The following is a 55,106-nucleotide window of genomic DNA, read 5'->3' on the forward strand; positions in this document are numbered from 1 at the left end:
CCCGGCCCCGTACCGACCTCGGCGATCAGGTCCGCCAGGGCGTCGAAGGAGGACGGAAAGGCGGCCCAGTGCTCCAGGTCGGCGGCGCGGCGCACCTTCTCGCCGAGCCGGGCCCAGCGGGGGCCGCGCTCGCCCCGGCACAGGGCGGCGTTCCAGCCCTCCACGTCGTGCACGAGGTGGGGGAGGAGCCAGGGCAGCGAGGAGCCGACGAGGAGGTGGTCGTAGGGAGCGGGCCCGTCGCCGGTGCGGCCGTCGAGCACCTGGTCGCGCAGCCACCGGGCCTCGCCGGGGTCGAGCATCGCGCGGCGGTCCTCGGCCAGGACGCGGGCCGCGCGGGTGTCCACCATCAGCAGCCGGACCCGGCCGAAGTCGCGCCGGTAGCTCCAGCGGACGGCGGATGCGTCGGCGTCGGCCTTCGCCGCGAAGGTGCGCAGCGCGTCGGTGCCGTCGGGGGTGGCCCGGACGGCGGCGTAGAGCGGGTCGGCGGCCAGCTCGGCGGGGGAGAGGTTGCCGAGGTGCTGGTGCACCCAGTACGACATCAGGCCGCTCAGCAGCCGCTCGCGCCACCAGCCCGTGGCCCGCATGTCGGCGAGCCAGGCGGCGGAGGTGTTCCAGTCGTCGACGACGTCGTGGTCGTCGAAGATCATGCAGCTGGGCACGGTGGACAGCAGCCAGCGGACCTCGGGGTCGAGCCAGGACTCGTAGTAGAGCCGGGTGTACTCCTCGTAGTCCGTGACCTCGGCGCCCGGCGGTTCGCTCAGGTCGCGGCGGGCGGCGAGCCAGCGGCGGGTGTCGTCGGAGACCTCGTCGGCGTACACCTGGTCGCCGAGGAGCAGCAGCACGTCGGGCCGCCCGGCCTCCGGGTCGGCCGCCATGCGGGCGGCCAGGGTGTCCAGCGCGTCGGGGCCGACCGGGTCCTCGTCCCCGGCCGCCGGAGCGGCCCAGCGGCAGGAGCCGAAGGCGACCCGCAGCCCGTCCGCGTCACCCGGCGTGCTGATCACGGAGGGCGGGAAGCCGGAGTCGGGCAGCGGCCACACGCGCGTGCCGTCCAGCAGCACCTCGTACGCCGTCGAGGTCCCCGGGGTGAGCCCGCTCACCTCGATCAGGGCGTAGTGGTGGCCGGCGATCTGAAAGGTGCCGGCCGTGCCGCCGCTGCCGTCCGCGCAGCGCACCTCGGCCGTGCACGGACGGCTCGCCTCGACCCAGACGGTCGCGCACGAGCCGTCGGTGTACCTCAGCAGCGGTCCCAGGCGCAGGCTCGCCATGGTCCTCCCCTCCTCCGTCGCCCCGTACCGTACGGAACGACGGAGGCCGGCGGGGAGGTTCCGCGCCGATCGGTGTGCACCGGTTCCGGTCAGCAGCTCGCCAGGTGGTTCTGGAGCGCGGACTTCTCGGCGGAGTCGACCGAGAGGCCGTAGTAGTGCTTCACCTGCACCCAGGCGCGGACGTAGGTGCAGCGGTAGGCGGACCGGGAGGGCATCCAGGTGGCCGGGTCCTGGTCGCCCTTGGCCTGGTTGACGTTGTCGGTGACCGCGATGAGCTGCGGACGGGTCCGGTCGTTGGCGAAGGCCTCGCGCCGGGAGGTGGACCAGCTGCCCGCGCCGGAGTCCCAGGCCTCGGCGAGCGGGACCAGGTGGTCGATGTCGACGTCGGACGCGGCGTACCAGGTGGCCCCGTCGTAGGGGGAGTACCAGCTGCCGCTGGTGGCGGCGCAGGAGGAGTTGGTGACGACGTTGGTGCCGTCGCGCTTGAGGATGGTCTCGCGGGTGTTGCAGGCGCCGCTGACGGTGGACCAGTGGGGGAAGAGGTCGCGGTCGTAGCCGGAACGATTCTCCGACTTCACGGTGAGCGCGGCGAGGTAGCTGCGGGCGGTGGCCGCGCTGACCGGGGTGGGCAGGGCGGCGGAGGCGGACGGGGCGCCCGCGAGCGCCACGGAGGCCAGGGTTCCGGTGAGCGCCGCGAGGATGCCGAGCCGTCGACGCGCGTAGAACTTGGGCATGCGAACTCCCTTGTGGGGGTGGGGCTTTCGGACGCGAGCGAAGGAATGCTCGCGACGCCGCGTTGCGTACAGGTGTGCGGTCGGCAAGAAGCTAGTGACGCGTACATGTCGCGTCTATGGGACGGCCGGAATTCGTCCACGGGGTGGGTGGCCGCGTCCCTGGTCCGGCGGTGGCGTATGCGGCACGGCGGGACTTTCGGCCCGTGACGGGCCGGTGGGGGGCTCGCGTACGATGGGTGGCGCAGAAGGGGAGTAGCTCTTCGCCGGACCGTCGACATACTGCTCAGCTCGCTGAGCCGGCGCCCGGAGGCGGGCCTCGTGTGCGAGGTCGGCCAGCGAGACCTTCGGCAAGCAGTGCACACCCGTGCCGTACGGCGCGGGTGACCGTGTGCTGTCGTGCCGAGGTGTCGCGTCGCAGGATTCAGCACTCTCGGTGGGGCAGCCCCGACCGATTGAGGACCCGTTGATCAGCTTCACCGTGACGGCGCTCGTGTTCGGCGTCGTCTTCCTCGCCGAACTGCCGGACAAGACCGCGCTGGCCGGACTCGTGCTCGGCACCCGTTACCGGGCGAGTTACGTCTTCGCGGGCGTCGCCGCCGCGTTCGCGCTGCACGTCGCGCTCGCCGTGGCGGCCGGCAGCGTGCTGACGCTGCTGCCGCAGCAGATCGTGCACGCGATCACCGGTGTGCTGTTCCTGGCCGGTGCGGCGATGCTGCTGCTGAAGAAGGACGAGGACGAGGAGGAGGTCCGCAAGCCGGAGAACCAGTCCTTCTGGAAGGTCTCCGGGGCGGGCTTCATGCTCATCCTGGTCGCCGAGTTCGGCGACCTCACGCAGATCATGACGGCCAACCTGGCCGCCCGCTACGACGACCCGCTCTCCGTCGGTCTGGGTGCGGTGCTCGCGCTGTGGGCGGTGGCCGGGCTCGGCATCGTCGGCGGCAGGGCGCTGATGAAGCGGGTGCCGCTGCGGCTGATCACGCAGGTGGCGGCGCTGCTGATGCTGGGGCTCGGGGTGTGGAGCCTGTGGGAGGCGGTGACCGGGTGAGCCCGCGGCGGGGCGGGTTCGCGGCCCGGTGCGGGCTGAACGCCGGATGAACGATTCCCCGACCCGCTGGCGCGATCGCGGAGCTGTTTTGTACCGTGGAGAAACAAAGTGGCTTCCGCCCGTTTTCCCTGACCGGCGGGCGGAGCCGCCTTGTACCCCGGGGACGCCGCTCCTGCGTCCCTCTCCCGTGTCTTGGAGTCCGCCGATGACGGCCACCGCCACCGTTCTCACCGCCCGTGCCCTCCTGCTCGACATGGACGGCACCCTCGTCAACTCCGACGCCTCGGTCGAGCGCGTCTGGCGGCGCTGGGCCGACCGGCACGGACTGGACGGCGACGAGGTGATGAAGGTGGTCCACGGGCGGCAGGGCTACGCCTCCATGGCGCTGCTGCTGCCCGACCGGCCCATGGAGCAGAACCACGCGGACAACGCCCGCATGCTCGCCGAGGAGACCGCCGACACCGAGGGGGTCGTCGAGATCCCGGGCGCCACGGAGTTCCTCGCCTCGCTGCGGGGGCTGCCGCACGCGCTGGTGACCTCCGCCGACGTCGCGCTGTCCACCGCCCGGATGGGTGCCGCGGGGCTCGCGCTGCCCGAGGTGCGGATCACCGCCGAGTCGGTCGGCGCCAGCAAGCCCGACCCCGAGGGTTTCCTCAAGGGCGCCGCCGAGCTGGGCATCGCTCCCGCCGACTGCATCGCCTTCGAGGACTCCGCCGCCGGCATCACGGCCGCGCGCGCCGCCGGCATGAAGGTGGTGGGCGTGGGCGACCGGGCCGGCTTCCACGGGCCGGACGCGCTGGTGCGGGACCTGACGCAGGTGCGCGTCGAGGCGACGACGGACGGGACGATCCGCCTCCACATCGGCTGACACGCCTCACGTCGGCCGTCACGCCTCACGTCGGCCGTCACGCCTCACGTCGGCCGTCATGCCTCCATGTCGGCTGTCACTCCTCACGTCGACTGACACCCATCCATGTGGCTGACTCGCCTCGGCCTCGGCTGACACCGCTCTACGGGCCCACGCCGCTCGACGGGGTCGACCCCGTTCGGCGCGGGGTTTCGCACGGCTCGGCGGGGCCGGCGTCGCTTGACGGGCCGGACCCGTTCGGCGCGGCCGGTGTCGTACGGCGGGGCGGCTGAACCCCATCACGGGGTCGGCGCCGCTGGGCAGGGCGGTTTCACTGCTTGGCGGGGCTTGAGCTGTTCGGCTGGTGGTAGCACCGGTCGGCGGGTCCGGGGTCGCTCCGCAGGGGGTGGCGCCGGTCGGCGGGGTGGTGCGCACCGTCGGCGGGGCTGGTGCCGTTCGGCGGGCGGCTGGAGTCTTGCGGCGGGGCTGGTGCCGTTCGGCGGGCGGCTGGAGTCTTGCGGCGGGGCTGGTGCCGTTCGGCGGGCGGCTGGAGTCTTGCGGCGGGGCTGGTGCCGTTCGGCGGGCGGCCGGAGTCCTTCGGCGGGGTCGGCGCCGCTCGGTGAGGCGGCCGGCGCCGTTCCGCGGCGCTGGGTGCCGTACGGCGGGGCGGTTCGTACGGCTCGGCGGGTTCCGGCGCCGCTCGGCGGGTCCCGGACCGTTCGGCGGTCCCGGGTCGTTCGGCGGAGGTCCGGGGGCGTTCGGTGGGGCCGGACGCTCGGTGGGGACGTGTCGCCCGGCGGGGAGCCGGGGCCGGTCCTCGGGGTGTTACGGCTCCCGTGTCTCCGCCTCCAGCCGGCGGCGGGTCTCCGGGCCGTACTCGCCGAGGTCGTCGGAGCGGATGCCGCGGGCCCACTGGTAGTTGCGCAGCGCGTCCTCGACCTCGCGGCCGAAGTACCCGTCGATGTCGTCCACGTAGAGGTAGAGCTGGCTGAGCCGGTGCTGGAGTTCGGTCACCTCCGGGCCGCTGTCGCCGCGGCGCAGGACGGTGCCGTCGGCGGTGCCGTCTTCCCGGCCGCGCCGGTCCTGCCGGTCGTCGGGCTCCTTGGGCGGTTCACCGGCGCGGGTGGCCGTCCCGGTCGGCGTCGGCTCGGCCGACCGGGACGGCGTCGGCGAGGCGCTGGACGCCGACGGGGACGGCGAGGGCGACGGGCTCGCGCTCGGGGACGCGGAGGCGGACGGGGACGGCGAGGCCGACGTGGGCGACGCGGAGGCGGTGCTCGGCGCCGGTGCGGACGAAGGGGCCTCGGCCGACGGTTCCGGCACCTCCGCCCGTACCTCCTTCGCCGACGCGCCGTCCCGCGTCGGCGTCTCGTACGAGAACAGTCCACTGGCGTACCCGGCCGCCCCGAGCACGGCCACCACCGCCCCCGCGACGCCCAGCAGCACGCCGCGCCGCCGACGGGCCGGGCGTGCGGCGGGCTTTTGCCGGGCGTCGGGCTCGGCGGTGTCCGGCGGTGCGGTGTCGAACAGTGACAGATCGGTCGCGCTGGGTGAGCCGGGCGGCGGAGCGAGGGGTGTGGGCAGTACCGAGGTCGCGTCGGGCGCCCCGGCCCCGACGGCGCGCAGCGGCATGGTCGCGTCGGCGGCGTCGCCCGGGGTCTGCCGGGTCCGCGGGGCGGCGGCCCCGGGCGGGGCCTCCGAGGCGGACGCATGGGGAGCCTGCGAGGCGGACGCATGGGGAGCCTGCGAGGCGGACGCATGGGGAGCCTGCGAGGCGGACCCATGGGGCGACCGCGGCTCCGGTGGGCCCTGCGGGTTCTGCGGCGCCTGGGCCGATGCGGCGCCGCCCTCCGCCGCCCCCTCCAGCTCGACGTAGGGCCGGATGCGCAGGGGGTCGAAGTCCTCCGCGGCCGCCGCCTGCGCCGTACGCGCCTCGCGCAGCGCGTCGGACGCCCGGGGGCCGCAGCCGCAGGAAGGGGTGTTGTCCGGCTGCCGGCGTGCCCCGCACTGCGGGCACGGATGGCCCGGCCGCCGAGGCTTCTCGGGCCCCTCCGGATGCTCCATGGTGTGTCGTCCCTCCCCCCGCTCGCGTCCCCTCGCGAACTCCAGAGATTATGCAGACCTTCTCCGCACTGCGGCGCCCGTGACCCCCGGAACGTCGGCATCCGGTCCGCTCCGCGCCGCTTCCCGGGAGGACTGAACCAGCCATATCGGGTCACACCGACCACGAGGGACACACGAGGGACAGGTGACGAGAGCCTCGGGAGGCCGTATGGCCGAGGAAGCACACGAGACGTCCGCCGCAGGCCGGGCGGACCCGCTGAGGAAGGCCACCGGCGCCACGAAGGCCGACGGCGGCCCTCCGGCGACCGACGGCGGCCCCCCGCAGCCCGCCGACGCGCACGTCCCCGGCAACGTGCTCGTCTCCATCGGCGCACTGCTGCTCGGCATGCTGCTCGCCGCCCTCGACCAGACCATCGTGGCGACCGCGCTGCCCACCATCGTCAGCGAACTCAGCGGCATGGACCATCTCTCCTGGGTGGTCACCGCGTATCTGCTGGCCGCGACCGCCGCGACCCCGCTGTGGGGCAAACTGGGCGACCAGTACGGACGCAAGCGGCTGTTCCAGGCCGCCATCGTGATCTTCCTGATCGGCTCCGCGCTGTGCGGCATGGCGCAGAGCATGGCCGGGCTGATCGCCTTCCGGGCGCTGCAGGGCCTGGGCGGCGGCGGGCTGATGGTGCTGTCCATGGCGATCGTCGGCGACCTGGTGTCCCCCCGCGAACGAGGCCGGTACCAGGGACTCTTCGGCGCGGTGTTCGGCGCGACCAGCGTCCTCGGGCCGCTGCTCGGCGGCCTGTTCACCGAGCACCTGAGCTGGCGGTGGGTCTTCTACGTCAACCTCCCCGTCGGCGTCGTCGCGCTCGCCGTGATCGCCGCGGTGCTGCACATCCCGCGCCGCACCACCCGGCACGTCATCGACTACCTCGGCACCCTGCTCATCGCCTCGGTCGCCACCTGCCTGGTCCTGGTCGCCTCCCTCGGCGGCACCACCTGGGCCTGGGGCTCCCCGCAGATCATCGCGCTGGCCGTGCTGGGCGTGCTGTTCACCTTCGCCTTCGTGGCGGTGGAGCGCCGGGCCGCCGAACCCGTCCTCCCGCTGAAGCTGTTCCGCATCCGCACCTTCGTCCTCTCCGCCGTGATCAGCTTCATCGTCGGTTTCGCGATGTTCGGCGCGATGACCTACCTGCCGACCTTCCTCCAGGTCGTGCAGGGCGTGACGCCGACCATGTCCGGCGTGCACATGCTGCCCATGGTGATCGGCCTGCTGCTGGCGTCGACCGCCTCCGGGCAGATCGTCAGCCGCACCGGCCGCTGGAAGGTGTTCCCGATCGCGGGCACCGGCGTCACGGCACTCGGCCTGCTGCTGCTCCACCAGCTCGACGAGACCAGCCCCACCTGGGAGATGAGCGCCTTCTTCTTCGTCTTCGGCCTGGGCCTCGGCCTGGTCATGCAGGTCCTGGTCCTCATCGTGCAGAACGCGGTGGCGTACGAGGATCTGGGCGTCGCCACCTCCGGCGCCACCTTCTTCCGCTCCATCGGCGCCTCGTTCGGCGTCGCCGTCTTCGGCACCGTCTTCGCCCACCGCCTCGGCGACGAGCTGGCGGCCGCCTTCACCGGTGCGCGGCTCCCGCCCGGCATCTCCGTGGACGCCCTGGAGTCCGACCCGCGCGGCATCGCCGCCCTGCCGGCCGCGCTGCGCCCCGACGCGGTGCAGGCCTACGCCACCGCCATCACCGACGTGTTCCTGTACGCCGCGCCGGTCGCGGTGCTGGCCTTCGCCCTGGCCTGGTTCTTCAAGGAGGACCGGCTGCGCGCCTCGGTCACCGCGCCCGACGGCACCGAGACCTTCGCGAGCAACCCGGTGGAGCGCTCCTCGCACGACGAGGTGACCCGCGCGCTGTCGGTGCTCGGCACCCGCGAGGGCCGCCGTGAGGTCTACCGGAAGATCACCGAACGGGCCGGGTACGACCTGCTGCCCGCGGCGAGCTGGCTGCTGCTGCGCATCCGCCGGTACGGCCGGGTGGAACCGGCGGTGCTCGCCCACCGCGGCCCGGTGCCGCTGACCGTCGTCCTGGAGGCGTCCCGGCAGGTCGAGGTGCGGCACCTGGCCGTGCGCGAGGGCCTGGACCTGGTGCTGACCGACCACGGGCGCGAGGTCGCCGAGCGGCTGGCGCGGGCGCGCGAGGAGTCGCTGTCCGAGCTGCTCGGCGACTGGTGGGGCCCGGACCGCCCGACCGACCTGGTCCAGCTGGTCCGGGAGCTGAACGGGGAGCTGTGCGGTTCCCACGCGGAGCGCCCGCGGGGCGAGCACCGCCCCCTGGAGCGCCCCGTCTCGGGCTTCAGCTGAGCGCCTTGGCGAACCAGTGCTCGGCGTACGGGCCGCTGTTGTGCGGCTCGGTCTCCACGTAGCCGAGCCGTGCGTACAGGGCACGGGCCTCGACGAGGTCCGCGCGGGTGTCCAGCACCAGCCGCCGCGCCCCGAGCGCCCGCGCCGCGTCCTCGGCCGCCGCCACGAGCCGTGCCGCCCCGCCCCGGCCGCGCATCCCCTCGGCCACGAAGACCCGGGTCAGCTCGGCCGTCGAGGCGTCCAGCAGCCGTACGCCCGCCGTGCCGGCCGGTTCGTCGCCGTACCGCGCGACGAGCAGCCGGCCCCGGGGCGGTGCCAGGTCGGCGCCGGACTCGGCGGCCACCTCCCGCTCCAGCTCGTCGGGGTCGGTGCGGCGCCCCTCGTGCAGCAGGTACCAGCGGTCGCTGACCTCGGTGTAGTACGCCCGCCACAGCGCGGCGGCGGCGGGGGAGTCGTACGGCTCCGGGGCGATGGTCCACGTCATGACCGGGATTGTCGCCAGACGGCCGGCAGGGGCGCGAGCGTATTTTCCCACCGGTGCGCCGTCCGCGCGCCCCGAATGCCGTTTACGGCCGGACTGCGGGGCAACCCGGACAACGAACCGGCCCGCAAGGAGAGTCGGGTGGGTCGAGAACCCGGAAGGCATCCATGTCCACTGGCGTGATCATCGCACTGATCGTGATCGTGGCGGCCGTGCTCGTCGTGGCGGCCGTACTTACCATGCGCAAGCGGGGCCCGCAGGGCGGGAACCTCAAGCGGCGCTTCGGGCCCGAGTACGACCGGGCCGTGGCCCGGCACGACGGCGACAAGAAGGCCGCCGAGCGGGAACTCACCGAGCGCGTCGAGCGGCACGGGTCGCTGCGGACCAGGTCGCTGGAGCCGGCCGAGCGCGAGCGGTTCGAGGCGCGCTGGACCGCGGCCCAGGAGCGCTTCGTCGACTCCCCGCGGGAGGCGGTCGCCGACGCGGACCGGCTGCTCGCCGAGCTGGCCGGCGCCCGCGGCTTCCCGGACGGCGGGCAGTACGAGGAGCAGCTCGCCGCCCTGTCCGTGCACCACGCCCGGCACGTCGACGGCTACCGGCGCGTGCACCGCGCGGCGCACGCGGGCTCGCCCGACGCCCAGAACGGCGGCGACGCCCAGCACGGCGGCGGGGGCACGGAAGAACTGCGTGAGGCCATGGTCGAGGCCCGGGCCCTCTTCGACGACCTGGTGCGCCCGGCCGGCCACGAAGGCGGCCGGCACCGTGCCGGGACGGACGGCGACGGCCGCGCCCCGGCCCGCACCCACCATTCGTGGGCGCTCGGCCGACGGCACCCGAAGGAGAGTTGAGGCTCATGTCCGACGCGACCCCCCGGCCGGCCGGCGGCCCGCCCGAGGATCCCGGCCGTCCCACCCCCGACGCCCGCGGCGAGACGGCCCTGGGCACCGGCCCGGTGACCGGCGCCGAGACCGCACCCGGCGCTCGCGCCGACCACGCGGCCGGCACCCGCCCTGAGACCACCCCGGGCATGCCCGCCACGGGCGGCGCCGCCACCGGCACCGAACGCACCGCCGGAGCCGAGCACGCCCCCGGGGCCGGACGCACCACCGGCGCCACGGGCGGCGCCGCGCCGTCCACACCCAGTGAGCCGCTCCTCCCGCACGAGGAGTGCGAGAAACTCGAGCAGCGGCTCCAGCACGCCGTCGCCGGATTCGTCGACGGTCCGCAGGCCGCCGTCGAGGAGGCCGACCGCGCCCTGGAGGAGATTGCCTCCCGCTTGGCGGACGCCGTGACCCAGCGACGCCGCACCCTGCGCATGTCGTGGCAGACCTCCGCCGCGGGCGAGGACAAGCCGACGACGGGCGCCGACACCGAACAACTCCGCCTGGCCCTGCGGGACTACCGCGAACTGGCGGACCGCATGCTGCGCCTGTGAGACCTACCGCTCCGCCCGGCGCTCCCGCCACTGCCGTACGATCTCGTCGACGTCGTAGGGCTTCAGACCCAGCGGGGGGCCGGGCGGCGGCTTGAGCAGCATGTCCCGGATCTTGACGTTCAGCTCCTCGACGATCCTGCGGACGATCCGCTCCGACGGCGCCTCGGCCGCCTCGAGCAGCGCGTCCTCGGCCTCCTTGCGCAGCGCCAGCGTCGGCGGCAGGACGGAGACGCCCTCGCGGGCCATCTTCCGCTTGATCCACCACAGTTCGTCGTAGCCCGCGTCCACGTCGCTCGGGAGCGGTTTGCCCGCCCCCGGCAGCCCGTCGAACGCACCGCGTGACTCGGCCTCACGGATCTGCTTGTCAATCCAGGATTCGAAGTCGACGCCACCCGGCTTTCGTTCGGTCATGGCATCCATTGTGCCGGACAGCGCCCCGCCGGCCGATCTATCATTCGGCGGCGGCAGGCCGACGGGGCCGCCGCGCAGGGCCGTCCCAGGAGGAGCGCAGTGCTCGAACTCACCATGGCCACCGTGTCCGGGGCGGACGCCGGCGCCACGGCCGGCATGCAGATGGCCGACGCGCCCAGTGAGCCGGGCGCCGTGCTGCGGGTGGGCCGGGACCGGTCCGTGTGCCGGCTGGCCACGCCGGACGACTGGCTGTTCGTCTCCCGGGTGCACCTGGAGTTCCGGTGCGGCCCCGACGGCGGCTGGCAGCTGACCTGGCTGCGCGGCTCGCAGGCCGACCCGTCCTCCGAGGTCCGGCTGATGGTCGGCGAGCACACGCAGCCGCTGGTCTACGGCGGCACCGTGCCGCTGCCGAGGGGTGGCAGCGGCGAGCTGGTGGTCCAGGACCGCACCGGCCCGCGCAGCGTCAACGTCGGCTTCTACCACGAGGTGTGAGCCGAGGCGCTCCCGTGCTCAGGCGAGCACCCGCGCCACGGCGAATCCGTCGTACCCCTTCGCACCGACCGTCTGGATCGCGGTGCCGCTGAGCCGCGGATGGCTGCCGATCATCTCGATGGCGGCCCGGGTTCCGCGGACGTCGTCGGCGGTGCTGTCGGCGTCGGCGACCCGGCCGCCGCGGACCACGTTGTCGAGGACGATCAGGCTGCCCGTGCTGGTGAGACTCAGCGCCCACTCCAGATAGCGGGGGTTGTTGCCCTTGTCGGCGTCGATGAAGACCAGGTCGAACGGCGGCGGGTTGTCGTCGGCGAGCTGCGGCAGCGTCTCCAGGGCCGCGCCCACCCGCACCTCGACGAGCCGGTCCAGCCCGGCCCGCGCGATGTTGCGGACGGCGACCTCGGCGTGCCGGGGGTTGTGCTCCAGCGAGACCAGCCGGCCGTCGGCGGGCAGGGCGCGGGCCAGCCAGATGGTGCTGTAGCCGCCGAGGGTGCCGATCTCCAGGATGGTGCGGGCGCCCTGGACCGCGGCGAGGAGCTGGAGGAACTTGCCCTGGTTCGCGGTCACGTTCACCTCCGGCAGCTCGGCGGCCCGGCTGTCGCGCAGGGCGGCCTGGAGGACGTCGTCGTCCGGGGCGAGGTGGGAGACGAAGTAGTCGTCGACGTCGTCCCAGACCTGCGACTCGCTCATGCGCCTGCCTTTCGTGTGTCCGGATGGCCGAGGGGCACCGGGTGTGCTGCCGGAGCCCCGGATGGCGTACGGCGCCAGCCTAGGCAACGGTCGCGGTCCACCACGTCCCGGACGGGGTGTCACCGGCCGCGCGGCGCGCTCGGCGAGGGGGACCGCCCCCCCGCCGCTGTCGTCGTCCGGGCGGACAACCGGACAAAAGGAGAACGGCCGTCAGGTGAAGCGGCGGTGGCCCGCGTCTCTCCCCGGGGGCGCTGCGAGCCATAGGGTTCGCAGGAGCACTCACGCACGGGACGCGTGGGACGCGTGCGACAGGCGGGACCACCGGGACAAGCGGGGCGGGAGGCCGACGGAGCGTGGCGAATGCGGAGCACAGTGGGCGACCGGCGGGAGCCCTCGGGGCGGCAGCGGCCGACGCGGGCCGCCTTCGGGTGGCCCGGCTGGGCCTGTGGCTGATCGCCGCGGTCCTCGCGGCACGGCAGCTGGCCGCGGTCCTCGGCACTCCGCGCGGTGAGCGGCTTACGGACCTGGAGACCTGGGCGGGGCCGGGCGGTGTGCTGCACGTCGAGGGCTCCCTCTACGACTCCACCCGGTTCACCGGCACGCCCTTCACCGGCCTGGTCCTCAAACCGTTCACCCGGGCGGCCGAGCAGGCACTCGGCTGGGGCTGGACCTTTGGCACGCTCCTGCTGGTCGTGGCCCTCGGCCTGGTCGCCGCCCGCGCCCTGCCGCAGCCGGTCGGCCGCCGCACCGCCCTGCTGGCGGCGCCGGTGGCCGTCAGCCTGCTGATGCTGTCGCTGCCGGTGCGCAACACCCTCTGGCTCGGCCAGACCAGCATCATCCCGGTGCTGCTGGTCCTGCTGGGCTGCTTCGCCGTCCGCGGCCAGCGGGCCGGCGGGGTGCTGATCGGCGTCGCCGCGGCGTTCCAGCCCACCGTCCTCCTCTTCGTCCCCCTGCTGTGGTTCACCGACCGCGGACGGGCGGCCCTGACCACCGGGGCCACCTTCGCCGTGTGCACCGCGCTCGCCTGGGCGGCGATGGCCCAGGACTCGTACACGTACTGGGTGCACCACCTGGCGGGCGTCGGCCTGGGCGGTGCCGCCGACGACCTCGCCAACCAGTCGCTGCACGGCGCCCTGCTGCGGCTCGGCCTCTCCGGCCCGCTGGAGACCGCCCTCTTCCTGCTCCTGGGCGCCGCGGTCGCCGTCCTCGCCCTGCGCCGCGCCGTGCGCTACGCGCGCGACGGACAGTTGCTGCTCGCGGTGGCCATCACGGGCTGTGCGGCCGTCGCGGTGTCGCCCACCACCTGGCAGCACCAGCTCCTGTGGGTGCTCCCGGCGGTCGTCGGCCGGGTCGGCAAGCGCGCCTCCGACCGGTACGTGTGGCCGGTCGCCGTCGTCCTGGTGATGACGCTGCCGGCGAAGATGATGCTGCCGAACATGGCGGTGCTGCACCCGCTGCGGGACAACGTGGTGCTCCTCGCGGCCCTCGCCGCCGCCGTCGCCGTGCCGTTCCTGCCCCGCACCTCGCCGTACTTCCGGACGCCGGTCCCGACCGAGTACGCCCCCGCGGCCCCGGCCCGCTTCGGGCGCGTCCCCCTGCTGCCGTTCCTGCGCCGGGTGCTGACCCGCCCGAACCTCCTGCTCGAACTGCTCCTCATCCGCGTCACCTACGCCGCCTACTCCCAGGTCCGCCTCGCGGCGACCGGCGGCCGGGACCTGGCCGAGGAGCACGGCCGGCAGATTCTCGACCTCGAACGGGTGCTGCGCCTCGACATCGAGCACGCGATCAACCACGCCGTCGTCGAGGTCGACTGGCTGCGGGGCTTCTTCGACTTCTACTACACGTCGTTCCACTTCGTGGTCCCGCTGGCCGTCCTCGGCCTGCTCTACTGGCGCCGCCCGGTCGACTACCGCTGGGCCCGCTCGGCCCTGGGCTTCACCACCCTGCTCGCCCTGCTCGGCTTCTGGCTCTACCCGCTGGCACCGCCGCGCCTGATGCCCGGCCTCGGCATCATCGACACGGTCAACGGCGTGCAGGACTTCTCCAAGCCCGACTACGGCACGCTGACCGCGCTCACCAACCAGTACGCGGCGATGCCGTCACTGCACTTCGGCTGGTCGCTGTGGTGCGGCCTGGTGATCGCGATCATCGCGCCGAAGGCGTGGATGAAGGCCCTCGGCCTGCTGCATCCGCTGTTCACCGCCTCGGCGATCGTCGCGACCGGCAACCACTGGGTGCTGGACGCGGTGGGCGGCGCGCTGGTGGTGGGCGCGGGCTTCGGCCTGACGTACCTGTTCCAGGGCCCGCGGACCCGGACGGCCGGAGCGGCGGCGCGGACGACGACGGCCGGGCCGAAGGCCGAGGCCGAGACCGGGGTTCAGCCCCAGGCCCCGGCGCGGCCCCGTCCCTCCACCGGTTCCGACCCGGAGGGCAGGATCACTCAGTGACAGTGGCCGCCGACGTCCAGCTGACGAAGGTGGCGAACGCGGCGGGGCCGAGGGTGAGGACCGGTCCCGCCGGGTTCTTGGAGTCGCGGACGGCGACGGTGGCGGGCAGTTCGGCGATCTCTACGCAGTTGCCGCCCTGGTCGCCGCTGTACGTCGACTTGCGCCAGGCGAGGGGGCCGAGCGGTGAGCATTCGACGCAATCGCCGCCCTGGTCGCTGCTGTAGCTGGACTTACGCCACTGGATCTCCGTCGGCATCGCCTTGCTGTCCATAGCGTTCCTCCATCATGCGCCGGATCAACTCCGCCGAATCCTTGAGGGAGAGTGCGGCGGCCCGGAGATGATCGTATCGGAGTGAACAGTCCTTGACGGTGTCCGGGTTGGCGGTCGGATGACCGGTGCCGTACCCCTCGGTGTAGACGATGGTCGGATCGCCGGTGAAGCGGTAGAGGTTGAATGAGCCTGTCAGTCCCGCATGCGCTCCCGCCGAGAACGGCAGGACTTGGACGTTGGTCCGGGGATTGCCCTCGAAGGACAACAGGTGGGTCAGTTGGCCGCGCATGATCTCCCGATCGCCGATTTCCTGATGCAGCGCGGCCTCGCTGATGACCATCCAGAAGACCGGCGGCTCCCCCTTCTCGAAGATGCGCTGGCGGGAGAGCCGCACGGCGGTGCGGTCGTCGAGGTCGGTCTCGTCCAGCGCGCTGAGCACGCTCCGGACGTACGCGTCGGTCTGGAGCAGACCATGGATCATGTGGGTCTGGAAGGTGCAGATCTCCGTGGCCCGAGCCTCCAACTCGGCCACCTGTTGGAACCACGCCGGGAGCTGACTGCGCATCACCAGGTCGACCAGCCGGGACAGCAGGCCGCCCGTCCCCAGCGCCGCGTCCACCCGCTCGCTGAACTCCCGTGTCGGCAGCTTCCTGGCCGTCTCGATCTGACCCACCAGCGACCCGGTGTAGTTGACGATGTCCCCGAGCTGACGCTGTGTCAGCCCGGCTGCCTCCCGATGGCGGCGCAGCTCGAAACCGTAGTAGTCGAGCGGCGAGGCGCCGGGGTCGAGGACGTTGATGTGGGTCACGCAGAGCCCCCTCGCGCGCGGCCCGGTCCACGACGGGACCGGTTGTATTCGTTCCGTAGCCCAGCGTAGTCAGGCCGGGTCAGCCTCGTAGCGTGAACGAATACATTCCCCACACCCTCATGGGTCCCCGCCCCGCGCAGTACACCCTGCGCCTCACCGTCGGCGCCCACTCGGCCCGGCACGTCCGCCGGATCGTCCGCTCGTATCTGGACGAGTGGGACCTGGCCGAATTGCGCGACGCCGTCGAGCTGGGGATGACCGAGCTGCTGGCCAACGTCGTACGGCATGTCCCGGACCGGCGTTGCTCGCTGCTGTTGCTGCGGCAGGAGGAGGGGGTGCGGGTGGAGGTGGCGGACGGGTGTCCGGAACTGCCCGTGCCGGCCGCCGGGTTGCCGTCGGACGCGGAGGGCGGCCGAGGGCTGCTCCTGCTGGACGCGGTGGTCGGCAAGTGGGGCGTGGGGCCCGGTCCCGGGGACGGAAAGACGGTGTGGTTCGAGTGCCGTCGGTCAGCCGCCGGTGACGGCCAGCTCCTTCTGTGACGGGACGACGACCCCGTACAGGTCGGCGATGGTGGCGAGGGCGCTCATGTGCACCTGCCGGGCGTCGAGTTCGGTGCCCGCGACCGGCAGCGCGCGGGTGGCGCAGGCGTCGGCCACGACGGTGGGACGGTGGCCGCGCAGGAAGGCGCCCTGGGCGGTGAAGGCCACGCACACGGGCCGGGACGTGCGAAGGCGGCGGCCCCGGGGATCGGGGGGCCGCCGCCTCCGGCTCTGTCGTGGGGCGGATCAGTACCAGCCGTTGGCCTGCCAGAAGCTCCAGGCGTCACAGGCGCTGCCGTACCGGTCCTTCATGTAGTCCAGACCCCACTCGATCTGGGTGGCCGCGTTGGTCTTCCAGTCGGAACCGGCCGAGGCCATCTTCGAGCCCGGCAGGGCCTGCACCAGGCCGTAGGCGCCGCTGGAGGCGTTGGTGGCGGTCACGTCCCAGTCGCTCTCGTGGTCGACGATCTTCGAGAAGCACTGGTACTCGGCCGAGTTGCCGATCATCTTCTTCGCGGTCGCCTGGGCCGAGGAGGCCGGCGTCGCCGCCTGGGCGGGCGCGGCGGCGATCAGGGTGCCGCAGGTGGCGGCGGCCAGGGCGGCACCGGCGAGGGCCTTCTTCGGGGTGGCGGCACGGCGGAGGAGGGAAGCGGCGGACAAGGCGGAGGCCTTTCGTCGGGGACGAGGGTGTCGGGCACGCCGGTGGCATGCGTGGGCGCCGCTGCCCCGAGGGGCGTCGGCGCCTGGCGACACGTCCACGGAAACAGGCCGGACGGCGGTCCGCAATGACCCCTTTTGCTAGTGGTGGTCGTATGTGCGACGCAGGTCCGACCTGTGGCCTGCGTCTCAATGTGCAGGTCAGAGGGGTGGTGGGGGCCGGTGGCGGGGGCCGGCTGGCTACGGCCCCGGATCGTAGGTGAACCGGGTCACGTGGGGCGCCTCACCTCGGCCGGGTCCTCGAATGTGACCGGCGCCTCGAACGCCGCCCGGCGCGTGGCCCGGCGCAGGGCGCGCAGCAGCGGGGCGCCCAGGGTGAGGGTGAGGACGACGGTGACGGCGGCGCGGCCCAGGTCCCAGCCGAGCGACGTCGCCAGGCAGTAGGCGACGAAGCGGGCCAGGTTGGCCGGGACCGACGCGTCCGGGTCGAAGCCGATGTTCGAGGCCAGGGCGCCCATGAAGGGCCAGCCCGCCATGTTCATCACCGTGCCGTAGGCGAAGGACGCCAGGAACCCGTAGACCGCCAGCAGCACCAGCTCGGTACGGCCGCGCAGGCGGTCCGGGAACGGGAGCAGGCCCGCGCCCATCGTGAACCAGCCCATGGCCAGCATCTGGAACGGCATCCACGGGCCCACCCCGCCCGTGAGCAGCGCGGACGCGAACATCGTGACCGAGCCCAGGACGAAGCCGAAGCCGGGGCCGAGCACCCGGCCGCTGAGGACCATGAGGAAGAACATCGGCTCCAGGCCGGCCGTCTGCGCGCCCAGCGGGCGCAGCGCCGCGCCGGTCGCCGCCAGGACGCCCAGCATGGCGACCGCCTTCGGGCCCAGCCCCGACTCCGAGATGGTTGCCGCCACCACGGCCACCAGCAGGACGAGGAGGCCCGCGAACAGCCACGGCGCGTCCTGGGCGTGCGCGCTGACCTGCGAGGTCGGCGGGGCCAGGAACGGCCAGCCGAAGGCGGCCACGCCGACCGCGCTGACCAGGGCCAGGGCGGCCGTGGACCGGGGGCCCAGACGGATGGCCCGCGCCTGGCGCTGGGGGGCGGGGCCGGTCATGCCAGGGCCTTCCGGACCTCGGCCACCGTCAGCCACTTCTGCGGGGCCAGGATCTTCGCGACCTGCGGGGCGAAGGACGGGGACGTCACCGCCACCTCCGCCGTCGGTCCGTCGGCTATCACCTCGCCCTGGGCGAGCAGGACGACCCGGTGGGCCAGCTCGACGGCCAGTTCCACGTCGTGCGTGGCCAGGACGATCGCGTGGCCCTCCGCCGCCAGTGAGCGCAGGATCCCCGTCAGGCGGGCCTTCGCCGCGTAGTCCAGGCCGCGGGTCGGCTCGTCCAGCAACAGCAGCGGCGGGCGGGCCGTCAGGACGACGGCCAGCGCCAGGGTCAGGCGCTGGCCCTCCGAGAGGTCGCGCGGATGGGTGTCGCCGGTGATGCCGGGCAGCAGCTCGGACAGCAGGGCCCGGCAGGTGCCGGGGGCGGCGCCCGCGTCCGCGTCCGCCGCCGCGCACTCGGCGGCGACCGTGTCGGCGTACAGCAGGTCCCGCGGCTCCTGCGGGACCAGGCCGGCCCGGCGGACGAGGTCGCGCGGGGACGTGCGGTGCGGTACCGCGCCGGACGCGCGGACGGCACCGCCGGACGGCGCCACCAGGCCGACGAGCGCGGACAGCAGGGTGGACTTGCCGGCGCCGTTGCGGCCCATGAGGGCGACCGTCTCGCCGGGGGAGACGGTGAGGTCGACACCGTGCAGCACCTCGGCCCGGCCCCGGCGCACGGAGAGGGCACGGGCCTCGGCGGCGGGACCGGAGACGGCGGCCGGAGTGCCGTGCCGGGGCCTGCGGCGGAACAGGGACCGCCGACGGACGGGGCCGGCCACGGCCCCGGACGCCCCCGTGGCCTCCGGGGCGGCGCCCCCGGGAGGCTCCGCGGCCGTCGGGGCTTCCGCGTCCCGTCGTGGCTCCCGGCCGGACAGCCGTTCCCGCAGCGGCGCCGCACGGCGACGCGCGTCGCGGATCGTCAGCGGCAGCGGGGACCAGCCCGCCAGGCGGCCCAGGTCCACCACCGGCGGGTACACCGGGGAGACGGCCATCACCTCCGCCGGGGTGCCGATGACCGGTGCCGCGCCGGGGGACGGCAGCAGGACGACCTGGTCGGCGTACTGGATGACGCGTTCCAGGCGGTGCTCCGCCATGAGGACCGTCGTGCCCAGGTCGTGGACCAGCCGCTGGAGGACCGCCAGCACCTCCTCGGCGGCGGCCGGGTCCAGCGCGGACGTCGGTTCGTCCAGCACCAGCACCTCGGGGTGCGGGGTGAGGACCGAGCCGATCGCGACGCGCTGCCGCTGGCCTCCGGAGAGGGTGCTGATCGGGCGGTCGCGCAGGTCCGCCAGGCCGAGCAGATCGAGCGTCTCCTCGACGCGGCGGCGCATCACCGCCGGGGGAAGACCGAGGGACTCCATGCCGTAGGCGAGTTCCTCCTCCACCGTGTCCGTCACGAAGTGCGCCAGCGGGTCCTGGCCCACCGTGCCGACGATGTCCGCGAGGTCGCGCGGCTTGTGCGTGCGGGTGTCCCGGCCGGCCACCGTCACCCGGCCGCGCAGGGTGCCGCCGGTGAAGTGCGGCACCAGGCCGCTGACCGCGCCGAGCAGCGTGGACTTGCCGATGCCCGACGGGCCGACCAGCAGCACGAGTTCGCCCTCGGGGACGGTGAGGTCGACGCCCTGGACGGTGGGTCCGTCGGCCCCGTCGTACGTCACGGAGACGTTCTCGAAGCGGATCACGACGGCTGCTCCTTCACGGTTCGGCCGGGGGCTGGGGTGACGAAGGCGGGGAGCAGGCCGAGCAGGACGGCGGCCGCCGGCCACAGGGGGAGGCCCGGGGCGACGAGCGGGCTGACGCCGGGGTTCAGCGCCGCCGGGTCGCGGGCGGCGGCGACGGCGAGGAGGGCGGCGACCGCGGCACCGGAACCGGCGACCAGCCAGGCGCGGGTGTCCCAGCGGTCGGGACGGTAGCGGGTGCGGAGGGATCGGCGGCCACCCAGCCACAGCCCCGCGAGGGCGGCGGCCAGACCGGCGAGGAGGACCGGGACGCCGTACGTGCCGCCGTCGGCGGTGAGCATGCCGTACGTTCCCGCGCAGACGCCGAGCAGCCCGGTCAGGGTCAGTGCGGCCGTCGTACGGCGTACGGCGGCGGGGACCCGGGCGCTACGGCCGTACCCGCGCGCGTCCATCGCGGCGGCGAGGGCGACCGAGCGTTCCAGGGCGCCTTCGAGGACGGGCAGCCCGACCTGGAGTACGCCCCGGACGCCCTTGTCGGGCCGGCCGCGCAGGCGGCGGGCGGCGCGCAGACGCTGGACGTCGGCGATGAGGCTGGGAGCGAAGGTGAGGGCGACGACGACGGCCACGCCGGTCTCGTAGAGGGCGCCGGGGAGGGACTTGAGGAGCCGGGAGGGGTTGGCGAGGGCGTTGGCGGCGCCGACGCAGATCAGGAGGGTGGCCACCTTCATCCCGTTGTAGAGCGAGAAGGCGAGCCCCTCGGCGGTGACCCGGCCGCCCAGGCGGATGCCCTGCGCCCAGTCGGGGAGCGGGACCTCCGGGAGGGTGACGAGCACGTGCGTGCCGGGGACGGCGGAGCCGAAGACGACCGAGAAGGCGAGGTGGATGGCGAGGACGGCCAGGGCCAGCTTGACGAAGGCCTGGTAGGAGCGGGACCAGGGGGCGTCGGAGCGGCGCGTGGTGACGACGTAGGCGGAGACGGTGACGAGGAGGGCGAGCAGGAGGGGGTTGGTGGTGCGGGTGGCGGCGACGCCGAGACCGAGGGCCCAGAGCCACCAGGCGCCGGGGTGAACGGCCGAGCGGTGAGGGTGGCGGGGAACGGGCCCGCTGACCGGCGGGCGCGGGATGCCGCCCTTCCGCGGGCCGGGTGCCGCTTCGGCGACAGGGCTGCCTGCGGGGCGCGGCGTTGCGGCGGCGCGGTCGGCCGTGGGCTGGGGGGCTGTGGCGGTGCCGTCCGGCGCGGTGCGCGTGGCTCCGGCGGTGCCGTCGGGCGCGGTGCGCGTGGCTCCGGCGGTGCGGCCGGGCGCGGGGCGCGGGGTGCCGGGGATGGGGGTCGCGCTGCCCGCGACGCGCGGGGTGTCGGCGGCGGGGGTGCCCGGGGCGCGTGGCGTGCCGGGGGCAGGGCTGTCTGCGGGGTGTGGGGTGTCGGTGGCCGGGCTGTCTGCGGGGTGTGGGGTGTCGGTGGCCGGGCTGTCTGCGGGGTGTGGGGTGTCGGTGGCCGGGGTGTCTGCGGGGTGTGGGGTGTCGGTGGCCGGGGTGTCTGCGGGGTGTGGGGTGTCGGTGGCCGGGCTGCCCGTGGGCCGCGGATGTGTGCTGCTCGCGGGATGCCTGGGCGGGTGGGCCCCGTTACCCATTCCCGCGCCGCCGGGCCTGCCACACCGCTGCCGCGCCCACGGCCGCCACCACGGCAACGCCGGCCAGCAGCCCCACCGACGGGCCGCCGTCGTCCTCCGCGGCCTCCCGCTCCGGCTTCTTCGCGGCGTCCGTCCGCCTGCCGTCCGCCACCTGCTCCCCGCACCCCGTCTCCGGATACCCGGCGATCGCGCACAGCAGGGCGTCGGCGTTGTAGCGCAGCGGACCGGCGACGGCGGCCAGGGCCTCCGCCGTCGTCGCGTCGGGGGTGACCGCGGCGCACGCCGTGCGGCCGTCCGGCGGGGTCTCGCCGGACGGGGCGTCGGCCGCCGTGCCGAAGTCGAGGACGAGCGCCACCCGCTTGGTGCCCTCCTTCGCCGGCGTCTTCGCGCAGATCGTCGCGAAGTCCGCCGTACCGCGGGGCTGCTCCCCGTCACCGGAGTTCTCGCTCACCGCGAAGCGGAACCCCTGGACGTCGCCGTCGGAGGGGCGGGCGGTGGACGGGCCCTGGGTGGCGTAGACCCAGCGGTCGCCGTCGCGCTCCCAGAAGGACCAGTAGCGGTAGCCGGCGGCCTGCGCCGGGCCCGCGCTCCCGAGGAAGCCGCCGATCAGCAGGAGCGCGGCCAGGGCGATGAGCGCAGCCCGGCGGATCACGGCTGCTGCTTCCGCTTGCGGCCGCTGATCAGGAAACCGATGCCGATGCCGGCGACGAGGCAGACGCCGACGAACCACCAGACACCGAAGCCGTTTTCGTCCTTCTTCTCGTCCCCGTTGTTCTCGTTGTTCCCGTTGTTCTGGTCCTTCGCCGTGGCCGTGTCGCTCGCCTCCGCCCCCTGCGGAGCCGGGCCCGTGGCGTTCAGCCGGGCCACCAGGTCCGTGCCGCCGAAGTCCCGCGGGTCGGTGCCCGTGGCGTGGGCTGCGAAGACCAACTGGGCGTAGGCCGCGGGGCCGCTCTGCTCGGCCCAGGTCGCGGCGTTCTTCTTCAGCCAGGCCAGCGGCTTCGCCGCCTTCCCGGCCCCGCCCTGCGCGGCGAGCGCGACGACGGCGTCGGCGGTGTTGCCGTAGTCCGGCTGGTCCTCGGCACCGGCGAGGGCCGACACCAGGTGGCCGTCCTCGGCGACGGCGTCGGCGAGGTGGGCGGCGCCGTTCGCGGCGGCCTGGGCGGGGCTGCCGGGCTCGGAACACGTGGCGTCCGTCGCCTTCTCGGCGGGCTCGGCCACCAGGCCCGTGCCCAGCGCACCGAGGACACCGGCCGCCGTCGCGTCCGCGTTGGCGACGAGCTTGCCGTCCTCGTCCGGCTGGAACGCGAACGCGCCGGCCCCCTCGCCCTTGCACGGCAGCGCGAACGTCAGCAGGGCGTCGTACGGCGACTTGCCGCCCTTGCGGACCTTGCCGGGATCGGTCCCGGTGGCGGTCAGGGCGCCGATGACGACCGAGGTGGAGTTGGCGTCGCTGGGGCCGCCGGGGGTGTAGCCCCAGCCGCCGTCCTTGTTCTGCACGGACTTCAGCCAGCCGAGGGCGTCCTCGACCACGTCCCCGCGTCCGCCGAGGGCGGCGACGGCCTGGACGGCCGCGGCGGTGTTGTTGGTGTCGACGGGCGTCTTGGCGTCGCAGGGCTTGGCCGGGTCGGCGCGGAAGGGCGCGAAGGCGCCGTTGCCGCACTGCTGCCCGGTGAGCCAGTCCACGGCCCGCGGCGCAGGGACCACGCCCGCCGTGTCCTGCGCCAGCAGGGCGAGGGACTGGCGCCAGACGCCGTCGTACGTGGGGTCGGCCGTGCCGTACAGGCCGGCGGGCGCCGACGCCGAGGGCGACGGATCGGCGGCGACCGCGGGCGCGGCTGCGCCGCCGATCACGGCTATGGCGGCCAGAGCCGCGGCGCTGCGGCGGCGGACGTTCATGATCGGCGGATGCCTTTCCCTGCGAGGAGCCGGGCAGCAGGGGGGGCACCCCCGGCGGCTCGGCTCCGTTACCTCGACGGTGCCCGTGCACCGGCGGGCGCCGGGCACGTCAGCCGGTCACGGTCCCGTCCCGGGGCGGTCCGGCTCACCGTCCACGGCGACTGCCTGGGGTGGACGGCTCACCAGGGGGCACCTCCCAGGCCCTCGAGGCACTGGGGGAGGAGCGGCGCCGGAATTGCACCGGCTTCCCCCCGTACGGGTGTGATCACGACCCGGCCACTTTACCCGTCGGCCGCCGCGGCGACCGTGGGGCACCGCTCACACCGCCGCTCACACCACCGCGCACGCCACCGGGTCGCTGCCCGGCACCGGCCCCGCCCGCCCCGACACCGCCGGGCGGCGGGGCGGATGGGCCCGTGGCGTCCCCGCCCTGCGCATGGGCCGGCCCACCGCGTCCACCGTGCCCGGACACCACACCCGGACACCGTGCCCGGACACCGCACCCGGACACCGTGCACCCGGACACCGTGCCCGGACGGTGCGCCTCAGCGGCGTCCGTCGGGTTCCGGCAGGTCGATCAGGCGGCACACCGTCTCGATGTCGGTCTTCACCTGGGCGATCGAGGCACGGCCCGACAGCCAGGTGATCAGGGCCGAGTGCCAGGTGTGCTCGATGACGCGGACCGCCGAGAGCTGCTCGGGAGTGGGGTCCGCGCTGCCCATCGCGTCCAGGATGATCGCCGTGGTCTGCCGGGAGACCTGGTCGACCTCGGGCGAGACGCTGCGGTCGGCGAAGGTCAGCGCCCTGACCATCGCGTCGGCCAGCTGTGGCTCGCGTTGCAGCGCGCGGAAGGCGCGCATCAGGGTCTGTGCCACCCGCTCCGCCGCCGTGTCACCCGCCGGCGGCTTCTTCCGCAGGGTGCCGTGCAGGCGCTCCAACTGGTCCTGCATCGTCGCGACCAGCAGATGGATCTTGGAGGGGAAGTAGCGGTACAGGGTGCCCAGCGCCACCTGCGAGGACTCCGCGACCTCGCGCATCTGCACCGCGTCGAAGCCGCCCCGGCCGGCCAGCCGGGCACTCGCGTGCAGGATGCGGCGACGCCGCGCCTCCTGCCGCTCGGTCAGGGCCGGAGCCGCGGGGCGGGCGTCCTTGTCTGCCTTGGTCACCTTGGACACGTTGGACACGTCGGACACGTTGGCCACCCTTGCTCACCTTGGCTTCCGTGGTGCGAATCACCTGATCCACTGGTCACAGCACAGCTACCTGCCGGTAGATTCGGAGCCTCTGAACGATCAAGTCTGGAACTTGTTCTAGATTAGCGTCCCGGCGTAGTCTCGCGGGACGAGCAGGCAGAAGGGGGCCCAGAGTGACCGCTGAGGCCAGTCAGGCGGGTCCCCGTCCGGACCTCGCGGCAGACGGCTTGCGACCGCTCCGCATCGCACTCCTCACCTACAAGGGGAACCCGTTCTGCGGCGGCCAGGGCGTCTACGTCCGGCACCTCTCGCGCGAACTCGCCCGCCTCGGCCACCGCGTCGAGGTGATCGGCGCCCAGCCCTATCCCGTCCTCGACGTTCTCGATGTCCGTGATGTCCGCGACGTCCGCGACGGGGACCGGGACGGCCACCACAACCCGCACCTCACCGAGCTGCCCAGCCTCGACCTCTACCGCCAGCCCGACCCGTTCCGCACCCCCAAGCGGGACGAGTACCGCGACTGGATCGACGCCCTGGAGGTCGCCACCATGTGGACCGGCGGCTTCCCCGAGCCCCTGACGTTCTCCCTGCGCGCCCGCCGCCATCTGCGCGCCCGGCGCGGCGACTTCGACGTCGTCCACGACAACCAGACGCTGGGGTACGGGCTGCTGGGCGACCTCGGCGCCCCGCTGGTGACCACCGTCCACCACCCCATCACCGTCGACCGGCAGTTGGAGCTGGACGCCGCCGAGACCTGGCAGCGCCGCTGCTCCGTGCGCCGCTGGTACGCCTTCACCCGCATGCAGAAGCGCGTCGCCCGCCGCCTGCCGTCCGTGCTGACCGTCTCCGGCAGCTCCCGGCAGGAGATCGTCGACCACCTCGGCGTACGGCGGGACCGCGTGCACGTCGTCCACATCGGCGCCGACACCGACCTGTTCTCGCCCGACCCGTCGGTGCCGCAGGTGCCCGGCCGGATCGTGACGACCTCCAGCGCCGACGTGCCCCTCAAGGGCCTGGTCTTCCTCGTCGAGGCGCTGGCCAAGGTGCGCACCGAACAGCCCGGCGCCCACCTCGTCGTCGTCGGCAAGCGGCCCGCCGGGGGGCCGGTCGCCCAGGCGATCGAACGGTACGGCCTCGACGGCGCCGTCCGGTTCGTCAAGGGCATCTCCGACGCCGAACTGGTCGACCTGGTGCGTTCGGCCGAGATCGCGTGCGTGCCGTCGCTGTACGAGGGGTTCTCGCTGCCGGCCGCGGAGGCCATGGCGACCGGCACGCCGCTGCTCGCCACGACCGGCGGGGCGATCCCGGAGGTGGCCGACCCCGACGGGGAGACCTGCCTGGCGGTGCCGCCCGGCGACGCGGGGGCGCTGGCCGCCGGGCTGGGACGGCTGCTCGGCGACCCCGGACTGCGGGCGCGGCTCGGCCACGCGGGGCGGCAGAGGGTGCTGGAGCGGTTCACCTGGGCGCGGGCCGCCGAGGGCACCGTCGCCCGGTACCGCGAGGCCATCGAACGGTCCGGCGGCGCGCAGGGCCCGTCCGGCACGGCGGGCGACCGCTCCGCGACGGGGGCCGGGCGCTCCCCGGCCCGGGACTCCGGCCACCCCCCGGCCGCAGAAGCCGTTGCAGAGGCCGTTGACGTTGTATCCGACCGCGAAAGCAGGGCCACGTGCTGACCGTCGACTTCTCCCGGTTCCCGCTCGCCCCGGGCGACCGTGTCCTGGACCTCGGCTGCGGCGCCGGACGGCACGCCTTCGAGTGCTACCGGCGCGGCGCCCGGGTCGTGGCCCTGGACCGCAACGCCGAGGAGATCCGCGAGGTCGCCAAGTGGTTCGCGGCGATGAAGGAGGCGGGCGAGGCCCCGGCCGGTGCCACCGCCACCGCCATGGAGGGCGACGCCCTCGCCCTGCCCTTCCCCGACGAGTCCTTCGACGTCGTCATCATCTCCGAGGTGATGGAGCACATCCCCGACGACAAGGGCGTCCTCGCCGAGATGGTCCGGGTGCTCAGGCCCGGCGGGCGGATCGCCGTCACCGTGCCCCGCTACGGTCCCGAGAAGGTCTGCTGGACGCTGTCCGACGCCTACCACGAGGTCGAGGGCGGCCACATCCGCATCTACCGGGCGGACGAACTCCTCGCCCGGATGCGCGAGGCGGGCCTGAAGCCGTACGGCACCCACCACGCGCACGCGCTGCACTCGCCGTACTGGTGGCTGAAGTGCGCGTTCGGCGTCGACAACGACAAGGCGCTGCCGGTGCGGGCGTACCACAAGCTGCTGGTCTGGGACATCATGAAGAAACCGCTGGCGACGAGGGTCGCCGAGCAGGCGCTGAACCCGCTGATCGGCAAGAGCTTCGTGGCGTACGCGACCAAGCCGCACCTCCCGCCGGTGGACGCCGCGTGACCACTCCCCGGACGGAACACCTGGTCCTGCCCGGGGTGCTCACCGCCGGCCAGGCCGCCGCGACCGTGCGCGGCATCCTCGGCGTGCAGCGGGAGGACGGCGCGATCCCGTGGTTCCGCGGGCACCACCTCGACCCCTGGGACCACGTCGAGGCGGCCATGGCCCTGGACACGGCCGGTGAACACGAGGCCGCCGAGCGGGCCTACGCGTGGCTGGCCCGGCACCAGCAGCCCGACGGCTCCTGGTACGCCGCCTACGCCGACGGCGACGCCGCCGACGTCACCGACCGGGGCCGGGAGACCAACTTCGTCGCCTACGTCGCCGTCGGTGTCTGGCACCACTACCTCTCCACCGGCGACGACGCCTTCCTGGACCGCATGTGGCCGACCGTGTACGCGGCGGTCGAGTTCGTGCTGCGGCTCCAGCAGCCGGGCGGGCAGATCGGCTGGCGGCTCGACGACGACGGCACGGCGACCGCGGACGCGCTGCTGACCGGCAGCTCATCGGTCCACCACGCGCTGCGCTGCGCACTCGCCGTCGCCGAGCAGCGCGAGGAGCCGCAGCCGGACTGGGAACTGGCGGCGGGCGCGCTGCGGCACGCCATCCGGTGCCACCCCGAGCGGTTCCTGGACAAGGGCCGCTACTCGATGGACTGGTACTACCCCGTGCTGGGCGGCGCGCTGACCGGTGCGGAGGCCAAGGCGCGCATCGAGGAGAACTGGGACCGCTTCGTCGTACCCGGCCTCGGCGTGCGCTGCGTGGTGCCCAACCCGTGGGTCACCGGCGGCGAGTCGGCCGAACTCGCGCTCGCGCTCTGGGCGATCGGCGAGTCCGACCGGGCGCTGGACGTGCTCCGGTCGATCCAGCACCTGCGGGACGCCGGCAGCGGCCTGTACTGGACGGGGTACGTCTTCGAGGACGACGCGATATGGCCGCTCGAGCTGACCACCTGGACGGCCGGCTCCGTGCTCCTCGCCGTCGCCGCCCTCGGCGGCCACGAGGCCACCTGCCGGGTCTTCGGCGGCGACGACCTGCCGCGCGGCCTGGACCCGGACTGCTGCGCCTGACCGCCCGCCCGGCCGGCGCTCAGTACCGGCGCAGGCGGCCGGCGATGGCGTGGCCGATGAACAGGTAGACGACCGCGGCCAGTCCGTAACCGGCGACGACCCGGGCCCAGGCCTCGTCGAACGTGAACAGGTCACGCGACCAGGCGGCCAGCCAGTTGGCCGCGTCGTGGACGAACCGCACCAGGTCGTTGTCCCGGTTCGCGTCCAGCAGGTACATGAGGATCCACAGTCCGAGGATGAAGGCCATGATGTCGGCGATCACCGCTATGACCGTCCCGGCGGAGTTGGAGCCTGTGCGAGTTCTGGGGGACATGCCTTCCGTCTGGCCCCGGAGCCCTGCTTGAAACCTGGATCGCTACTCGGGGCCCGGGACCCGGCCCCGGGCCGGGGCCAGCCCGAAGAGGGAGCCCGCCGCCGCGGTGAGGCCGCTCGCGCACCCGGCGGCCGGCTCGGCCGGTACGGCCATCCGCCGCAGGACGCCGGAGACGGCGTCCTCCAGCAGGGCGAACCGGGCGATGAGCGGCCGCGGCCCCGCCGAACCGTGCCGGTCGCGGTCGGCCACGGTGGTCAGGACCTCCTGCGCACGCAGTTGCAGGTGTGCGAGGGGCCGCCAGGCGTCGGCGCGCCGCCCGGACGCACGCGGGTCGGCCAGCATCCCGTGCAGCCGGCGGCCGAGATCCGCGTGCCAGGCGCCCATCGTGCCGGCCATCTCCGCGCACAGTCCGTCCAGGCACAGCTCCAGGACGGCCGCGCCCGTCCCGACGCTCACCGGCGCCGGCCGCGCGGCCCCGGACGGCCGCGGGGCGGGCGGCGGGCCCGCGCCCAGGTAGTTGCGCAGCACGATGGGCATGACCTCGGCAGGTGACTCCTCCTCCGGGTCGTCGGCGGGCACGAGCGCCGGGCGCACGAGGGCGAGGCAGTGCGCGGCCCGCTCCGCGGCCGTGCGGCAAGCGTGGTCAGTGGGCAAGGGACCCACCCTTCCTTTCCCGGGTCTCCGCGGTACCGGCAGATCGCGTGTCGAGGAACACGGAGGCGAGGGCCGCGCGGTTCAGCTCCGGCGACGGAAACGGTGACCGAAAGTTTCGACGCCTGCTCGTCGGTGTGCGCCCGCCATGCATGTGACTCTCTGTGAGAGATCGCCTGAAGCGGTGCCACGCAGCACTGAGCTGCTGCTATGCAGTCGCATCATGGGAGCGGGAAGACGAATGTTTCGAAACAAACACCGAAACTGTTGACGAGTGATGTGGTCAGGTCAACACTGTCGCCGTTGCTCGTGCTCCCGCAGTGTTCACGAGAGGAACCCCCACATGACCACACCCACCCGCGCGAAGCGCAGCGTCTGGGCGATCGCCCTGGCCGCCGTGCTCGCCCTGTTCACCCCCAGTGCCGCCGGCGCCGACACCGTCATCACCACGAACCAGACCGGTACCGACAACGGCTACTACTACTCGTTCTGGACCGACGGCGGCGGCTCGGTCTCCATGACCCTCGGCTCCGGCGGCAACTACCGCACCCAGTGGAGCAACATCGGCAACTTCGTCGTCGGCAAGGGCTGGAGCACCGGCAGCCGCAGGGCCGTGACGTACTCCGGCACCTTCAACCCGTCCGGCAACGCCTACCTGACGCTCTACGGCTGGTCGACCAACCCGCTCGTCGAGTACTACATCGTCGACAACTGGGGCACCTACCGCCCCACCGGCACCTTCAAGGGCACCGTCACCAGTGACGGCGGCACCTACGACATCTACGAGACGACCCGGTACAACGCCCCCTCCATCGAGGGCACGAGGACCTTCAAGCAGTTCTGGAGCGTCCGCCAGACCAAGCGGACCGGCGGCACCATCACCACCGGCAACCACTTCGACGCCTGGGCCCGGGCCGGCATGAACCTCGGCACCATGAACTACATGATCATGGCAACCGAGGGCTACCAGAGCAGCGGCAGCTCCAACATTACGGTCGGCGGAACCGGTTCCGGCGGTGGCGGTGGTGGCGGCACCGGCTGCACGGCGACCCTCTCCGCCGGGCAGCAGTGGAGCGACCGGTACAACCTCAACGTCTCGGTCAGCGGTGCCGCCGACTGGACGGTGACGATGAACGTGCCGTCCCCGGCGAAGGTGCTGGCCACCTGGAACGTCAGCGCCAGTTACCCCAGCAGCCAGACGCTCGTCGCCAGGCCCGACGGCAGCGGCAACAACTGGGGCGCGACCATCCAGCACAACGGCAACTGGACCTGGCCGTCCGTCTCCTGCAGCGCCGGTTGATCACAACGGCCGCCCGTCCCCATCTCCCTGACGGCTCGCCAGTCGAGGGATGTGGGCGACCGTACGGCAGCGGCCCCCCGCCCGGGAGGGCGAGGGGCCGCGTGCGGCGACGCCGGGTCAGCCGCGCTGGATGCCCGAGGTGTCCTGGAGCACACCGCGGCGGCCGTCCTGGGTCTGGGCGACCAGAGCGGAACCCCGCTGCTCGACGGCCAGGTACCAGGTGCCCGGCGCCAGTTCCGCGATCGGCGTCGGCGAGCCGTCCTCCGCGTACAGCGGACGCGGCACCGGTACGGCGAACCAGAACGGCGAGAAGTCCCCGGCCGGCTGCGGCTGCGGCTGCTGCGCCTGAGCCTGCGGCTGCTGGGGCTGCTGCGGCTGGCCGCCGAACGGCTGGCCCGGCTGCTGCCCCGGCTGGCCGCCGTACGGCTGCTGCTGCGCGCCCGGGTAGCCGTAACCGCCCTGCGGCTGACCGCCGTAGGGCTGCGGAGCGGCGGGCCGGGACGCCGGGATCAGGGCGCCCTTGAGGGCGGGGACGAGGGGCGTGGCGAGGGCGGCGGCGGCCATCACGAGCGTGGCGACGAGCGCGAGGATCAGGCCCAGGCCGGCGCCGAAGCCATCGGTGAAGCCACCCTCGTTGTCGAAGCCGCCGGCCGGGTCGAAGATGTTGCCGAGCGCGCACCAGGCGGCGAAGACCGTGAAGGCGGTGCCGAACTGGCCGAGGTCGAGACCGGCGACCCTGCGCGGCTGAGACAGCCCCCGGGCCACGACGACGAGCGCGGCACCGATGAGGCCGGCCAGCACGACCCCGAGTACGACCGGCCCGCTGCCCCACAGGCTGGGGATGTCGGCGTCGTCGGGAGCGCCATCGATCGAGTAGAGGTCGAGGAACGACGCGATGAACAGCAACACCGCTGCTCCGATCACCACGCCGTCGCCTCTAGTGAGGGAGCGGATATTCACTTCAGGTCCTTCGTAGGTCGTCTCGTCGTCGGTAGAGGCGTCGCTGTCACCATGTCGCCGTCAGGCCCCGGTGCGAAGCGCGGGGGTGGCCCCTCATCGTAGGGACGACACTATCGCCCGTTCGATCACGCTGTCCGCCGGGATCGACGGGTGGACCGCTACCCGCGCAGGAAGCTCACGATTCCCTCAGAGATTCCTTGCGCCGCCTTCTGCCGCCAGGCCCCGCTGGACAGCAGCGCCGCGTCCTTGCTATCGCGCATGTTGCCGCACTCGACGAACACCTTGGGAACCGTTGACAGATTGAGACCGCCGAGGTCGGTGCGCGTGACGAGTCCGGTGCCGCCGCCCACGTAGTTGGACGGCGCGCTGCCCGTGACGGCGACGAACCGGCCCGCGATGCGCGTGCCGAGGTCGCGGGAGGGCTGGACGATCGCGCGGGTGTCGGCGGCGCCCTCGTGCACCGGCCCCGGCAGGATGACGTGGAAGCCGCGGCTGCCGGCGCCCGCGCCGTCGGCGTGGATGGACACGGCCGCGTCCGCGCCGGCCTCGTTGCCGATCCGGGCCCGCTCGTCCACACAGGGCCCGTACGGCCGGTCGGCGTCCTGCGTCAGCTTCACCGTGGCGCCCTGCTCCGCCAGCAGGTCGCGCAGCCGGTGGGCCACGTCCAGGGTGAACTCCGCCTCGGGCCAGCCCGCGTTGGTGGCGGTACCCGTCGTGTCGCACTCCTTCCAGTTCGTTCCGATGTTCACCTGGCGGTTGATCTCGGACGGGTGCTGGAAGTTGCCCGGATTGTGGCCGGGGTCGATGACGACGACCTTCCCCTTGAGCGGGCCGGAGGCGGCGGGCTTGGAGGGGGCGGGCTTGGAGGGGGAGGACCCGGTGGCCGTGGCCGTGGGCGAAGGCGAGCCCCCGCTCGGCTCCTTGGCGTCGTCGCGGGGCGAGGCCGGACGGCTGGAGGAGGTTGCCGGGGACGACGTCCGCGCGGTCGCCGCCCGGTCCGCGCCGCCGCCGTCACCGTCGTCCGGTCCGCCGACGGCCGCGTACACCCCCCACCCGAGCAGTGCCCCGGGCACGAGCGCGGCCAGCGCCACGGTCAGCGGGCGGCGCAGCGGGGAGCGGCGGGGCCGGGGCGGTTGGAAGTCGGGGCCTGTGTACGACACGTCTGCGACTCTAACCGCGCGCTCAGCCGCCCGCGCCCGTTCGCCGCAGGACGCGCAGCGAGCCGGTCACCGAGACCTCGGTGAATGCGCCGGACTCCAGTGCCCTGAGGTACACGCGGTACGGGGCCTGCCCGGTGAACTCGTCGGCCGGGTCCGGGAAGACGTCGTGGATGGCGAGCAGGCCGCCCTCGGCCAGATGCGGGACCCAGCCCTCGTAGTCGGCGCTCGCGTGCTCGTCGGTGTGGCCGCCGTCGACGAAGACCAGGCCCAGGGGCGTGCCCCAGACGCGCGCGACCTGCGGTGAGCGGCCGACCAGGGCGACCACGTGGTCCTCCAGGCCCGCCCGGTGCAGGGTGCGGCGAAAGGCGGGGAGCGTGTCCATCAGGCCGACCTCGGGATCGACCGTCTCCGGGTCGTGGTACTCCCAGCCCGGCTGCTGCTCCTCGCTGCCGCGGTGGTGGTCGACGGTGAGCGCGGTGACCCCCGACCGGCGGGCCGCGTCGGCGAGCAGGACCGTGGAGCGCCCGCAGTACGTGCCGACCTCCAGCAGGGGCAGCCCGAGCCCGGCCGCCTCCACGGCCGCCGCGTACAGCGCCAGGCCCTCGTCCGTCGGCATGAACCCCTTGGCGCTCTCGAACGCGGCCAGGACATCGGCGTCGGGCTTGGCTGCCGCGGGCATGCGGGGTCCTCTCGGTGGTGCCTGGGTGACGGCGCCCTATCGTGCCGTACCCCCCGCCGAGCCGCGCGGCAGGGGGTACCGGTCGGTAGGTGCGGGCGCTACGCCGAGACGGTCTCGTCCGGCAGGGACAGGTCCAGGCCCGCCGCGCGGTCGTCGCCCGGGTGCGTCGCCGGGTGGGCGAGCGGGCCGTGGCCCGGGGCGCGGGCGGCCAGCACGTACGGGCCCTCGGCGGGGACGGCGAGGGCGTAGCCGCCGTCCTCGGCGGAGACGGTCGCGCCCGCCTGCCGGCCGTGGCGGTCGATCAGGGTGACCTCGGCGCCGGCGACGGGCGTGCCGTCGGCCGACAGGACCCGGCCGCGGAAGCCGCGCGGCGTCTCCCCGGCGCGGGCCGGGCTCGCCTCCTCCTCGCTGCTCGCGCGCAGCCGGGTGGCGGTGGCCGGGCTGCGCCGCGGGAGGAAGAAGGCGCACAGCAGACCGACGGCGACCGCGGCGGTCGCGATCAGGAAGGAGACGCGGAAGCCGTGCATGGTCGGGATCTCGACGCCGCCGACGGTGTGCGAGGTGCCGGCGAGCACCATGCCGATGACGGCGCTGGAGACGGAGGTGCCGATGGAGCGCATCAGCGTGTTGAGGCCGTTGGCCGCGCCCGTCTCCGAGGCCGGGACCGCGCCGACGATCAGGGCGGGCAGGGAGGAGTACGCCAGGCCGATGCCGGCGCCGAGCAGCACCGAGGTGACCACGGTCTGCCAGGCGGCGTTCATCAGGCCGAGGCCGCCGCCGTAGCCGAGGGCGATGATGAGCAGGCCGGTGATCAGGGTGGTCCGGGGGCCGTAGCGGGCGGACAGACGGGCGTAGACGGGGGCCGTGAACATCATGGTCAGGCCCAGCGGGGCCACGCACAGGCCGGCGACCACCATCGACCGGCCGAGGCCGTAGCCGGTGGCGGAGGGCAGCTGGAGCAGCTGGGGCAGGACCAGGGAGACGACGTAGAAGCTGACGCCGACCATGATCGAGGCCAGGTTGGTGAGGAGGACCTCGCGGCGGGCCGTGGTGCGCAGGTCGACCAGCGGGGCGGCGATGCGCAGCTCCATCAGGCCCCACAGGACGAGGACCACGGCCGCCGCGGCGAACAGCCCGAGCGTGGCCGGTGACGACCAGCCCCAGTCGCCGCCCTTGGTGATCGGCAGCAGGAAGAGGACCAGCCCGGCGGACAGGCCGAGCGCACCCGGCAGGTCGAAGGAGCCCTTCGCGCGCAGCGGGGACTCCGGCACCACGAGGAGGGTCAGCGCGATGGCGAGGACGCCGAGGCCGGCGGCGCCGTAGAACAGGGCGTGCCAGTCGCTGTGCTGCGCGACGAACGCGGCGGCGGGCAGGGCGAGGCCGCCGCCGACGCCGATGGAGGAGCTCATCAGCGCCATCGCCGAGCCGAGCCGCTCGCGCGGCAGCATGTCGCGCATCAGGCCGATGCCGAGCGGTATCGCGCCCATCGCGAAGCCCTGGAGGGTGCGGCCGACGATCATCGGGAGCAGGGCCGCGGTGAATGCGCTGACCAGCGCGCCGGCCACCATCACGGCGAGGCTGGCGACCAGCATGCGGCGCTTGCCGTACAGGTCGCCGAGACGGCCCATGATCGGCGTGGCCACAGCGCCCGAGAGCAGGGTGGAGGTCAGCACCCAGGTGGCGTTGCCGGGGGTGGTGTCCAGGAGCCGCGGGAGGTCCTTGACGACCGGCACCAGCAGGGTCTGCATCACGGCGACGACGATGCCCGCGAAGGCGAGCACGGGGACGACGGCGGCGCTCGCTCCGCGGGTGGGACGGTCGGGCGTCGTGTGGGTCATGGGGCGGTGGTCTCCGGGGCCGGTGGTGGTGGGCGATCATGAGGCTTACGTGTGTAATGAACTCCGTCTGCCCGGGCAACTATTCCGATGTTTTGAGTCACTAACGAAATCTTGACCTTTCTTTGGTGGGCGGTGCGGCGAACCCTTGGTGGGCGGTGCGGCGAGGAGAGGGCGCGGAGCAGCGGAGCGAAGGTCGCCACACGCAGAGGCCGGGCGCCTGATGCGCCCGGCCGTCGGGTTTCTCGCGGAACGTCTTGACGTGTCACCGGCCTCCGCCCTGGCGGGCGGTCAGTCCTCGTCGGGCAGCTCGTCCTTCACCTGCTGAGCCTGCTCGGCCATGGCCTGGGTGATCGTCCCGCCGACGCCGGTGGCCAGGATGCCGTCCACAAGGCCGGCCATGTTCCGGGCGAGGCTGCCTCCGAACATCGAGCCGTCGCGCGCGATCTCGCCCATCGGTTCACTGTCGCTCAGGTGCGTCTCCTCCGGACCGTGCCACGCCGCGGTTCGGCGCGGCCGACACAACCGTCCTGGCCCGGCACGGTGCCGACACGCTGCCCGCATGCCCGAGCTCACCCGTTCGGCTATGACGCCGAGGGGAGAAACCGCTGCACACAGGGCTTCCGTGCTCGACTGTCGCGATCCAGTTCGAGATCACCGCTGTGGGGGTTCCGGGGAGGGCCGGGGCGGCGCGGGACGCGTGCGCGGTGCGGGCGGTGCGGGCGGATTGAGACCATGGTGTCCATGCTCGAAGCCTCGGACACCCCCGCCGCCGCCCGCATATCCCGGCGTGCCGCCCCTCCCACCTGGCTGATCGTGGCGCTCGCCTGTGCCGGTCAGTTCCTGGTCGTGCTCGACGTGTCCGTGGTGAACGTCGCCCTGCCGTCGATGCGGGCCGACCTCGGGCTGGACACGCACGGGCTGCAGTGGGCGGTGAACGCGTACGCCATCGCCTTCGCCGGCTTCATGCTGCTCGGCGGCCGGGCCGGGGACCTGTACGGACGCAAGCGGATGTTCCTGGTCGGGCTGGGGCTGTTCACGCTGGCCTCGCTGGCGGGAGGACTGGCCCAGCAGGGCTGGGAACTGCTGGTGGCGCGGGCGGTGCAGGGGCTCGGTGCGGCCGTGCTGGCGCCGTCGACGCTGACGATCCTGACCGCCGCGGTGCCCGAGGGCGCGGCGCGGGCACGGGCCATCGCGACCTGGACCGCCGTGGGGGCGGGCGGCGGCGCCGCCGGTGGCCTGGTGGGGGGCCTGCTCGTGGACGGGCTGTCCTGGCGCTGGGTGCTGCTGATCAACGTGCCGGTGGGGGTGGTGGTGCTGGCCGCGTCCGTGGTCTGGCTGGCGGAGAGCCGGGCCGGGGAGCGGCGGCGGCTCGATCTGCCCGGCGCGCTGCTGGTGACCGTCGGGCTGGCCGCGCTGGCCTACGGCATCTCGCAGACCGAGGCGCAGGGGTGGGCGGCGGCGGCCGCGGTGGTGCCGCTGGTGGGCGGGCTGGTGCTGCTCGCGCTGTTCCTCGCCGTGGAGGCGCGGACGGCGGCGCCGCTGATGCCGCTGCGGCTGTTGCGGTTGCGGTCGGTGTCGTCGGCGAACGTGGGGATGTTCGTGAGCGGGTCGGCGATGTTCTGCATGTGGTTCTTCATGACGCTGTACGCGCAGAACGTGCTGGGCTACTCGCCCCTGGAGGCCGGGCTGGCACTGGTGCCCAGCTCATTGGCGGTGGTACTGGGCTCCAAGCTGGCGCCGCGGCTGATGCGGGCGCTGGGGGAGCGGACCGTGGCGGTGCTGGGGACCGCGGTGGCGGCGGCCGGGTTCGGCTGGCAGTCGACGCTGAGCGTGGACGGGGCCTATGTGACCGCGATCATGATCCCGGGGATTCTGATGATGCTGGGCGCCGGGCTGGCGGCGACCCCGCTGGCGGCGCTGGCCACGTCGGGGGCGGCGCCGGAGGAGGCGGGGCTGGTGTCGGGGCTGGTCAACACCTCGCGGACGATGGGCGGGTCGCTGGGGCTGGCGGTGATGTCGACCATCGCGGCGGCGCGGTCGGGGGAGAACGCGTCGGCCGGGGCGCTGACGGACGGGTACGCGCTGGTGTTCCGGACGGCGGCCGTGGTGCTGGTGGCCGGGGCGGTGCTGATGCGGGTGTGGCTGCCGGCGGGGCGGCGGGGCGTCGCCGTGCAGGAGGGGTAGAGCAGGCGCTGGTGGCGAGCCCGGGTGGTGGACCCTGGTGCCGGGAGCCGTCGCCGACGGCGAGGGGCTGACGTAATGTCAGGTGTGCTCCCGTGCGAGCGGGGCCGGGCTGTACGGACGGCCGGACGCCGGACTGGCACGCGTTCCCGGACCGCGTGGCAGGAGGGCCCCAAGGGCGGCACCGGCGGCCGACGGCGCGGACGGCCGTGCCGGGGCTCCGGCTTCGCGACGTCGTGATCAGGAGACTCATGCCCATCGACCCGGCCGTGGCACTCGCCGCCGAACCGCGTTCCGCCGAGATCGCCTGGGCACCCAAGGACGTCCAGCTCTACCACCTCGGCATCGGCGCCGGAGTCCCCGCCACCGACCCACGCGAGCTGCGCTACACGCTGGAATCCCGGCTGCACGTCCTGCCGAGCTTCGCCACCGTCGCCGGCGCCGGCGCACCCGGGGTGATCGGCGGCCTGTCCATGCCCGGGGTCGACGTCGATCTGGCCCGTGTGCTGCACGGCGGGCAGCGTCTGCGGGTGCACCGGCCGGTCCCGGTCCGCGGCACCGCCACCGCCACCTCGCGCATCGTCGCCGTCCACGACAAGGCCGAGGCGGCCGTCCTCGTCCTGCGCACCGAGGTGGCCGACGGGGACGGGCCGCTGTGGACCGACGACGCCCAGATCTTCGTACGGGGAGAAGGCGGGTGGGGCGGTGAGCGCGGCCCGTCCGGGCGGTCCGAGGCGCCGGCCGGGGAGCCCGGGAAGGTCGTCGAGCGGCGGACCAGGGAGGACCAGGCGCTGCTCTACCGGCTGTCCGGCGACCTCAACCCGCTGCACGCCGACCCCGAGTTCGCCGCTCGGGCCGGTTTCGACCGGCCCGTCCTGCACGGGCTGTGCACCTACGGCATCACGCTCAAGGCCGTGGTCGACACGCTGCTCGACGGTGACGTGACCCGGGTACGCGACTACCGCACACGGTTCGCCGGAGTCGTCCACCCCGGGGAGACGCTACGGGTGCGCATGTGGCAGCAGGCCGGAGAAGGAGGGGACGGCGGAGAAGGAGGGGGCGGCGGGGACGGCGGGGGCGTCGTGCGGGTCACCGTGAGCGCCGTCGAACGGGGGGACGCCCCGGTCCTCGCCGGCACCGTGGTCCAGCACACCTGACGTACGCCACCTGCGTCGGCCTCCGCCGGGCATGGACCGCTGAACGCCGGTGGCCCCGCCCTTCGTGACGAAGGACGGGGCCACCGAGATGTGATGTGATGTGCCGTCAGGCCGCGGTCTCGGCCTCCTCGGACGGCTTGCGGTGGCGGCCCCGGGGGGCCGTCTCGGCGGCCTGCAAGGAGACCGGACCACGGTGCCGGCCGGAGCCGGCGCCGATCTCCTGAACGTCGGCACCGTCGCCCTGCATCGGCTGATTCGTGCTGGCGTCGCTCATCGGAAGGAATTCACCCCGTCAACATGATCTTTCCTATAGCCGGGCGAGTGTAACCGGCACACCGCGGACCGAATCCAGGCGGCCACGCCAACCGCCACTACTTCGTTACAAGCCGTGCCAGGGGCGCCTGTTGCAGCGGTACGGGGCGGGGCGCGGCGGCCGACGGGAGGCCCGGTTCCACGGGTCCGTCCGGCGTTGCCGTGGACGCCGTGGACGCCGTGGACGCCGTGGACGCCGCGGAGGCTGCGGACGGAGTGGAGCCGCCCCGGGCCGCCGGATCCGCCGGGGCCCCGGCCGCCGCGCCGCCGGTGCCCTCTGTGCCCTCCGCGCCCCCCGTACCGTCCCCGCCTCCTGTGCCCCCTGCGTCTCCCGAGCCGGTGTCGCCCGGGGCGGGGGCGGGCAGCCGGGCCAGGCCGCAGGGCAGCTCCGGCGTGGCGTACGGCAGGTGCAGCACACCGTCCGCCGTCCACGTCCCGCCGCCCGCCAGCCAGCCCTGCGGTGCCGGAAGGTGATGCACCTGCCGCTCCGCGGGCCGCCACACCCCGACCCAGCTGCCGAACGCCCCGTCCAGGCGCAGCGCCACCGCACAGCGCTCCGGCGTCAGCACCTGCCCCGGCTGGATCGCGAACGGCGTCACCGCGCAGTCCGGCAGCCGCAGGCACTCCGGGAAGCGCACCGGCAGCGTGCTGCCCAGCACCCCCCAGCCCAGCCGGGGCGCCTGCCCCGGCGCGGGGGCGTCCGAGCCGATCAGCAGCAGCCCGCTGTCCGGGTCGGCCAGCAGCACCCGGTCGTCGCTGTCGGCGGCGATCTGGAGCAGCGGCGACACCTCGCCGCCGCGCGCCAGGTCCACGATGACCGCCTTGGTGCGGCCCCCGGTCTCCCGGTCCAGCGCCAGCATCCGCGCCGTACGGTCCAGCCACACCCCGCCCGAGCAGCGGCCGGGCACCTCGGCGAGCCGCTCGGGCCCGAAGGCGCCCCCGGCCACCAGCCACACGACCGTCGAACGCCGCCCGACGGCGAGGGCGTACGCCCGCTCGCCGCCCGGTGCCGGCGGCAGCAGCCGCAGCCGGGTGGCGTCGTCCGGGCACTCCACCGCGCCCAGCGGCAGCTCGCCGGTGCCGGGCCCGGTCGGGTACAGCAGCGTGAAGACGTGCCGGCTGGCCGCCCGCCGGTGGATGAGCACCCGCCCGTCGCCCATCGGCTGCACCTCCGTGCCGGGCTCCTCCGGCTGGTTGCCGGGCAGCGGTACCGCGTACGGCTCGGGGCCGTCCAGTGTCCAGCGCTCCGGGTACCAGGAGTCGCCGCTGCGGGCCAGGCGGGCGGCGTAGGCGCCGTCGGCGGTGATGGCGCACTCCGCGCGCGGCACCCCGTCGTCCCCCGGGTCCGCCGAAGGTTCGATGGCACAGGCCGTCATCGTTCGGTCACCTCCAGCGACGAAGCTAGTTTTCGCACGCACGGGCGGGGCATCGGCGGCCGTCCGCTTCACACATATGGGTGGGAGAGGAACGATTCGGCTGAGGAAGCAGAGGGGTGTGTGCTGCGCGGGGCCGGGGCGGCGGCCGCACACCCCCTCCCCGGGGCACGCGAGAGGACGCCGGTTCAGGCGCGCACGCGGGCGCCGGTCCGGGTCCGAACGCGGCGCGGGTTCAGGCGGGAAGAAGGGGCCAGGTAGCCTTGCGTTCGTGCCCCGTCTGTCAGAAGTCATCGCCGCGCTGGAGAACCTGTGGCCCGCCGAGCGGGCCGAGTCCTGGGACGCGGTCGGCACCGTCGTGGGCGACCCCGACCAGCAGGTCGACCGGGTCCTGTTCGCCGTCGACCCCGTGCAGGAGATCGCCGACGAGGCGGTGAAGCTGGGCGCCGGCCTGCTCGTCACCCACCATCCGCTCTATCTGCGCGGTACGACCACGGTCGCGGCCTCCACCTTCAAGGGCCGCGTGGTGCACACGCTGATCAAGAACGACGTCGCGCTGCACGTCGCCCACACCAACGCCGACACCGCCGACCCGGGCGTCTCCGACGCGCTCGCCGGCGCCCTCGACCTGCGAGTCGTACGCCCTCTGGTGCCGGACCCGAGCGACCCCGACGGCCGCCGCGGTCTCGGCCGGATCTGCGCCCTGGACCACCCGCTGACCGTGCGTGAACTGGCCGCCCGCGCCGCCGAGCGGCTGCCCGCCACCGCACAGGGCATCCGCGTCGCCGGCGACCCGGAGGCGGTGGTCCGCACGATCGCCGTCAGCGGCGGCTCCGGCGACAGCCTCTTCGAGCAGGTCCGCGCGGCCGGCGTCGACGCCTTCCTCACCGCGGACCTGCGCCACCACCCGGTGTCGGAGGCCCGTGAGCACAGTCCTCTGGCGCTGCTCGACGCGGCGCACTGGGCCACCGAATGGCCCTGGTGCGAGCTGGCCGCGAGCCAGCTCGACGAGATCTCCGACCGGCACGGATGGGACCTGCGCGTCCACGTCTCGAAGACGGTCACCGACCCCTGGACCGCCCACGCGGCGTCCACCCCGACCCCTAGCGCAATGGGAGCCCCCAACTGAACGCCGAGCCCGCCGACCAGATCCGACTCCTCGACGTCCAGGCCCTCGACACGCGCCTGCAGCAGCTCGCGCACAAGCGGAAGTCCCTGCCCGAGCACGCCGAGCTGGAGTCGCTGACCAAGGACCACGTCCAGCTGCGCGACCTGCTCGTGGCCGCGCAGACCGAGGAGAGCGACTGCGCGCGCGAGCAGACCAAGGCCGAGCAGGACGTGGACCAGGTGCGCCAGCGCGCCGCCCGCGACCAGCAGCGCCTGGACTCCGGGGCCGTCACCTCCCCGAAGGACCTGGAGAACCTCCAGCGCGAGATCGCCTCCCTCGCCAAGCGGCAGGGCGACCTGGAGGACGTCGTCCTGGAGGTGATGGAGCGCCGCGAGTCCGCGCAGGAGCGGGTCGCCGAGCTGACCGACCGGGTCGCCTCCGTGCAGGCGAAGATCGACGACGCGACCGCTCGCCGGGACACCGCGTTCGAGGAGATCGACGGCGAGGCCGCGGCGGTCACCAAGGAGCGCGAGGTCGTCGCCGGCTCGGTCCCCGCCGACCTGCTGAAGCTCTACGACAAGCTGCGCGAGCAGCAGGGCGGCATCGGCGCGGCCAAGCTGTACCAGCGTTCCTGCCAGGGCTGCCGGCAGGAGCTGGCGATCACCGAGCTGAGCGAGATCCGTTCGGCGGCGCCCGACACGGTGGTGCGCTGCGAGAACTGCCGCCGCATCCTGGTGCGCACGGCCGACTCGGGCCTGTAGGAGGCCGGTTCGGTGAGCGAGGCGGCAGCGGAGTCCGGGCGCGAGTTCCTGGTCGAGGCCGACGGCGGGTCGCGGGGCAACCCGGGCCCGGCCGGGTACGGCGCGGTGGTGCGGGACGCGGCGACCGGACAGAGCCTCGTGGAGACCGCCGAGTACATCGGCGTCGCCACGAACAACGTCGCCGAGTACCGGGGCCTGCTGGCCGGCCTGCGCGCCGCGCACCAACTGGACCCGGCGGCGACGGTGCACGTCCGGATGGACTCCAAGCTCGTCGTCGAGCAGATGTCGGGCCGCTGGAAGATCAAGCACCCCGACCTCAAGCCGCTCGCGACCGAGGCGATGCGGGTCTTCCCGGTGGGCCGGGTGACGTACGAGTGGATCCCGCGCGAGAGCAACAAGCACGCCGACCGCCTGGCGAACGAGGCGATGGACGCGGGGGCGCGCGGCGAGGCGTGGTCCCCGTCGACGTCCACGGCAGAACTGGACGCCGGGGGACCCGTCCCGGCCGGTGAGCGCGCCTCTGCCGGGGAGTCCGCCTCTGCCGGGGAGTCCGCCTCTGCCGGGGGGCCCGGCGCCGCCGGGGAGTCCGCCTCTGCCGGGACGTCCGCCTCGGCCGGGGAGCGCGCCTCTGCCGGGGAGTCCGTCTCCGCCGGGGAGCCTGCCTCTGCCGGGGGACCCAGCTCCGTCGGGGGGCCCGTCTCCGCCGGGACGTCCGCCTCCGCCGGGGAGCCCCCCTCCGCCGGGGAGCCCCCCTCCCGCCGTCGCCGACCGGCGGATACGACGGGGACGGCAGCCGGTACCGACACCGGCCCACCCGCACCCGCGCCCACACCTGCACCCCCGCCCCCACCCGCGCTCGCGGCGCCGAGTGGTGACGACGTCGAGGCGGACGCCGGTGCCCGGACCGCCGAGGCCGAAGGCGCCGCACGGGCCGCCGATGCCGACGTGCGCGCCGCGAAGGCCGTGGCCTCCCCGGGCTGGGGGCCGCCGGACATGGGGGCGCCCGCCACGTTCGTCCTCCTCCGGCACGGCGAGACCCCGCTGACCCCGCAGAAGCGGTTCTCCGGCAGCGGCGGCAGCGACCCCTCGCTGTCCGCCGTAGGACGGGAGCAGGCCGCGCGGGTCGCCGCGGCGCTCGCCCGGCGCGGCACGATCCAGGCGATCGTGTCGTCACCCCTCGCCCGCACCCGCGAGACCGCCGCCATCGTCGCCGACCGCCTCGGCCTCGACGTGACCGTCGAGGAGGGCCTGCGGGAGACCGACTTCGGCGCCTGGGAGGGCCTCACCTTCGCCGAGGTCCGCGAGCGCCACCCGGACGACCTGAACGCCTGGCTGGCCTCACCGGACGTCGCGCCCACCGGCGGCGGCGAGAGCTTCGCGGCGACCGGCGCCCGCGTGGCCGCGGCCCGCGACAGGCTGGTGAGGGCCTACGCGGGCCGCACGGTGCTCCTCGTCTCCCACGTGACGCCGATCAAGACGTTCGTACGCCTCGCCCTGGGCGCCCCGCCCGAGGCGCTGTTCCGCATGGAGCTGTCGGCGGCCTCCCTCTCGGCGATCGCCTACTACGCCGACGGCAACGCCAGCGTCCGCCTCCTCAACGACACCTCGCACCTGCGCTAACGTTCCGTCCCGCCCACGCCGAGCCCCGCCGCCTCGCGGGCCAGCGCCTCGACGCGCGCCCAGTCCCGGGCGGCGACGGCCTCCTTCGGCAGCATCCAGCCGCCGCCCACGCAGCCGACGTTGGGCAGCGCCAGGTACGCCGGCGCGGTGGCCGGGCCGATGCCGCCGGTCGGGCAGAAGCGGGCCTGCGGCAGCGGACCGGCGAGCGACGCGAGATAGGCGGTGCCGCCCGCCGCCTCGGCCGGGAAGAACTTCATCTCCCGCACCCCGCGCTCCAGCAGCGCCACCACCTCGGAGGCGGTCGACACCCCCGGCAGGAACGGCACCCCGGACCTTCGCATGGCCTCCAGCAGGGACTCCGTCCACCCCGGGCCGACCAGGAACCGCGCCCCCGCGGTCACGGCCGCGGCGACCTGCCCCGGCGTGATGACGGTGCCGGCGCCGACCACCGCGTCCGGCACCTCGTCGGCGACGGTCCGGATCGCGTCGAGCGCGGCGGGCGTGCGCAGCGTCACCTCGATCGCGGACAGCCCCCCGGCGACCAGCGCCCGCGCCAGCGGTACGGCGTCGGCGGCGTCCTCGACGACCACGACGGGCAGCACGGACGCGAGATCCAGCACGGAGGCGGGCGGGGAGAAGGGCAGGGAGGGCGAGGAGAGGGGCGGGAAGGCGGGCCGCGGTGAGGTCATGGCCTCATCGTGCCCACGGCAAGCACCCTGCGCAAAGCTCATTGCGCAGGGTGCAACGGCTCGTAGAGCTGCTCACCGGAGCTGCTCACCGGAGCCGTTCAGCTGAGCTGCTCACCGGAGCCGCTCAGTGGATCTCCGCCACCAGCACATCCAGCGACCACGCCTTCCCCGCCTTCGCGGGCGCCTCCGCCTCCACCTCGTACCCGAGCTCCCGCAGCGCCTCCACCAGCTCGGCAGGGTCCTTCGGCGCGGAGCCGGACGTGAGGAGGCTCCGTACGATCCGCCCCTTCGTCGCCTTGTTGAAGTGGCTGACCACCTTGCGGGTCGGCGCGTGCAGCACCCGCACGGTCGCCGTCCGGGAGGCGACCTCGCCCTTCGGCTTCCAGGCGGCGGCGTACGCGGCGGACCGCAGGTCCAGCACCAGCCCGTCCCCCGCCACCTCGGGCAGCACCTCGGCCATGGGCGCACGCCAGTGCCCGGCCAGCGCGCCGAGGCCGGGCAGCTTCACGCCCATCGAGCAGCGGTAGGAGGGGATCCGGTCCGTCACCCGGACCGCGCCCCACAGCCCGGAGAAGACGAGCAGCGACCGGGCGGCCCGCCGCTTGCCGGCCGCGTCGAGGGAGGCCAGGTCCAGGGCGTCGTAGAGCACTCCCGTGTAGATCTCCCCGGCGGGCCGCGCACCGGCCGTCCGCAGCCCGGTGTTCTTGGCGACCTCGCCGCGCAGCCCCTCGCTCAGCCCGAGCACCTCGCGCGCCTTCTCCTCGTCGGCGGCGCACAGCTCCACCAGCTCGTCGAGGACGGCCTCACGGGCCGCGCCGAGCCCCGGCAGCGACAGCGACTCGGGCTTCAGCGGGGCGCCGCGGCCGGACGGCGCCTTCCCCTCGGACGGCGGCAACAGGACAAGCACACGTACTCCTTCGCTCTGAGGCCCCCCGACAGAGTACGGCCTGCCGCTCGGCGTCAAACGCCCCGGACCAGGGCGGACCGCGCCTCGGTGACCGCCCGTACGAGGCCGTCGGCGTCATCGGCGTGGCAGCGCACCACCCGGACCTCGCGCCGCCGCCCGAAGAAGGAGACGTGGGCGACGGGCCCGGTGAGTTCCAGGGTGAGCGAGGTCTGCGAGCCCACGTCCACGTTCAGCTCGCCGTCGGCCCGCTCATGGCTCATGCGCAGCTCACGGCGGACCGAGCCGATCCGCTCCAGCGGTATCCGTACGTCCATGTGGACCGCCCGGCGGACCCGGAGCACCCCGGCGTCCGCGTCCAGCACGTGCGGACGCACCACGCAGGCCGCGTGCAGGGCGACGACGAAGAGGATCGTGTACAGGTCGAGCACGAGCACCACGAGATGCACCGCCGGCCAGTCGCGCAGCAGCAGCGCCATCATCACCGTCTCGACGACGCACACGAACCCGAACCCGAACATCACCGCGCCCTGCCCGCGCGCATACCCGAACGCCCGCCCGCCGCCGCCCGTCCCGTGGGTCCGCCGCGCCGCCCACAGCGTGAGGCTCGCCAGCAGCCGCAGCTCGTGCCGCACGAGGACGTACCCGATCCGTACCGCCGCCCTCACGGCCGCCTCCCGCCGGAGGCGATCCGTATGGCCTGCCGGATCGCCTCCGCCTGGGCCGGCGGGAAGTCGGCGTAGAACGCCCGCAGGAAGCTGTGGCGGGAGTCGAGGACGACCTCGTCCTCGGGCAGCATCTCCGCCGGGATGCAGTCGGCGAGGGCCCGGGCCGCCTCCGCGACGCGCGGATCACCGGGGCCGGCGTCGACGAGGCCGTCGAGCAGGGCGTAGGCCCGGTTCGCGCGGGCCACCGCCTCCGGCGAGTCCAGCGCCCCGCGCACCACGCCGAGCAGCCGCTCCCGGTCCTCCGGGCCGGCCGTGCTCTCCAGCAGCGCCAGCATCTCGCGGTCCCGGGCGGCCATGGGGGAGTCGGAGGCGTGCGCCAGGTCCGCGAACAGCGCGGCCAGCTCCGCCGACACCGGCCCCTCGGCGGGCAGCTCCCCGGCGTCCAGCAAGGCCCGCAGCCGCACCCGGCGCTCCCGGATCGCGGCCTCCTGCCGCGCCAGGTCCGCGTCCAGCTCCTCCAGCACCTCGGCGAGGTCCTTCCCGGCCTCGTCCGCGAGCACGTCCCGCACCTCGGCGAGCCCGAGCCCCAGCTCGGTCAGCCGCCTGGTCCGGGCCAGCACGACGACGTGCCGCAGGGTGTACGTCCGGTACCCGTTCGCCAGCCGCTCCGGCTCGGGCAGCAGCCCGAGGTGGTGGTAGTGCCGCACGGTCCGCGTGGTGACGCCGACGGCGTCGGCGAGTTCTCCGATCCGCATGCCCCCAGTAGAGACGTTGACGTCGCGACAGGGTCAAGCGCCGACCGGACCGGCGACCGACGGTGGCCGTGATGCTGTGCCACGATCGAGGGAACGGTTTCCGATCTTTCGGACAGGTGATCAGCCGATGTCCCAGTCTGGCGAGCGACCGAAGGAGGGGCGTGACATGACTGCCATGGCCCACGAGTCGCGCACGCAGGAAGAGGTCCTGCTGGAGGGCTTCCTCGCCCTGGACACGCCGGAGGGTTTCCGGGCCGAGTTGATCGAGGGGGAGATCGTTGTGACACCGCCGCCGGACGGGGACCACGAGGACTGCATCGCGCTGATCGTGAACCAGGTGATCAGGCGCTCCCAAACCGACATGCAGTTCTCCGGGAACAAGGGGCTGAAGCTGCGGAGCGGGGGCGGCTGCCCGAAGGATCACGTGATCCCCGACGGCACATTCGCCCCCAGGGAACTCAGGCTCTACCGCGGCGCCGACCCCTGGATGCCCTGTGAGGGAGTCGCCATGGTCCTGGAGGTGACGTCCACCAAGCCCAGGGCCGACCGCGAGGCCAAGCGCCGCTGCTACGCCCGCGGCGGCGTCCCGCTCTACCTCCTCGTCGACCGCGAGGAGACATCGGTGACGCTGTTCAGGACTCCGGAGAAGGACGACTACCGGGAGCACTGCACACGCCCCTTCGGCAAGCCGCTGGCCCTGCCGGAGCCCTTCGGATTCGACCTGGACACCGCGGACTTCCTCTGATCCCCTGCCGGGAGGGGCAGGGACGTGGGAAGGGGGCGCGAGGGGTGGACACACGCGAACAGACCAGGTGGACCAGGGCCCAGCTGGGCCCCGGCGGCCCTCCCCTCGACCTCCTCACCGCTCACTTCGACCGCCATGTCTACGCCCCCCACGCGCACGACGAGTTCACCGTCGGCGTCACGGTCGGCGGCCTGGAGGTCATCGCCTACCGCGGCGGGCACATCCACTCCGGCCCCGGCTCGATCGTCGTACTCGAACCCGGCGAGGTGCACACCGGCGGCCCGGCGGCCCCCGAGGGCTACGCCTACCAAGCCCTGTACGCGGCTCCGCCCCTCCTCACCGACGGCACCCGCGGCGGCAGCCTCCCGCACTTCCGCGAACCGGTCCTCCAGGACCCGGAACTCGCCCGCGCCCTGCGCACCGCACACACCGACCTGGCCCGCCGCCCCGACCCCCTGGAAGCGGAGTGCCGCCTCCCCTGGCTGCTCACGGCACTGGCCCGCCGCCACTCCACGGCCCGCGCCTGCGACGACACGGTCCCCGGCGCCGACCGCACGGCGCGCGCCGTACGCGACCGCCTCGCCGACGAACTCCTCGCCCCGCCGTCCCTCGCCGCCCTCGCCGCCGACCTGGGCCTGTCCCGCTACCAGCTCCTGCGCGCCTTCCGTACGACGATGGGGCTCCCGCCGTACGCCTGGCTCGCCCAGTACCGCGTGACCCGCGCCCGCGCCCTCCTCGAAGCCGGGCTGCGCCCCGCCGAGGCGGCCGCGCTCGTGGGCTTCGCCGACCAGGCCCACCTGACCCGCTGGTTCCGCCGGGTGGTGGGCGTGACCCCGGCGGCGTACCGCAACAGCGTTCAAGACGGCAGGGGATGACGGGGCCCAGACTCCCGGCATGACTGCACGCGGCTGGTTCCTGTTCTCCCTGATGGGAGTGGTCTGGGGCATCCCCTATCTGATGATCAAGGTGGCGGTGGACGCGGTGTCCCCGTCCGTGGTGGTGTTCACGCGGTGCGCGCTGGGCGCCGCGCTGCTGCTGCCCTTCGCCCTCCGCCAAGGCGGCCTCGCCCGCACCGTCCGGGCGCACTGGAAGCCCATGCTGGCCTTCGCGATCATCGAGATCGTCGGCCCCTGGTGGACCCTCACCGACGCCGAACGCCACCTGTCCAGCTCCACGGCGGGCCTGCTCATCGCGGGCGTCCCCATCGTCGCCGTCCTGCTGGCCCGCTTCTTCGGCGCCGAGGAACGGATCGGCGCCCGCCGGGCGACCGGACTCGCCCTCGGCCTCGGGGGCGTCGCCGTCCTCACGGTGCCGCACCTCACCGGCGGCGACGCACGCTCGCTGGCCGAGGTGCTGGTGACGGTCGTCGGCTACGCCACCGCGCCGCTGATAGCCGCCCGCCACCTGAAGGACGTCCCGACCCTCCAGCTGATCACCCCCTGCCTCACCCTGGCCGCACTCGTCTACGCCCCCGCCGCCTTCCTGACCCGGCCCGCCGCCCTGCCCTCGGGCGAGGTGCTGGCCGCCCTCGCCGGCCTCGGCGTCGTCTGCACCGCGATCGCCTTCGTGGCCTTCCTGGAGCTGATCAAGGAGATCGGCCCGACCCGGGCCGGTGTCATCACCTACGTCAACCCGGCGGTCGCCGTCGCCGCGGGCGCCCTCTTCCTGGGCGAGGACCTGTCCCTCGGCATCGGCGTCGCCTTCACGCTGATCCTGGCCGGCTCGGTCCTGGCGACGGCTTCGGCGCCGAAGCCCGCGGCGCCGGAGCGGCCGGCCCGCCGGGTACCATGGTCCACACGGCAGACGAGCCGGGCGGACGGCCGCGTGGAGTCCCCTTAGCGGGGCTTCCCGAGGAACGTCCGGGCTCCACAGGGCAGGGTGGTGGCTAACGGCCACCCGGGGTGACCCGCGGGACAGTGCCACAGAAAGCAGACCGCCGGGGACCTCGGTCCTCGGTAAGGGTGAAACGGTGGTGTAAGAGACCACCAGTGCCCAGGGTGACCTGGGCAGCTAGGTAAACCCCACCCGGAGCAAGGTCAAGAAGGAAGCGCCCCGGCGCTTCTGCGCGGATGTTCGAGGGCGGCCCGCCCGAGTCCGCGGGTAGACCGCTGGAGGCCGGTGGCAACACCGGTCGTAGATGGATGGCCGTCGCCCCGGCTCCCGCGAGGGAACCGGGGAACAGAACCCGGCGTACAGCCCGACTCGTCTGTCGCCCCGCGGAAGTCCGCGCTCCGGGGTGTCGGTCATGGGGCGCCCCTGCCAGGCCGGTGGACGGCGCCTCGCGGCGCCCCCGCGGTGGAAAAGCAGGTGCAGGGGCGCGGAACGCCTCGTTATGGTCCCGGTGTTCGAAAGAGGGGGACGACGTGGCGAAACTCAATCAGATCATCGCCGTCGAGAAGGGCGTCGAGAGCAAGGCGCTCCAGGACGTGACCGCGGCTCACCACAAGGTGCAGAAGCCCGCGCTGCTCGCCGGGATCTCGCGGACCTACCAGCCCAAGGACGAGGAGGGCGAGCAGCTGCCGCCCGAGTCCACGCGGGTGCAGGTCATGGCGGAGGACGTGCTGCGCGAGATGTCCGCGTCGCTGACCCGGCTGTTCGACGTCACCGCCACCAAGGACTGGGCCAACTGCACCGCCCGGGCGGACGTCGTGGTCGACGGGCGCACGGTTCTCGCCGACGTGCCGGTCGGCTACCTGCTTTTCCTGGAGAAGCAGCTCACCGAGCTGCACGTCTTCGTCAAGAAGCTGCCCGTGCTCGACGCCGCCGAGTCCTGGTCCCTCGACCCGTCGACCGACTGGTGGAAGACCGACGCGGTGCGCACCATCCGTACGAAGAAGGTGCCGCGCAACCACGTCAAGGCCGAGGCGACCGACAAGCACCCCGCGCAGGTCGACGTGTACTACGAGGACATCGCCGTCGGATACTGGACGACGGTGAAGTTCTCCGGAGCGCTTCCGGCGCGGCGCGTGAACGAACTCCTGGAGCGGGTCGAGAAGCTCCAGCAGGCCGTGAAGTTCGCCCGCGAGGAGGCCAACGGAGCCGAGGTCACCGACCAGCGGGTCGGGGACGCGGTGTTCGGTTACCTGTTCGGCTGAGGGCGCGGCCACGGGTAGCATCCACGAACGCCCCCGCGTGCGAGCGCGGGGGTGCGCAACAGGCGCGGGCCGGAATGAGGACCGGTTCGCGTGATGAGCGCAAGCTGAAACTGAAGTTCAGCCTGAAGGGCGCGGGCACACCACCCGTGCCGTCAATCTCAGACTCTCGCTCCAGCTTCAGCATCGCCGCCGATCGCCGGTGCGACCGGGGACGGGCGAACACCGTCGGGTGCGAGTTCGAATTTCGTCTGCACCTCTTCCTGGTGCGGTAGTTCAATGGCAGAACACGACGGTCTGATGACTGATCCGTCCTCTTAAAGCCGCCGGCGTGCGCAATCGGGTGGCATCCCCAGGGGCCCGGGAGCTGGACATGACTCCCGGGCTCCGCCACGTCCGCCCGTCCGCCCGCCCTCTCCCACGTCCGCCCTCTCCCACGTCCGGCCTTTCCCACGCCGCCCCTCTGCGTCGCGCCCGCCTCTGCGCCGCGCGCCTACTGCACCGTTCAGCCGCCCAGCGACCGCGCCGTGACCCGGGCCAGGTGCCGGGCGAACACCTCGCGGGCGTCCGGCGTCAGCGTGCGCAGTGCGACCATCGACGTGATCACGACGTCGCACAGTTCCGACTGGACGTCGTCCCAGGTGTGGGTGACGCCCTTGCGCGGGTTCTGGCCCGTCGCGCCGATCACCGCCTGCGCGACCTCGCCGACCTCCTCCGAGAGCTTCAGGATGCGCAGCAGCAGGTCCTCCCGGCCGTCGGCGGGAGAGCGGGCCCCGCCCGCGCGGTCGCGCTCGGCGTCCAGCCACTTCCCCAGGTCGTCGATCGCGTCCCAGAGGTCGGCGCGGGCGCTGCCGTGGTCGTCGTCGCTCATGAGGGGCAGCTTGTCACGGGCGGCAGGGCGAGCGGTGCGTCAGTCGAAGAGGGGCTGCTGTTCGCCCTCCGCCGCCCTCCGCAGCCGCTTGTTCCGCGCTCCCAGGACCACCGTCGTCGCCGCCGCGACCGCCGCGAACGCCGCCGGGACCATCCAGCCCCGGTTGACGGCGTGGCCGAGGGCGTGGTCCAGGGAGAGGCGCCCGGGGCCGGTGACCGCGAGCCCGGCGGCCGTCAGCCCCAGGGACACCGCGTACTCGTAGCCGCCGGCCTGGGCGAAGAAGCCGTTGGGGGTGTGCACTGCCGCCGCGCCCGCCATCGCCCCGGCCGCCGCGGCACCGGCCGCCGGTGTGGCCAGGCCCAGCGCCAGCAGCGTTCCGCCGCCGGCCTCCGCCAGGCCCGCGGCCGTCGCGCTGGCCTTGCCCGGCGCGTAGCCGACCGACTCCATGAACTGGCCCGTCCCCTCGATCCCGCCGCCCCCGAACCAGCCGAGCAGCTTCTGCGCGCCGTGCGCGGCCAGCACACCGCCCGTCCCCAGACGGAGCAGCAGCAGGCCGAGATCACGTCGGTCGGAACAGGTCACGTCGACTCCCTCATGAGAACGTGCGAGCAGCGGGCCGCTGGGCAGGGAACGCGGGCGGGCCGGCCGAAGGACGCGGGCCCGCCGTCCGAGGAACAGCGGATCTTTCCCCACCGTCGCACCAAGGACCGCCCGACGGCCCGCCGCGGGCGCCGTTCGGGTGGCCGGCCCGAGTGCCTCGCCCGGGTGGCGGGGCTCCGGGACCGGTGTGACGCTGACCGGCATGACGATCCGGCACAACCGACTCAGCGACCCGGCCGTCCGCGCCTTCGTCGCCGCCGTCAACGCCCACGACCGTGCGGCGTTCCTGTCCGTGCTCGCCCCGGACGCCACCATGGCGGACGACGGCGCCGACCGTGACCTCGACCAGTGGATCGACGCGGAGATCTTCTCCGCCAACGGCCACCTGGAGGTCGACAAGGAGTCGAACGGCGGGCGGGCCCTCATCGCCCGCTACCGCAACGACACCTGGGGCGAGATGCGCACCCGATGGATGTTCGACGTGGACGAGGACGGCAGGATCTCGCGGTTCGAGACCGGCCAGGCCTGATCGGCCAGGCCTCACCGGCCGCAACGCCGGTCCGCGTTCCGCCTCGGCCCGCCATCCGCGCGGCAGCCGTTCCGCCCACCGGCGCGCACCCCGCGGCCCCGCGCGGGGCGCACCCCCGGCCGGTGTGTGGAACGGCTGCCGCCTGCCCCCCTCGGTATGGCCTGCGGAAGACAGCCGCTCACCGGTGCTCCATTTGTGAAGCTCTGGTGGAGGAAAGTTGAGCACAGGTCCCCCATCGGCCGCAATGGAGCGGTAGTTCACACTCCGATTGTGTGAACGCCGAAGCCCGCTCCTCAGCCGCGCCCCACGTACGGCATCGCCGTCGCCAGCACCGTCGCGAACTGCACGTTCGCCTCCAGCGGCAGTTCCGCCATGTGCCGCACCGTGCGCGCCACGTCGGCGACGTCCATCACCGGTTCCGGCGCCACCTCCCCGTTGGCCTGGAGCGCGCCGGCCTGCATGCGGGCCGTCATGTCGGTCGCCGCGTTGCCGATGTCGATCTGGCCGACCGCGATGTTGTGGGCCCGCCCGTCCAGCGACAGTGACTTGGTCAGCCCCGTCAGGGCGTGCTTGGTCGCGGTGTACGCCGCCGAGTGCGGGCGGGGCGTGTGGGCCGAGATCGAGCCGTTGTTGATGATCCGGCCGCCCTGCGGGTCCTGCTCCTTCATCTGCCGGTACGCCGCCTGCGCGCACAGGAACGCGCCGTTGAGGTTGGTGTCCACCACGTGCCGCCAGGCGTCGTAGGGGAGTTCCTCGAACGGCACGCCGCCCGGGCCGAACGTGCCCGCGTTGTTGAACAGCAGGTCCAGGCGGCCGAAACGCTCGCGTACGGCGGTGAACAGGGCGGCCACGTCCTCCGGGCTGGAGACGTCGGTGCGGACGGTGAGGGCGGTGCCGTCCGGCACGAGGGCCGCCGTCTCCTCCAGCGGCTCGGTGCGGCGGCCGGCCAGGGCCAGCGACCAGCCCGCGCGGAGCAGTTCCACGGCCACCGCGCGGCCGATGCCGGAGCCCGCCCCCGTGACCACGGCGATCCGCTCCGCCTTCTCCCTGCCGGCCATCGCAGCCGCCCCCTCGTCGGTGGTTCTCACGGTGTTCATGGCTCCGCAGCGTACGTGTGGGGCCACCGAACGGAACTCATCCGTCCGCAACGGACCGGTCATGTCCGTGCCAATCGGGGGTCGTCCCGGGCCATTCGAATGCTCCCTGCAGCCATCGCCAGGGGAGGAACGGATGACACCCGCGAACCACCAGCCCCCGCACACGCCCGAACTCCGGGCGGCCGCCCGGCACCTGGGCCGCCGACGCTTCCTGACGGTCACCGGCGCCGCCGCGGCGCTCGCCTTCTCCGTCAACCTGCCGGCCGCCGGTACCGCCGGCGCCGCCGAACTCGACGCCGCACAGCTCACCGACGACCCGTTCACGCTCGGTGTCGCCTCCGGCGATCCGCAGTCCGGCTCGGTCCTGCTGTGGACCCGCCTGGCGCCCGCCCCGTACCAGGCCGACAGCGGACTGCCCGCCAAACGCATCACCGTCACCTGGGAGCTGGCCCTCGACGAGCGGTTCCGGCGCGTCGTCAGACGAGGCCGGGCCACCGCCCACCCCGAGTTCCACCACACCGTGCACGTCGAGGTCGACCACCTCGCCCCCGGCCGCGTGTACTACTACCGCTTCCGCGCCGGCCGCTTCGTCAGCCCCGCCGGCCGCACCCGCACCGCGCCCCAGGAGCGCAGCCGGGCTTCCGCCCTCACCTTCGCCCTGGCCTCCTGCCAGCGTTACGACCAGGGCTACTACACCGCGTACCGGCACCTGGCCGAGGAGGACGTGGACGTCGTCTTCCACCTCGGCGACTACCTCTACGAGTACGCCGTCAACTCCTCCGCCGGCTCCCGCGCCTACCCGGCCGGCACCCTGCCCGACCTGTTCCGCCGCGAGACGGTGACCCTGGAGGACTACCGCCTGCGGTACGCCCTCTACAAGTCCGACCCCGACCTGCGCGCCGCGCACGCCGCGCACCCCTTCGTCGTCACCTGGGACGACCACGAGACCGAGAACAACTACGCCGACGAGACCCCCGAGAACGGCGTCCCGCCGGAGGAGTTCCTGCTCCGGCGCGCCGCCGCCTACCGGGCCTACTGGGAGAACATGCCGCTGCGCCGGCCGCAGCTCCCCGACGGCCCCGACCTCCGGCTGTACCGCCGTCTGCACTGGGGCCGGCTGGCCCAGTTCGACGTCCTCGACACCCGCCAGTACCGCTCCGACCAGGCCTACGGCGACGGCTGGCAGTACCCCGGCCCCGAGTCGGAGGACCCGGGCCGCACCCTCACCGGTGACGCCCAGGAGCGCTGGCTGATCGGCGGCTGGCACCGGTCGGACGCCGTGTGGAACGTGGTGCCGCAGCAGGTGACCTTCTCCCGGCGGCACAACTCCACCACCCTGCCGTCCAAGGTCTCCATGGATGCCTGGGACGGCTACCCGGCCTCCCGCGAACGGGTGCTGGCCGGTGCGCAGGCCGCCGGCATCCGGAACCTGATGGTCCTCACCGGCGACGTGCACGTCCACTACGGCTTCGACATCAAGCGCGACTTCGCGGACCCGGACTCCCGGACCATGGGCACCGAGATCGTCACCACGTCCATCACCAGCGGCGGCGACGGCGCCGCGAAGCCGTCCAACTGGGACACACTGACGGCCGCCAACCCGCACATGAAGTTCTACAACGGGCAGCGCGGCTACGCGACGGTGTCCCTCGGCCGGGAGCTGGCGCGGGTCGACTACAAGACCGTCTCCCACGTGACCACGCAGGGCGCACCGCTCACCACCGCCGCGTCCTTCGTCACCGAGGTCGGGGACCAGGGGCTCAAGCCGGCGTGACCACCGGCGCCACGGCCTCGGCCGGAGCGCTCTCGCCCGGGTAGCGGACGCCGACGCGGTCCCGGATCGCGTCGAGCGTCCGCATCACCGCCAGCGTGCCCTCCAGCGGGACCAGCGGGGACTCGGTCTCCCCGGCGCGCACGGCCCGCATCACCTCGCGGGCCTCGTGCTTGAGGCTGGCCCGCGGCCCGTCGGCCGGATCGGCCGCGAACTCCTCGGGGTCGCGGCCGTCCCGGTGCAGCACGAAGCGGTCGGGGTAGAAGAAGCCGTGCGGGACGTCGATGCGGCCCTTGGAGCCGGTCACGGACGCGGAGTTCGGCGTGCCGCCGACGATGGAGCAGTGCACCGAGGCCAGCGCACCGGTCTCCCAGGTGAGCAGCGCGCCCGTCTGGAGGTCGACGCCCTCCGC

The 55,106-nt window shown here is 73.9% G+C and carries 54 protein-coding genes, 1 other RNA gene and 2 pseudogenes (2 of these 57 running past the window's edge); 24 read left to right on the forward strand and 33 right to left on the reverse strand.

Translation table 11 applies throughout. From position 1 onward, the window contains the following. Positions 1-1,265: the 5' portion of an alkaline phosphatase D family protein gene (locus ACLGIH_RS24105; protein WP_416527359.1), read on the reverse strand. Its footprint begins 400 nt before the window's first position; the window shows 1,265 of its 1,665 coding nt (coding positions 1-1,265); it begins with the start codon at positions 1,263-1,265; its stop codon lies beyond the left edge, outside the window. 89 nt (positions 1,266-1,354) lie between these two features. Beyond that, positions 1,355-1,999: an HNH endonuclease family protein gene (locus tag ACLGIH_RS24110; RefSeq protein WP_416527360.1), complete on the reverse strand. Its 645-nt coding sequence runs from the start codon at positions 1,997-1,999 to the stop codon at positions 1,355-1,357. A 463-nt stretch (positions 2,000-2,462) separates the two neighbouring features. Here ACLGIH_RS24110 and ACLGIH_RS24115 point away from each other — a divergent pair, with 463 nt between their 5' ends. Together ACLGIH_RS24115 and ACLGIH_RS24120 are read left to right on the forward strand one after the other, a co-directional pair. After that, the gene (locus tag ACLGIH_RS24115; protein ID WP_416527361.1) at positions 2,463-3,044 is read left to right on the forward strand and encodes a TMEM165/GDT1 family protein; all 582 of its coding nucleotides are present in this window, start codon (positions 2,463-2,465) and stop codon (positions 3,042-3,044) included. Positions 3,045-3,249: 205 nt separating this feature from the next. Continuing rightward, positions 3,250-3,912, forward strand: coding sequence for an HAD-IA family hydrolase (locus ACLGIH_RS24120; protein WP_416527362.1), 663 nt, complete (start codon positions 3,250-3,252; stop codon positions 3,910-3,912). Positions 3,913-4,716: 804 nt separating this feature from the next. Here the strand turns inward: ACLGIH_RS24120 and ACLGIH_RS24125 are convergent. Continuing rightward, complete coding sequence (locus tag ACLGIH_RS24125) at positions 4,717-5,955, reverse strand: peptidoglycan-binding protein (RefSeq protein WP_416527363.1); 1,239 nt, start codon at positions 5,953-5,955, stop codon at positions 4,717-4,719. Positions 5,956-6,163: 208 nt separating this feature from the next. Here ACLGIH_RS24125 and ACLGIH_RS24130 point away from each other — a divergent pair, with 208 nt between their 5' ends. Next, on the forward strand, positions 6,164-8,302 hold the full coding sequence (locus tag ACLGIH_RS24130) for an MDR family MFS transporter (protein ID WP_416527364.1): 2,139 nt from the start codon (positions 6,164-6,166) through the stop codon (positions 8,300-8,302). On the opposite strand, the gene ACLGIH_RS24135 is transcribed toward ACLGIH_RS24130, so the two are convergent. Then, positions 8,295-8,786 carry a GNAT family N-acetyltransferase gene (locus ACLGIH_RS24135; RefSeq protein WP_416527365.1) on the reverse strand — a complete coding sequence of 164 codons (492 nt, stop codon included), beginning with the start codon at positions 8,784-8,786 and terminating at the stop codon, positions 8,295-8,297. The two genes, ACLGIH_RS24130 and ACLGIH_RS24135, sit on opposite strands and share 8 nt — an antisense overlap. Before the next feature lie 164 nt (positions 8,787-8,950). Here ACLGIH_RS24135 and ACLGIH_RS24140 point away from each other — a divergent pair, with 164 nt between their 5' ends. Together ACLGIH_RS24140 and ACLGIH_RS24145 are read left to right on the forward strand one after the other, a co-directional pair. Then, positions 8,951-9,631 carry a hypothetical protein gene (locus ACLGIH_RS24140; protein ID WP_416527366.1) on the forward strand — a complete coding sequence of 227 codons (681 nt, stop codon included), beginning with the start codon at positions 8,951-8,953 and terminating at the stop codon, positions 9,629-9,631. Between the two features lie 5 nt (positions 9,632-9,636). Further along, the gene (locus ACLGIH_RS24145) at positions 9,637-10,218 is read left to right on the forward strand and encodes a hypothetical protein (protein ID WP_416527367.1); all 582 of its coding nucleotides are present in this window, start codon (positions 9,637-9,639) and stop codon (positions 10,216-10,218) included. A gap of 3 nt (positions 10,219-10,221) precedes the next feature. Here the strand turns inward: ACLGIH_RS24145 and ACLGIH_RS24150 are convergent, their stop codons facing one another. Next, positions 10,222-10,629, reverse strand: coding sequence for a DnaJ family domain-containing protein (locus ACLGIH_RS24150; RefSeq protein ID WP_416527368.1), 408 nt, complete (start codon positions 10,627-10,629; stop codon positions 10,222-10,224). 99 nt (positions 10,630-10,728) lie between these two features. On the opposite strand from ACLGIH_RS24150, the gene ACLGIH_RS24155 reads away from it, so the two are divergent. Then, on the forward strand, positions 10,729-11,121 hold the full coding sequence (locus tag ACLGIH_RS24155; protein ID WP_416527369.1) for an FHA domain-containing protein: 393 nt from the start codon (positions 10,729-10,731) through the stop codon (positions 11,119-11,121). Between the two features lie 18 nt (positions 11,122-11,139). On the opposite strand, the gene ACLGIH_RS24160 is transcribed toward ACLGIH_RS24155, so the two are convergent. Beyond that, on the reverse strand, positions 11,140-11,811 hold the full coding sequence (locus tag ACLGIH_RS24160; protein WP_416527370.1) for an O-methyltransferase: 672 nt from the start codon (positions 11,809-11,811) through the stop codon (positions 11,140-11,142). 353 nt (positions 11,812-12,164) lie between these two features. On the opposite strand from ACLGIH_RS24160, the gene ACLGIH_RS24165 reads away from it, so the two are divergent. After that, positions 12,165-14,258, forward strand: a complete 2,094-nt coding sequence (locus ACLGIH_RS24165) for a bifunctional glycosyltransferase 87/phosphatase PAP2 family protein (protein ID WP_416527371.1) — start codon at positions 12,165-12,167, stop codon at positions 14,256-14,258. Here the strand turns inward: ACLGIH_RS24165 and ACLGIH_RS24170 are convergent. Then, positions 14,248-14,529, reverse strand: coding sequence for a DUF397 domain-containing protein (locus ACLGIH_RS24170; RefSeq protein WP_416527372.1), 282 nt, complete (start codon positions 14,527-14,529; stop codon positions 14,248-14,250). The genes ACLGIH_RS24165 and ACLGIH_RS24170 overlap by 11 nt on opposite strands. Then, the gene (locus ACLGIH_RS24175) at positions 14,489-15,337 is read right to left on the reverse strand and encodes a helix-turn-helix domain-containing protein (protein WP_416527373.1); all 849 of its coding nucleotides are present in this window, start codon (positions 15,335-15,337) and stop codon (positions 14,489-14,491) included. The genes ACLGIH_RS24170 and ACLGIH_RS24175 overlap by 41 nt, the downstream gene beginning before the upstream one ends. A gap of 92 nt (positions 15,338-15,429) precedes the next feature. On the opposite strand from ACLGIH_RS24175, the gene ACLGIH_RS24180 reads away from it, so the two are divergent. Then, entirely contained in the window at positions 15,430-15,876 is a 447-nt protein-coding gene (locus tag ACLGIH_RS24180; RefSeq protein WP_416527374.1) for an ATP-binding protein, read from the forward strand. Here ACLGIH_RS24180 and ACLGIH_RS24185 read toward each other — a convergent pair. The 8 genes and pseudogenes from ACLGIH_RS24185 to ACLGIH_RS24220 all read right to left on the reverse strand — a co-directional run. After that, a pseudogene (locus ACLGIH_RS24185) lies at positions 15,844-16,050 on the reverse strand (cysteine hydrolase); the annotation flags it as partial. The gene ACLGIH_RS24180 and the pseudogene ACLGIH_RS24185 sit on opposite strands and share 33 nt — an antisense overlap. A 72-nt stretch (positions 16,051-16,122) precedes the next feature. Continuing rightward, the gene (locus ACLGIH_RS24190; protein ID WP_416527375.1) at positions 16,123-16,536 is read right to left on the reverse strand and encodes an aggregation-promoting factor C-terminal-like domain-containing protein; all 414 of its coding nucleotides are present in this window, start codon (positions 16,534-16,536) and stop codon (positions 16,123-16,125) included. Between the two features lie 266 nt (positions 16,537-16,802). Next, a complete protein-coding gene (locus tag ACLGIH_RS24195) occupies positions 16,803-17,651 on the reverse strand; it encodes an ECF transporter S component (RefSeq protein WP_416527376.1) in 849 nt (282 codons plus the stop codon). Continuing rightward, positions 17,648-19,375: an ABC transporter ATP-binding protein gene (locus ACLGIH_RS24200; RefSeq protein WP_416527377.1), complete on the reverse strand. Its 1,728-nt coding sequence runs from the start codon at positions 19,373-19,375 to the stop codon at positions 17,648-17,650. Before ACLGIH_RS24200 ends, ACLGIH_RS24195 begins: the two co-directional genes overlap by 4 nt. Next, a complete protein-coding gene (locus ACLGIH_RS24205; RefSeq protein WP_416529461.1) occupies positions 19,372-20,496 on the reverse strand; it encodes an energy-coupling factor transporter transmembrane component T in 1,125 nt (374 codons plus the stop codon). The genes ACLGIH_RS24200 and ACLGIH_RS24205 overlap by 4 nt, the downstream gene beginning before the upstream one ends. A gap of 499 nt (positions 20,497-20,995) precedes the next feature. Continuing rightward, the gene (locus ACLGIH_RS24210; protein WP_416527378.1) at positions 20,996-21,655 is read right to left on the reverse strand and encodes an SCO2322 family protein; all 660 of its coding nucleotides are present in this window, start codon (positions 21,653-21,655) and stop codon (positions 20,996-20,998) included. Next, positions 21,652-22,899 (reverse strand): prenyltransferase/squalene oxidase repeat-containing protein, encoded by a 1,248-nt coding sequence (locus ACLGIH_RS24215; RefSeq protein WP_416527379.1) that lies wholly within the window; start codon positions 22,897-22,899, stop codon positions 21,652-21,654. The genes ACLGIH_RS24210 and ACLGIH_RS24215 overlap by 4 nt, the downstream gene beginning before the upstream one ends. A 545-nt stretch (positions 22,900-23,444) precedes the next feature. After that, positions 23,445-24,092, reverse strand: coding sequence for a TetR family transcriptional regulator (locus ACLGIH_RS24220; RefSeq protein WP_416529462.1), 648 nt, complete (start codon positions 24,090-24,092; stop codon positions 23,445-23,447). 173 nt (positions 24,093-24,265) lie between these two features. On the opposite strand from ACLGIH_RS24220, the gene ACLGIH_RS24225 reads away from it, so the two are divergent. The 3 genes from ACLGIH_RS24225 to ACLGIH_RS24235 are packed head-to-tail and all read left to right on the forward strand — an operon-like array spanning position 24,266 to position 27,560. After that, complete coding sequence (locus tag ACLGIH_RS24225) at positions 24,266-25,765, forward strand: glycosyltransferase family 4 protein (RefSeq protein WP_416527380.1); 1,500 nt, start codon at positions 24,266-24,268, stop codon at positions 25,763-25,765. After that, positions 25,759-26,493, forward strand: a complete 735-nt coding sequence (locus ACLGIH_RS24230) for a class I SAM-dependent methyltransferase (RefSeq protein ID WP_416527381.1) — start codon at positions 25,759-25,761, stop codon at positions 26,491-26,493. The genes ACLGIH_RS24225 and ACLGIH_RS24230 overlap by 7 nt, the downstream gene beginning before the upstream one ends. Next, entirely contained in the window at positions 26,490-27,560 is a 1,071-nt protein-coding gene (locus ACLGIH_RS24235) for a prenyltransferase/squalene oxidase repeat-containing protein (RefSeq protein ID WP_416527382.1), read from the forward strand. Before ACLGIH_RS24230 ends, ACLGIH_RS24235 begins: the two co-directional genes overlap by 4 nt. 19 nt (positions 27,561-27,579) lie before the next feature. Here the strand turns inward: ACLGIH_RS24235 and ACLGIH_RS24240 are convergent, their stop codons facing one another. Next, positions 27,580-27,873, reverse strand: a complete 294-nt coding sequence (locus tag ACLGIH_RS24240; RefSeq protein WP_416527383.1) for a hypothetical protein — start codon at positions 27,871-27,873, stop codon at positions 27,580-27,582. A gap of 42 nt (positions 27,874-27,915) precedes the next feature. Further along, on the reverse strand, positions 27,916-28,527 hold the full coding sequence (locus ACLGIH_RS24245; protein WP_416527384.1) for a hypothetical protein: 612 nt from the start codon (positions 28,525-28,527) through the stop codon (positions 27,916-27,918). A 340-nt stretch (positions 28,528-28,867) separates the two neighbouring features. Here ACLGIH_RS24245 and ACLGIH_RS24250 point away from each other — a divergent pair, with 340 nt between their 5' ends. Next, a complete protein-coding gene (locus tag ACLGIH_RS24250; RefSeq protein ID WP_416527385.1) occupies positions 28,868-29,824 on the forward strand; it encodes a glycoside hydrolase family 11 protein in 957 nt (318 codons plus the stop codon). Between the two features lie 117 nt (positions 29,825-29,941). Here the strand turns inward: ACLGIH_RS24250 and ACLGIH_RS24255 are convergent, their stop codons facing one another. The 5 genes from ACLGIH_RS24255 to ACLGIH_RS24275 all read right to left on the reverse strand — a co-directional run bounded on the left by ACLGIH_RS24255 (position 29,942) and on the right by ACLGIH_RS24275 (position 34,914). After that, the gene (locus ACLGIH_RS24255; protein ID WP_416527386.1) at positions 29,942-30,784 is read right to left on the reverse strand and encodes a hypothetical protein; all 843 of its coding nucleotides are present in this window, start codon (positions 30,782-30,784) and stop codon (positions 29,942-29,944) included. Positions 30,785-30,942: 158 nt separating this feature from the next. Then, the gene (locus ACLGIH_RS24260) at positions 30,943-31,944 is read right to left on the reverse strand and encodes an N-acetylmuramoyl-L-alanine amidase (protein ID WP_416527387.1); all 1,002 of its coding nucleotides are present in this window, start codon (positions 31,942-31,944) and stop codon (positions 30,943-30,945) included. 22 nt (positions 31,945-31,966) lie between these two features. After that, on the reverse strand, positions 31,967-32,623 hold the full coding sequence (locus tag ACLGIH_RS24265; RefSeq protein ID WP_416527388.1) for a class I SAM-dependent methyltransferase: 657 nt from the start codon (positions 32,621-32,623) through the stop codon (positions 31,967-31,969). Between the two features lie 98 nt (positions 32,624-32,721). Further along, complete coding sequence (locus ACLGIH_RS24270; protein WP_416527389.1) at positions 32,722-34,461, reverse strand: MFS transporter; 1,740 nt, start codon at positions 34,459-34,461, stop codon at positions 32,722-32,724. Between the two features lie 288 nt (positions 34,462-34,749). Then, complete coding sequence (locus ACLGIH_RS24275) at positions 34,750-34,914, reverse strand: hypothetical protein (protein WP_416527390.1); 165 nt, start codon at positions 34,912-34,914, stop codon at positions 34,750-34,752. 288 nt (positions 34,915-35,202) lie between these two features. Here ACLGIH_RS24275 and ACLGIH_RS24280 point away from each other — a divergent pair, with 288 nt between their 5' ends. Both ACLGIH_RS24280 and ACLGIH_RS24285 read left to right on the forward strand, forming a co-directional pair. After that, positions 35,203-36,645, forward strand: a complete 1,443-nt coding sequence (locus ACLGIH_RS24280; protein WP_416527391.1) for an MFS transporter — start codon at positions 35,203-35,205, stop codon at positions 36,643-36,645. Positions 36,646-36,893: 248 nt separating this feature from the next. Further along, the gene (locus tag ACLGIH_RS24285) at positions 36,894-37,799 is read left to right on the forward strand and encodes a MaoC/PaaZ C-terminal domain-containing protein (protein WP_416527392.1); all 906 of its coding nucleotides are present in this window, start codon (positions 36,894-36,896) and stop codon (positions 37,797-37,799) included. A gap of 106 nt (positions 37,800-37,905) precedes the next feature. Here ACLGIH_RS24285 and ACLGIH_RS24290 read toward each other — a convergent pair whose 3' ends face one another. After that, positions 37,906-38,073 carry a hypothetical protein gene (locus ACLGIH_RS24290; protein ID WP_416527393.1) on the reverse strand — a complete coding sequence of 56 codons (168 nt, stop codon included), beginning with the start codon at positions 38,071-38,073 and terminating at the stop codon, positions 37,906-37,908. Positions 38,074-38,170: 97 nt separating this feature from the next. Further along, on the reverse strand, positions 38,171-39,487 hold the full coding sequence (locus ACLGIH_RS24295; protein ID WP_416527394.1) for a hypothetical protein: 1,317 nt from the start codon (positions 39,485-39,487) through the stop codon (positions 38,171-38,173). Between the two features lie 268 nt (positions 39,488-39,755). On the opposite strand from ACLGIH_RS24295, the gene ACLGIH_RS24300 reads away from it, so the two are divergent. Genes ACLGIH_RS24300 through ACLGIH_RS24310 form a run of 3 tightly spaced genes read left to right on the forward strand, consistent with a single transcriptional unit; the run spans position 39,756 to position 42,973 of the window. Beyond that, a complete protein-coding gene (locus ACLGIH_RS24300) occupies positions 39,756-40,613 on the forward strand; it encodes a Nif3-like dinuclear metal center hexameric protein (protein ID WP_416527395.1) in 858 nt (285 codons plus the stop codon). Next, positions 40,610-41,353, forward strand: a complete 744-nt coding sequence (locus ACLGIH_RS24305) for a zinc ribbon domain-containing protein (RefSeq protein ID WP_416529463.1) — start codon at positions 40,610-40,612, stop codon at positions 41,351-41,353. Before ACLGIH_RS24300 ends, ACLGIH_RS24305 begins: the two co-directional genes overlap by 4 nt. A gap of 12 nt (positions 41,354-41,365) precedes the next feature. After that, positions 41,366-42,973, forward strand: coding sequence for a bifunctional RNase H/acid phosphatase (locus ACLGIH_RS24310; protein ID WP_416527396.1), 1,608 nt, complete (start codon positions 41,366-41,368; stop codon positions 42,971-42,973). Here the strand turns inward: ACLGIH_RS24310 and eda are convergent. The 4 genes from eda to ACLGIH_RS24330 form a co-directional block, all read right to left on the reverse strand. Then, positions 42,970-43,662, reverse strand: a complete 693-nt coding sequence (gene eda / locus ACLGIH_RS24315) for a bifunctional 4-hydroxy-2-oxoglutarate aldolase/2-dehydro-3-deoxy-phosphogluconate aldolase (RefSeq protein ID WP_416527397.1) — start codon at positions 43,660-43,662, stop codon at positions 42,970-42,972. The two genes, ACLGIH_RS24310 and eda, sit on opposite strands and share 4 nt — an antisense overlap. A 124-nt stretch (positions 43,663-43,786) precedes the next feature. Beyond that, a complete protein-coding gene (gene yaaA, locus ACLGIH_RS24320; protein WP_416527398.1) occupies positions 43,787-44,569 on the reverse strand; it encodes a peroxide stress protein YaaA in 783 nt (260 codons plus the stop codon). Positions 44,570-44,622: 53 nt separating this feature from the next. Then, a complete protein-coding gene (locus tag ACLGIH_RS24325; RefSeq protein WP_416527399.1) occupies positions 44,623-45,234 on the reverse strand; it encodes a hypothetical protein in 612 nt (203 codons plus the stop codon). Then, the gene (locus tag ACLGIH_RS24330; RefSeq protein WP_416527400.1) at positions 45,231-45,989 is read right to left on the reverse strand and encodes a MerR family transcriptional regulator; all 759 of its coding nucleotides are present in this window, start codon (positions 45,987-45,989) and stop codon (positions 45,231-45,233) included. The genes ACLGIH_RS24325 and ACLGIH_RS24330 overlap by 4 nt, the downstream gene beginning before the upstream one ends. Before the next feature lie 166 nt (positions 45,990-46,155). Here ACLGIH_RS24330 and ACLGIH_RS24335 point away from each other — a divergent pair, with 166 nt between their 5' ends. From ACLGIH_RS24335 to ACLGIH_RS24355, 5 genes and pseudogenes are all read left to right on the forward strand, one after another. Then, positions 46,156-46,734 (forward strand): Uma2 family endonuclease, encoded by a 579-nt coding sequence (locus ACLGIH_RS24335; RefSeq protein ID WP_416527401.1) that lies wholly within the window; start codon positions 46,156-46,158, stop codon positions 46,732-46,734. Positions 46,735-46,778: 44 nt separating this feature from the next. Beyond that, positions 46,779-47,609: an AraC family transcriptional regulator gene (locus ACLGIH_RS24340; RefSeq protein WP_416527402.1), complete on the forward strand. Its 831-nt coding sequence runs from the start codon at positions 46,779-46,781 to the stop codon at positions 47,607-47,609. 82 nt (positions 47,610-47,691) lie between these two features. Next, positions 47,692-48,408: pseudogene (locus ACLGIH_RS24345) on the forward strand (DMT family transporter); the annotation flags it as partial. Between the two features lie 130 nt (positions 48,409-48,538). Beyond that, positions 48,539-48,943: RNase P RNA component class A (gene rnpB, locus ACLGIH_RS24350), an RNA gene on the forward strand. A 154-nt stretch (positions 48,944-49,097) separates the two neighbouring features. Beyond that, positions 49,098-49,829, forward strand: coding sequence for a DUF7873 family protein (locus tag ACLGIH_RS24355; protein ID WP_416527403.1), 732 nt, complete (start codon positions 49,098-49,100; stop codon positions 49,827-49,829). Between the two features lie 502 nt (positions 49,830-50,331). On the opposite strand, the gene ACLGIH_RS24360 is transcribed toward ACLGIH_RS24355, so the two are convergent. Both ACLGIH_RS24360 and ACLGIH_RS24365 read right to left on the reverse strand, forming a co-directional pair. Then, positions 50,332-50,697, reverse strand: coding sequence for a MazG-like family protein (locus ACLGIH_RS24360; RefSeq protein WP_416527404.1), 366 nt, complete (start codon positions 50,695-50,697; stop codon positions 50,332-50,334). Positions 50,698-50,736: 39 nt separating this feature from the next. Continuing rightward, positions 50,737-51,279: a DoxX family protein gene (locus ACLGIH_RS24365; protein ID WP_416527405.1), complete on the reverse strand. Its 543-nt coding sequence runs from the start codon at positions 51,277-51,279 to the stop codon at positions 50,737-50,739. 220 nt (positions 51,280-51,499) lie between these two features. On the opposite strand from ACLGIH_RS24365, the gene ACLGIH_RS24370 reads away from it, so the two are divergent. After that, positions 51,500-51,826 (forward strand): nuclear transport factor 2 family protein, encoded by a 327-nt coding sequence (locus ACLGIH_RS24370; RefSeq protein WP_416527406.1) that lies wholly within the window; start codon positions 51,500-51,502, stop codon positions 51,824-51,826. Positions 51,827-52,119: 293 nt separating this feature from the next. Here the strand turns inward: ACLGIH_RS24370 and ACLGIH_RS24375 are convergent, their stop codons facing one another. Beyond that, complete coding sequence (locus tag ACLGIH_RS24375; RefSeq protein ID WP_416527407.1) at positions 52,120-52,923, reverse strand: SDR family oxidoreductase; 804 nt, start codon at positions 52,921-52,923, stop codon at positions 52,120-52,122. Between the two features lie 133 nt (positions 52,924-53,056). Here ACLGIH_RS24375 and ACLGIH_RS24380 point away from each other — a divergent pair, with 133 nt between their 5' ends. Continuing rightward, positions 53,057-54,697, forward strand: coding sequence for an alkaline phosphatase D family protein (locus ACLGIH_RS24380; RefSeq protein ID WP_416527408.1), 1,641 nt, complete (start codon positions 53,057-53,059; stop codon positions 54,695-54,697). On the opposite strand, the gene ACLGIH_RS24385 is transcribed toward ACLGIH_RS24380, so the two are convergent. Next, a protein-coding gene (locus ACLGIH_RS24385; RefSeq protein ID WP_416527409.1) for a Gfo/Idh/MocA family protein crosses the window boundary here: on the reverse strand, positions 54,684-55,106 show its final stretch. 615 nt of this gene lie beyond the right edge of the window; 423 of the gene's 1,038 nt are visible here — the last part of the coding sequence; its start codon lies beyond the right edge, outside the window; its stop codon occupies positions 54,684-54,686. The two genes, ACLGIH_RS24380 and ACLGIH_RS24385, sit on opposite strands and share 14 nt — an antisense overlap.

The organism is Streptomyces hamibioticus, assembly GCF_047946815.1.
In the GTDB taxonomy this organism is placed as follows: domain Bacteria; phylum Actinomycetota; class Actinomycetes; order Streptomycetales; family Streptomycetaceae; genus Streptomyces.

Coding starts and splice junctions, on each gene's coding strand:
- ACLGIH_RS24110 (WP_416527360.1), bottom strand. CDS start 1,999: ATGCCCAAGTTCTACGCGCGTCGACGGCTCGGCATCCTCGCGGCGCTC.
- ACLGIH_RS24120 (WP_416527362.1), top strand. CDS start 3,250: ATGACGGCCACCGCCACCGTTCTCACCGCCCGTGCCCTCCTGCTCGAC.
- ACLGIH_RS24125 (WP_416527363.1), bottom strand. CDS start 5,955: ATGGAGCATCCGGAGGGGCCCGAGAAGCCTCGGCGGCCGGGCCATCCG.
- ACLGIH_RS24130 (WP_416527364.1), top strand. CDS start 6,164: ATGGCCGAGGAAGCACACGAGACGTCCGCCGCAGGCCGGGCGGACCCG.
- ACLGIH_RS24135 (WP_416527365.1), bottom strand. CDS start 8,786: ATGACGTGGACCATCGCCCCGGAGCCGTACGACTCCCCCGCCGCCGCC.
- ACLGIH_RS24140 (WP_416527366.1), top strand. CDS start 8,951: ATGTCCACTGGCGTGATCATCGCACTGATCGTGATCGTGGCGGCCGTG.
- ACLGIH_RS24145 (WP_416527367.1), top strand. CDS start 9,637: ATGTCCGACGCGACCCCCCGGCCGGCCGGCGGCCCGCCCGAGGATCCC.
- ACLGIH_RS24150 (WP_416527368.1), bottom strand. CDS start 10,629: ATGACCGAACGAAAGCCGGGTGGCGTCGACTTCGAATCCTGGATTGAC.
- ACLGIH_RS24160 (WP_416527370.1), bottom strand. CDS start 11,811: ATGAGCGAGTCGCAGGTCTGGGACGACGTCGACGACTACTTCGTCTCC.
- ACLGIH_RS24170 (WP_416527372.1), bottom strand. CDS start 14,529: ATGGACAGCAAGGCGATGCCGACGGAGATCCAGTGGCGTAAGTCCAGC.
- ACLGIH_RS24195 (WP_416527376.1), bottom strand. CDS start 17,651: ATGACCGGCCCCGCCCCCCAGCGCCAGGCGCGGGCCATCCGTCTGGGC.
- ACLGIH_RS24215 (WP_416527379.1), bottom strand. CDS start 22,899: ATGAACGTCCGCCGCCGCAGCGCCGCGGCTCTGGCCGCCATAGCCGTG.
- ACLGIH_RS24240 (WP_416527383.1), bottom strand. CDS start 27,873: ATGTCCCCCAGAACTCGCACAGGCTCCAACTCCGCCGGGACGGTCATA.
- ACLGIH_RS24250 (WP_416527385.1), top strand. CDS start 28,868: ATGACCACACCCACCCGCGCGAAGCGCAGCGTCTGGGCGATCGCCCTG.
- ACLGIH_RS24265 (WP_416527388.1), bottom strand. CDS start 32,623: ATGCCCGCGGCAGCCAAGCCCGACGCCGATGTCCTGGCCGCGTTCGAG.
- ACLGIH_RS24270 (WP_416527389.1), bottom strand. CDS start 34,461: ATGACCCACACGACGCCCGACCGTCCCACCCGCGGAGCGAGCGCCGCC.
- ACLGIH_RS24275 (WP_416527390.1), bottom strand. CDS start 34,914: ATGGGCGAGATCGCGCGCGACGGCTCGATGTTCGGAGGCAGCCTCGCC.
- ACLGIH_RS24280 (WP_416527391.1), top strand. CDS start 35,203: ATGCTCGAAGCCTCGGACACCCCCGCCGCCGCCCGCATATCCCGGCGT.
- ACLGIH_RS24285 (WP_416527392.1), top strand. CDS start 36,894: ATGCCCATCGACCCGGCCGTGGCACTCGCCGCCGAACCGCGTTCCGCC.
- ACLGIH_RS24290 (WP_416527393.1), bottom strand. CDS start 38,073: ATGAGCGACGCCAGCACGAATCAGCCGATGCAGGGCGACGGTGCCGAC.
- ACLGIH_RS24295 (WP_416527394.1), bottom strand. CDS start 39,487: ATGACGGCCTGTGCCATCGAACCTTCGGCGGACCCGGGGGACGACGGG.
- eda (WP_416527397.1), bottom strand. CDS start 43,662: ATGACCTCACCGCGGCCCGCCTTCCCGCCCCTCTCCTCGCCCTCCCTG.
- ACLGIH_RS24330 (WP_416527400.1), bottom strand. CDS start 45,989: ATGCGGATCGGAGAACTCGCCGACGCCGTCGGCGTCACCACGCGGACC.
- ACLGIH_RS24335 (WP_416527401.1), top strand. CDS start 46,156: ATGACTGCCATGGCCCACGAGTCGCGCACGCAGGAAGAGGTCCTGCTG.
- ACLGIH_RS24360 (WP_416527404.1), bottom strand. CDS start 50,697: ATGAGCGACGACGACCACGGCAGCGCCCGCGCCGACCTCTGGGACGCG.
- ACLGIH_RS24370 (WP_416527406.1), top strand. CDS start 51,500: ATGACGATCCGGCACAACCGACTCAGCGACCCGGCCGTCCGCGCCTTC.
- ACLGIH_RS24375 (WP_416527407.1), bottom strand. CDS start 52,923: ATGAACACCGTGAGAACCACCGACGAGGGGGCGGCTGCGATGGCCGGC.
- ACLGIH_RS24380 (WP_416527408.1), top strand. CDS start 53,057: ATGACACCCGCGAACCACCAGCCCCCGCACACGCCCGAACTCCGGGCG.